The sequence below is a fragment of the Mycobacteroides sp. PCS013 genome, assembly GCF_049532645.1.
GTDB classification, from domain to species: Bacteria; Actinomycetota; Actinomycetes; order Mycobacteriales; family Mycobacteriaceae; genus Mycobacterium; species Mycobacterium gwanakae.
Window position 1 is genome coordinate 172,262 of sequence record NZ_CP150131.1, and the last position, 56,157, is coordinate 228,418.

59 protein-coding genes and 1 pseudogene (2 of these 60 only partly in view) are annotated in these 56,157 nt (G+C 62.6%); 29 read left to right on the forward strand and 31 right to left on the reverse strand.

Annotated elements, in window-relative coordinates; genetic code table 11:
* Together RHO23_RS00825 and RHO23_RS00830 are read right to left on the reverse strand one after the other, a co-directional pair.
* A protein-coding gene (locus tag RHO23_RS00825; RefSeq protein ID WP_234798252.1) for a hypothetical protein crosses the window boundary here: on the reverse strand, positions 1-610 show its 5' portion. The gene continues 806 nt to the left of window position 1, outside the view; the window shows 610 of its 1,416 coding nt (coding positions 1-610); its start codon is at positions 608-610; the stop codon falls past the left edge of the window.
* A gap of 6 nt (positions 611-616) precedes the next feature.
* A complete protein-coding gene (locus RHO23_RS00830) occupies positions 617-1,561 on the reverse strand; it encodes a tyrosine-type recombinase/integrase (RefSeq protein ID WP_070942030.1) in 945 nt (314 codons plus the stop codon).
* A gap of 635 nt (positions 1,562-2,196) precedes the next feature.
* Between RHO23_RS00830 and RHO23_RS00835 the strand changes: the two genes are divergently transcribed.
* The 5 genes from RHO23_RS00835 (at position 2,197) to RHO23_RS00855 (ending at position 5,294) form a co-directional block, all read left to right on the forward strand.
* Positions 2,197-2,802 carry a hypothetical protein gene (locus RHO23_RS00835; protein WP_070942031.1) on the forward strand — a complete coding sequence of 202 codons (606 nt, stop codon included), beginning with the start codon at positions 2,197-2,199 and terminating at the stop codon, positions 2,800-2,802.
* A gap of 47 nt (positions 2,803-2,849) precedes the next feature.
* On the forward strand, positions 2,850-3,395 hold the full coding sequence (locus RHO23_RS00840) for a DUF6932 family protein (protein WP_062920307.1): 546 nt from the start codon (positions 2,850-2,852) through the stop codon (positions 3,393-3,395).
* Positions 3,382-4,383: a hypothetical protein gene (locus RHO23_RS00845; protein WP_164687536.1), complete on the forward strand. Its 1,002-nt coding sequence runs from the start codon at positions 3,382-3,384 to the stop codon at positions 4,381-4,383. Before RHO23_RS00840 ends, RHO23_RS00845 begins: the two co-directional genes overlap by 14 nt.
* Positions 4,384-4,683: 300 nt before the next feature.
* Positions 4,684-5,004 carry a hypothetical protein gene (locus tag RHO23_RS00850; protein ID WP_123771712.1) on the forward strand — a complete coding sequence of 107 codons (321 nt, stop codon included), beginning with the start codon at positions 4,684-4,686 and terminating at the stop codon, positions 5,002-5,004.
* The gene (locus RHO23_RS00855; protein ID WP_070942034.1) at positions 5,001-5,294 is read left to right on the forward strand and encodes a hypothetical protein; all 294 of its coding nucleotides are present in this window, start codon (positions 5,001-5,003) and stop codon (positions 5,292-5,294) included. The genes RHO23_RS00850 and RHO23_RS00855 overlap by 4 nt, the downstream gene beginning before the upstream one ends.
* A gap of 336 nt (positions 5,295-5,630) precedes the next feature.
* Here RHO23_RS00855 and RHO23_RS00860 read toward each other — a convergent pair whose 3' ends face one another.
* Positions 5,631-6,122: a hypothetical protein gene (locus tag RHO23_RS00860; protein ID WP_070942035.1), complete on the reverse strand. Its 492-nt coding sequence runs from the start codon at positions 6,120-6,122 to the stop codon at positions 5,631-5,633.
* A gap of 345 nt (positions 6,123-6,467) precedes the next feature.
* Here RHO23_RS00860 and RHO23_RS00865 point away from each other — a divergent pair, with 345 nt between their 5' ends.
* The gene (locus RHO23_RS00865; protein WP_423488557.1) at positions 6,468-7,370 is read left to right on the forward strand and encodes a hypothetical protein; all 903 of its coding nucleotides are present in this window, start codon (positions 6,468-6,470) and stop codon (positions 7,368-7,370) included.
* A gap of 110 nt (positions 7,371-7,480) precedes the next feature.
* On the opposite strand, the gene RHO23_RS00870 is transcribed toward RHO23_RS00865, so the two are convergent.
* The 4 genes from RHO23_RS00870 to RHO23_RS00885 form a co-directional block, all read right to left on the reverse strand.
* Positions 7,481-7,759 carry a hypothetical protein gene (locus RHO23_RS00870; RefSeq protein WP_070942187.1) on the reverse strand — a complete coding sequence of 93 codons (279 nt, stop codon included), beginning with the start codon at positions 7,757-7,759 and terminating at the stop codon, positions 7,481-7,483.
* A gap of 76 nt (positions 7,760-7,835) precedes the next feature.
* Positions 7,836-8,054 (reverse strand): hypothetical protein, encoded by a 219-nt coding sequence (locus RHO23_RS00875; protein ID WP_070940878.1) that lies wholly within the window; start codon positions 8,052-8,054, stop codon positions 7,836-7,838.
* A gap of 45 nt (positions 8,055-8,099) precedes the next feature.
* Positions 8,100-8,504 (reverse strand): redoxin domain-containing protein, encoded by a 405-nt coding sequence (locus RHO23_RS00880; protein ID WP_164687537.1) that lies wholly within the window; start codon positions 8,502-8,504, stop codon positions 8,100-8,102.
* A gap of 181 nt (positions 8,505-8,685) precedes the next feature.
* A complete protein-coding gene (locus RHO23_RS00885; protein ID WP_116079900.1) occupies positions 8,686-9,549 on the reverse strand; it encodes an SAM-dependent methyltransferase in 864 nt (287 codons plus the stop codon).
* 265 nt (positions 9,550-9,814) lie between these two features.
* Here RHO23_RS00885 and RHO23_RS00890 point away from each other — a divergent pair, with 265 nt between their 5' ends.
* The 3 genes from RHO23_RS00890 (at position 9,815) to RHO23_RS00900 (ending at position 11,861) form a co-directional block, all read left to right on the forward strand.
* Positions 9,815-10,465 carry a hypothetical protein gene (locus RHO23_RS00890; RefSeq protein WP_116079901.1) on the forward strand — a complete coding sequence of 217 codons (651 nt, stop codon included), beginning with the start codon at positions 9,815-9,817 and terminating at the stop codon, positions 10,463-10,465.
* Between the two features lie 225 nt (positions 10,466-10,690).
* The gene (locus tag RHO23_RS00895) at positions 10,691-11,164 is read left to right on the forward strand and encodes a MarR family winged helix-turn-helix transcriptional regulator (RefSeq protein ID WP_116079902.1); all 474 of its coding nucleotides are present in this window, start codon (positions 10,691-10,693) and stop codon (positions 11,162-11,164) included.
* Positions 11,165-11,396: 232 nt separating this feature from the next.
* Entirely contained in the window at positions 11,397-11,861 is a 465-nt protein-coding gene (locus RHO23_RS00900; RefSeq protein WP_123771714.1) for a hypothetical protein, read from the forward strand.
* Positions 11,862-12,371: 510 nt separating this feature from the next.
* Here the strand turns inward: RHO23_RS00900 and RHO23_RS00905 are convergent.
* Together RHO23_RS00905 and RHO23_RS00910 are read right to left on the reverse strand one after the other, a co-directional pair.
* Complete coding sequence (locus RHO23_RS00905) at positions 12,372-12,776, reverse strand: low molecular weight phosphatase family protein (protein ID WP_081349562.1); 405 nt, start codon at positions 12,774-12,776, stop codon at positions 12,372-12,374.
* 70 nt (positions 12,777-12,846) lie between these two features.
* Positions 12,847-13,011 (reverse strand): hypothetical protein, encoded by a 165-nt coding sequence (locus tag RHO23_RS00910; protein WP_373877284.1) that lies wholly within the window; start codon positions 13,009-13,011, stop codon positions 12,847-12,849.
* 73 nt (positions 13,012-13,084) lie between these two features.
* Here RHO23_RS00910 and RHO23_RS00915 point away from each other — a divergent pair.
* Positions 13,085-13,303, forward strand: a pseudogene (locus RHO23_RS00915) (hypothetical protein); the annotation flags it as partial.
* Between the two features lie 69 nt (positions 13,304-13,372).
* Here the strand turns inward: RHO23_RS00915 and RHO23_RS00920 are convergent.
* Together RHO23_RS00920 and RHO23_RS00925 are read right to left on the reverse strand one after the other, a co-directional pair.
* Positions 13,373-14,953: a sodium bicarbonate transporter family protein gene (locus RHO23_RS00920; protein ID WP_070942820.1), complete on the reverse strand. Its 1,581-nt coding sequence runs from the start codon at positions 14,951-14,953 to the stop codon at positions 13,373-13,375.
* 273 nt (positions 14,954-15,226) lie between these two features.
* A complete protein-coding gene (locus tag RHO23_RS00925; protein WP_070942819.1) occupies positions 15,227-17,038 on the reverse strand; it encodes a BCCT family transporter in 1,812 nt (603 codons plus the stop codon).
* 616 nt (positions 17,039-17,654) lie between these two features.
* On the opposite strand from RHO23_RS00925, the gene RHO23_RS00930 reads away from it, so the two are divergent.
* The 4 genes from RHO23_RS00930 (at position 17,655) to RHO23_RS00945 (ending at position 23,304) form a co-directional block, all read left to right on the forward strand.
* Complete coding sequence (locus RHO23_RS00930; RefSeq protein ID WP_070942898.1) at positions 17,655-18,653, forward strand: hypothetical protein; 999 nt, start codon at positions 17,655-17,657, stop codon at positions 18,651-18,653.
* A 56-nt stretch (positions 18,654-18,709) separates the two neighbouring features.
* Positions 18,710-20,965 carry a hypothetical protein gene (locus RHO23_RS00935; RefSeq protein ID WP_070942818.1) on the forward strand — a complete coding sequence of 752 codons (2,256 nt, stop codon included), beginning with the start codon at positions 18,710-18,712 and terminating at the stop codon, positions 20,963-20,965.
* Between the two features lie 812 nt (positions 20,966-21,777).
* A complete protein-coding gene (locus tag RHO23_RS00940; protein WP_234798293.1) occupies positions 21,778-22,293 on the forward strand; it encodes an LpqN/LpqT family lipoprotein in 516 nt (171 codons plus the stop codon).
* Between the two features lie 114 nt (positions 22,294-22,407).
* Positions 22,408-23,304, forward strand: a complete 897-nt coding sequence (locus RHO23_RS00945) for an SPFH domain-containing protein (RefSeq protein ID WP_070942817.1) — start codon at positions 22,408-22,410, stop codon at positions 23,302-23,304.
* A 461-nt stretch (positions 23,305-23,765) separates the two neighbouring features.
* Here RHO23_RS00945 and RHO23_RS00950 read toward each other — a convergent pair whose 3' ends face one another.
* Together RHO23_RS00950 and RHO23_RS00955 are read right to left on the reverse strand one after the other, a co-directional pair.
* Positions 23,766-25,376, reverse strand: coding sequence for an LA2681 family HEPN domain-containing protein (locus RHO23_RS00950; protein WP_070942815.1), 1,611 nt, complete (start codon positions 25,374-25,376; stop codon positions 23,766-23,768).
* A gap of 210 nt (positions 25,377-25,586) precedes the next feature.
* Positions 25,587-26,687: an oxygenase MpaB family protein gene (locus tag RHO23_RS00955; RefSeq protein ID WP_064407933.1), complete on the reverse strand. Its 1,101-nt coding sequence runs from the start codon at positions 26,685-26,687 to the stop codon at positions 25,587-25,589.
* 87 nt (positions 26,688-26,774) lie between these two features.
* Between RHO23_RS00955 and RHO23_RS00960 the strand changes: the two genes are divergently transcribed.
* Both RHO23_RS00960 and RHO23_RS00965 read left to right on the forward strand, forming a co-directional pair.
* Entirely contained in the window at positions 26,775-27,377 is a 603-nt protein-coding gene (locus RHO23_RS00960; protein ID WP_030094473.1) for a TetR/AcrR family transcriptional regulator, read from the forward strand.
* Between the two features lie 133 nt (positions 27,378-27,510).
* Positions 27,511-28,413: a hypothetical protein gene (locus RHO23_RS00965; RefSeq protein WP_064407934.1), complete on the forward strand. Its 903-nt coding sequence runs from the start codon at positions 27,511-27,513 to the stop codon at positions 28,411-28,413.
* 63 nt (positions 28,414-28,476) lie between these two features.
* Here RHO23_RS00965 and RHO23_RS00970 read toward each other — a convergent pair whose 3' ends face one another.
* Positions 28,477-29,397: a DUF1942 domain-containing protein gene (locus RHO23_RS00970; protein WP_423488558.1), complete on the reverse strand. Its 921-nt coding sequence runs from the start codon at positions 29,395-29,397 to the stop codon at positions 28,477-28,479.
* 119 nt (positions 29,398-29,516) lie between these two features.
* On the opposite strand from RHO23_RS00970, the gene RHO23_RS00975 reads away from it, so the two are divergent.
* A complete protein-coding gene (locus tag RHO23_RS00975; protein ID WP_423488559.1) occupies positions 29,517-30,506 on the forward strand; it encodes a hypothetical protein in 990 nt (329 codons plus the stop codon).
* A gap of 4 nt (positions 30,507-30,510) precedes the next feature.
* Here the strand turns inward: RHO23_RS00975 and cynS are convergent, their stop codons facing one another.
* The 3 genes from cynS to RHO23_RS00990 all read right to left on the reverse strand — a co-directional run bounded on the left by cynS (position 30,511) and on the right by RHO23_RS00990 (position 31,712).
* A complete protein-coding gene (cynS, locus tag RHO23_RS00980; RefSeq protein ID WP_423488560.1) occupies positions 30,511-30,951 on the reverse strand; it encodes a cyanase in 441 nt (146 codons plus the stop codon).
* A 36-nt stretch (positions 30,952-30,987) separates the two neighbouring features.
* Positions 30,988-31,116, reverse strand: coding sequence for a hypothetical protein (locus RHO23_RS00985; RefSeq protein ID WP_044104185.1), 129 nt, complete (start codon positions 31,114-31,116; stop codon positions 30,988-30,990).
* 101 nt (positions 31,117-31,217) lie between these two features.
* A complete protein-coding gene (locus tag RHO23_RS00990; RefSeq protein WP_423488561.1) occupies positions 31,218-31,712 on the reverse strand; it encodes a MarR family winged helix-turn-helix transcriptional regulator in 495 nt (164 codons plus the stop codon).
* Between the two features lie 54 nt (positions 31,713-31,766).
* Here RHO23_RS00990 and RHO23_RS00995 point away from each other — a divergent pair, with 54 nt between their 5' ends.
* Positions 31,767-32,177, forward strand: coding sequence for a DUF5313 domain-containing protein (locus tag RHO23_RS00995; RefSeq protein WP_057963741.1), 411 nt, complete (start codon positions 31,767-31,769; stop codon positions 32,175-32,177).
* Positions 32,178-32,252: 75 nt separating this feature from the next.
* On the opposite strand, the gene RHO23_RS01000 is transcribed toward RHO23_RS00995, so the two are convergent.
* The 3 genes from RHO23_RS01000 to RHO23_RS01010 form a co-directional block, all read right to left on the reverse strand.
* Entirely contained in the window at positions 32,253-32,444 is a 192-nt protein-coding gene (locus tag RHO23_RS01000; RefSeq protein WP_064393423.1) for a hypothetical protein, read from the reverse strand.
* 77 nt (positions 32,445-32,521) lie between these two features.
* Positions 32,522-33,721, reverse strand: coding sequence for an Nramp family divalent metal transporter (locus tag RHO23_RS01005; RefSeq protein ID WP_064407937.1), 1,200 nt, complete (start codon positions 33,719-33,721; stop codon positions 32,522-32,524).
* 119 nt (positions 33,722-33,840) lie between these two features.
* Positions 33,841-34,650, reverse strand: coding sequence for a Ku protein (locus tag RHO23_RS01010; protein ID WP_030094481.1), 810 nt, complete (start codon positions 34,648-34,650; stop codon positions 33,841-33,843).
* Between RHO23_RS01010 and RHO23_RS01015 the strand changes: the two genes are divergently transcribed.
* Positions 34,640-36,991 carry an ATP-dependent DNA ligase gene (locus RHO23_RS01015; protein WP_423488562.1) on the forward strand — a complete coding sequence of 784 codons (2,352 nt, stop codon included), beginning with the start codon at positions 34,640-34,642 and terminating at the stop codon, positions 36,989-36,991. The two genes, RHO23_RS01010 and RHO23_RS01015, sit on opposite strands and share 11 nt — an antisense overlap.
* On the opposite strand, the gene RHO23_RS01020 is transcribed toward RHO23_RS01015, so the two are convergent.
* Both RHO23_RS01020 and RHO23_RS01025 read right to left on the reverse strand, forming a co-directional pair.
* Positions 36,959-37,267, reverse strand: a complete 309-nt coding sequence (locus tag RHO23_RS01020; protein ID WP_057963743.1) for a DUF4873 domain-containing protein — start codon at positions 37,265-37,267, stop codon at positions 36,959-36,961. The two genes, RHO23_RS01015 and RHO23_RS01020, sit on opposite strands and share 33 nt — an antisense overlap.
* The gene (locus RHO23_RS01025) at positions 37,264-38,178 is read right to left on the reverse strand and encodes an AurF N-oxygenase family protein (RefSeq protein ID WP_030094484.1); all 915 of its coding nucleotides are present in this window, start codon (positions 38,176-38,178) and stop codon (positions 37,264-37,266) included. The genes RHO23_RS01020 and RHO23_RS01025 overlap by 4 nt, the downstream gene beginning before the upstream one ends.
* A gap of 109 nt (positions 38,179-38,287) precedes the next feature.
* On the opposite strand from RHO23_RS01025, the gene RHO23_RS01030 reads away from it, so the two are divergent.
* From RHO23_RS01030 to RHO23_RS01055, 6 genes are all read left to right on the forward strand, one after another.
* Entirely contained in the window at positions 38,288-38,938 is a 651-nt protein-coding gene (locus RHO23_RS01030; RefSeq protein WP_030094485.1) for a TetR/AcrR family transcriptional regulator, read from the forward strand.
* A gap of 6 nt (positions 38,939-38,944) precedes the next feature.
* Complete coding sequence (gene cobF, locus RHO23_RS01035) at positions 38,945-39,694, forward strand: precorrin-6A synthase (deacetylating) (RefSeq protein ID WP_423488563.1); 750 nt, start codon at positions 38,945-38,947, stop codon at positions 39,692-39,694.
* Positions 39,695-39,709: 15 nt separating this feature from the next.
* A complete protein-coding gene (locus RHO23_RS01040; protein WP_064407940.1) occupies positions 39,710-40,573 on the forward strand; it encodes an Fpg/Nei family DNA glycosylase in 864 nt (287 codons plus the stop codon).
* A gap of 9 nt (positions 40,574-40,582) precedes the next feature.
* A complete protein-coding gene (locus RHO23_RS01045; protein ID WP_030094488.1) occupies positions 40,583-41,332 on the forward strand; it encodes an SDR family oxidoreductase in 750 nt (249 codons plus the stop codon).
* A 53-nt stretch (positions 41,333-41,385) separates the two neighbouring features.
* Positions 41,386-42,294 (forward strand): polyphosphate kinase 2, encoded by a 909-nt coding sequence (ppk2, locus tag RHO23_RS01050; protein ID WP_030094489.1) that lies wholly within the window; start codon positions 41,386-41,388, stop codon positions 42,292-42,294.
* 176 nt (positions 42,295-42,470) lie between these two features.
* A complete protein-coding gene (locus RHO23_RS01055; RefSeq protein ID WP_227465407.1) occupies positions 42,471-44,057 on the forward strand; it encodes a histidine phosphatase family protein in 1,587 nt (528 codons plus the stop codon).
* 23 nt (positions 44,058-44,080) lie between these two features.
* Here RHO23_RS01055 and RHO23_RS01060 read toward each other — a convergent pair whose 3' ends face one another.
* On the reverse strand, positions 44,081-45,133 hold the full coding sequence (locus RHO23_RS01060) for a dihydrodipicolinate reductase (protein WP_070920451.1): 1,053 nt from the start codon (positions 45,131-45,133) through the stop codon (positions 44,081-44,083).
* A gap of 86 nt (positions 45,134-45,219) precedes the next feature.
* Between RHO23_RS01060 and RHO23_RS01065 the strand changes: the two genes are divergently transcribed.
* Both RHO23_RS01065 and RHO23_RS01070 read left to right on the forward strand, forming a co-directional pair.
* Positions 45,220-46,068, forward strand: coding sequence for a TIGR03621 family F420-dependent LLM class oxidoreductase (locus RHO23_RS01065; RefSeq protein WP_227465408.1), 849 nt, complete (start codon positions 45,220-45,222; stop codon positions 46,066-46,068).
* 48 nt (positions 46,069-46,116) lie between these two features.
* Complete coding sequence (locus RHO23_RS01070; protein WP_030094493.1) at positions 46,117-46,551, forward strand: pyridoxamine 5'-phosphate oxidase family protein; 435 nt, start codon at positions 46,117-46,119, stop codon at positions 46,549-46,551.
* Here RHO23_RS01070 and ctaD read toward each other — a convergent pair.
* The 3 genes from ctaD to RHO23_RS01085 all read right to left on the reverse strand — a co-directional run bounded on the left by ctaD (position 46,548) and on the right by RHO23_RS01085 (position 49,663).
* Positions 46,548-48,227, reverse strand: coding sequence for a cytochrome c oxidase subunit I (gene ctaD, locus RHO23_RS01075; RefSeq protein ID WP_070920450.1), 1,680 nt, complete (start codon positions 48,225-48,227; stop codon positions 46,548-46,550). The genes RHO23_RS01070 and ctaD overlap by 4 nt on opposite strands.
* Before the next feature lie 75 nt (positions 48,228-48,302).
* Positions 48,303-49,172, reverse strand: coding sequence for an NAD(P)-dependent oxidoreductase (locus RHO23_RS01080; protein ID WP_423488564.1), 870 nt, complete (start codon positions 49,170-49,172; stop codon positions 48,303-48,305).
* Complete coding sequence (locus RHO23_RS01085; RefSeq protein WP_423488565.1) at positions 49,169-49,663, reverse strand: VOC family protein; 495 nt, start codon at positions 49,661-49,663, stop codon at positions 49,169-49,171. The genes RHO23_RS01080 and RHO23_RS01085 overlap by 4 nt, the downstream gene beginning before the upstream one ends.
* A gap of 71 nt (positions 49,664-49,734) precedes the next feature.
* On the opposite strand from RHO23_RS01085, the gene RHO23_RS01090 reads away from it, so the two are divergent.
* Positions 49,735-50,295 carry a CGNR zinc finger domain-containing protein gene (locus RHO23_RS01090; protein WP_423488566.1) on the forward strand — a complete coding sequence of 187 codons (561 nt, stop codon included), beginning with the start codon at positions 49,735-49,737 and terminating at the stop codon, positions 50,293-50,295.
* Here the strand turns inward: RHO23_RS01090 and RHO23_RS01095 are convergent.
* The 3 genes from RHO23_RS01095 to RHO23_RS01105 are packed head-to-tail and all read right to left on the reverse strand — an operon-like array spanning position 50,292 to position 53,126.
* Positions 50,292-51,428 carry a GTP-binding protein gene (locus RHO23_RS01095; RefSeq protein WP_070942797.1) on the reverse strand — a complete coding sequence of 379 codons (1,137 nt, stop codon included), beginning with the start codon at positions 51,426-51,428 and terminating at the stop codon, positions 50,292-50,294. The two genes, RHO23_RS01090 and RHO23_RS01095, sit on opposite strands and share 4 nt — an antisense overlap.
* Positions 51,429-51,450: 22 nt before the next feature.
* A complete protein-coding gene (locus RHO23_RS01100) occupies positions 51,451-52,338 on the reverse strand; it encodes a dihydrodipicolinate synthase family protein (RefSeq protein ID WP_423488567.1) in 888 nt (295 codons plus the stop codon).
* Positions 52,335-53,126, reverse strand: a complete 792-nt coding sequence (locus RHO23_RS01105; protein ID WP_046252723.1) for an aldolase — start codon at positions 53,124-53,126, stop codon at positions 52,335-52,337. Before RHO23_RS01105 ends, RHO23_RS01100 begins: the two co-directional genes overlap by 4 nt.
* Positions 53,127-53,255: 129 nt before the next feature.
* Here RHO23_RS01105 and RHO23_RS01110 point away from each other — a divergent pair, with 129 nt between their 5' ends.
* The gene (locus tag RHO23_RS01110; RefSeq protein ID WP_046252724.1) at positions 53,256-53,765 is read left to right on the forward strand and encodes a helix-turn-helix domain-containing protein; all 510 of its coding nucleotides are present in this window, start codon (positions 53,256-53,258) and stop codon (positions 53,763-53,765) included.
* On the opposite strand, the gene pgi is transcribed toward RHO23_RS01110, so the two are convergent.
* Both pgi and RHO23_RS01120 read right to left on the reverse strand, forming a co-directional pair.
* Positions 53,762-55,399 (reverse strand): glucose-6-phosphate isomerase, encoded by a 1,638-nt coding sequence (pgi, locus tag RHO23_RS01115; protein ID WP_423488568.1) that lies wholly within the window; start codon positions 55,397-55,399, stop codon positions 53,762-53,764. The genes RHO23_RS01110 and pgi overlap by 4 nt on opposite strands.
* Positions 55,400-55,441: 42 nt before the next feature.
* Positions 55,442-56,157: the 3' portion of a hypothetical protein gene (locus tag RHO23_RS01120; RefSeq protein ID WP_064407948.1), read on the reverse strand. 124 nt of this gene lie beyond the right edge of the window; 716 of the gene's 840 nt are visible here — the last part of the coding sequence; its start codon lies off the right edge, out of view; it ends in the stop codon at positions 55,442-55,444.

The following is a 56,157-nucleotide window of genomic DNA, read 5'->3' on the forward strand; positions in this document are numbered from 1 at the left end:
GAGCGACTATGCGGCAGCGTCCGGCGGCGGTGAGCCGCTCGACGGTCTTCTTGCGGTACGGAGGTGGCACGACGGTGCCGTCTCCAACGACGAACTGGCCGCGGGTGGGGTCGGTGCGCGATACCCGCTTGTTGGGGTTCAGGCAGCCCAGTCGGCGGGCCAGTTCTGCGCCGGTTTGGCGCAGGCCGTCTTGCAGCTGCTCGATATGTCGGTCGAGCTTCGGTTGTGCGTAGGTGTGATGGTGGCGTTTCGGGGGCGTGGCACGAGCGGTGTGGTCGTGGTCGGCGGCGTGTCCGCGGATGATGTCCCAGTAGTCGGGGTTGTTCATGATCCGGCTGGCGGCATTGGCCGAGCCGAACGCGCCGTGCAGGGACGTGTGGACGATATGCACCCAGTTGGGGTACATCGGAGGCCGCCCCGGTGTGCCTGGTTCGCGGTCGGGGATGCGGTCGGCGATGGCGTATTGCGCTGGGTCGGAGGCAATCGCGCGGACTTTCTCGATCTCCACCAGCGTGTGATCGTCCGGGGTGTGGAGTTGCTGGCGGCGCCACTGGTCGATCCGGTCGGCACCATAGATGGTGCGACGTCGGCGGGGCGGCGGCAGAGACATGTGCGATCAGTCGTCTTGGCGCCATTGGTAGCCGATGAGCGCGGCGGTGCCATCAAGTGACCCGGAGCCGATCAGCTTGGCCGCCAATTCGATTCGGCCGGTTTCTTCGAAGACCTGCCGGGCGGCGTGGGCGGTCAGCGAGGACGGTTTGATTCCAGTGGTTGTGCTTAGGCCTGCGCGTGTGAGGACATCGCGGACGGTCACGCACACTCTGGCCTGCCGTTGCGCATCGGAGCCGTCGGAGCCGGTGCAAAAGACTGTGTCGGCAGTGGCGCCGCGTTCGGTCAAATGCGCGATCCGTTGGTCGATGACCCGGAGGGCCCAGGTATCCAACGGCAGGGCGCGAGCGCGGTGTTTGGTCGAACCGTGCGCCCATACGGTCTTGGCGGTGGTGTCGACGTCACTGATGCGGATGTGGCCGAGCTCGCTTGTGTGCGCTCCGGCCAGCAGCAGTGCGGTCGTGGCGGCGTGCCGGGTGGGTGTGGCGTGTTCGGAGAACAGCCGCACCAGCACCGCCTCGTCGTCGTGCAGCGACCGCGTCGACGCGGTTTCCCGGTCGGGCACGTCGATGTCGAGGGTCGGGTCGTGCAGGACCAGGCCGAGCCGGCGCGCGGTGCGAAAATACGCTCGCAAGGCCGCCCGGCGGTTGTGCATGGTGGCCACCGCCGCAGGCGCTACCGCGCCGCGCCGGGACCGGCCCTTGGCCGCAACGAATTTGGCCACTAAACCGTCATCGACGGCATCGAGTGTCGTCACATCGTGCGCGGCCGCGAACCGCACGAACCGTTGTGCCAGCAACGCGAACTTGTCCAACGTCTGAACCGACATCGCCCCATCCACCGCCCAGTCTGAGACGACAAGATCCACGGACGTGGCCACACTGTTCTCAGCCATGGCTGGCCCCCACGGCAACGGCAGGCTCAACTGCACGGCCAGTTGTGCACTCTTCATCGCGCGCAACCTGTCTGTGGTGCTGGTCCATCGGTGATCCTCCAACCATGCTGGTGCGTAAATGCACCAGCATGGTACGGGTGGTCGGCCGATGAGCTGTCGAGTGCCGTGTTGGGCGCTATGGTCGGGTGGTGTCGCGCAGCCACGGCGTTCGACCACCCGCCGAGTACATGCCCGCTGGCGCCTGGCCAGACGGGCAGCTGGCGGCCGATGCGCCGCCGGCGGCGGCTGTCGCACAGCACGTCGCACGGGCATTGCGTGCGGCGATGACCGAAACCGGCATCGGTCAACGACCCCTGGCGCAGGCCAGCGGCGTCGCCCACACCACCATCGGGCGCATCCTGGCCGGCACGGTTCTCTGCGACATCGGCACCCTCGCGCACCTCGAACACACACTTGGCCGACCTCTGTGGCCCCGGACCTCGTCGCGGCGACGCCTCAGGCCCAAGGGGGTCGAGCGAGCTACCGCCCCTAAAGTCATTGACTCTTGACACGTGAGACACGTTACATAACGCTAGCTCACTGGTGGAGCATATATATCGGCGAGTTACGCTTGACTCGCGTTACAAGTGTCAGAACAATGGATGTAGCAGGCGTATACACGCCGAACCGGGACCGACACGAACGGGTGAATCATGGGGACAACCAGCAGATCGTTAGTCGAGTTGATTGAGTTGGCGGTGCAGCGCCACGGGGGTGCATCAGGGCGGCGATTGGCCGAGATCGCCCAACGCGGCGGCCACGAGGTATCGCACGCGACCTTGAACCGGCTGCGGCAAGGCACTTACGCCTCCCGACCCTCGGACGCCTCTATTCGGGCGATTGCTTACCTGGCCGAGGTGCCCGAGACCGCCGCATTCACAGCCGCGGGAGTGCGCCCCCCCGCAGCTGAGCAATACGAAGTCCCGGCCGAGGCGCATCGAATGAGCACCCGTCAGCGGCGTGCATTGGACGAGTTGCTGCGCGCCTTCATCTCCGAGGAACTTGTGCCGCAGAGCACCCCGAAGCGGGGTTTCGGGACGCTATTGATAGCGCGTGATCGGCTGGCTGCTGCGGTACGGGACGCCACTGATTCGCCCGATGCAGAGTTGCTAGCCGCCGCCCGTGGAGTGATTGCCGCGGTCGATGAGGCAGTAGCGGCGTTGTTTACTCCCGCCAGCGGCGGTGATGTTGCTATTGCCGACGCTGTGCCGTGGCCACCAACCGATAACGCTGAGGCTGCAATTTGCAATACGCCCTAGAGGGGGCGAGTCCTTTGTGACAGCATCCCCTCAGAGAGGGGGTGGCGGTGTTACCCGAGTTGGATGTTGACGGTCAGTTGCCGCCCGGAAGATACCGGGTCACTCAGGAAGAGATCTACGTCAGGTTCGTTGAGGACCGCCCGCCTCGACGCCACCTGTTGTGGGGGGATTGGCAGGCCATGACCAACCTGTTGCGCCGCTACACCCCTGTCAACGCGGCCTGGCTGTACGGGCCATTTCTCACCGAAATCGCTGAACCCCCTGCGATCCACTGCTTGTACTGGGTCGAAGACCTCGAGTTGGATAAAGCCAACCTCGACCCAGAGGCCCACAATATGCTCCGTGCTTTCGCGTCCCCGGGAGAAGTCCACAAAGTTGTCGGTGTCGATGTGGATACTCGACTGGCAGCCTGGCATTGCCAACCTGACACGCAAATCGACGACAACTACTACGCCGAGTACCTGTACTCCCGCGGCCAGGTCGACGATGTGCTGCAAAGGAGGCGATCCGGGACTGCCGGCTCGGCCCCAGTGCGCCTGGATGCCCTACCGCGACGTGGATACCTGGAAGTGACGCTCGATGACTACACCTGATCGCGATCTCGACCAGATGGCGGCCGCCATACTGGCTGCGATGGCCAGCCCGGAGGCGGCCGAGCGGGTGCCGGAATGGTCAACCCCCGGCGACTTGACCCGGATCGGCATTGAGGACTTGATCGCAGCGGATCCGCTGGGAAGGACACTGACTTCGCGGGGCAACATCCGCATCACCGGGGATGGGGTTACCGGGTCGTCGGCCAAGATGAACGATGTTGCACGGGTGATGACTGGGTTTCAACGTGTAGCCACCGCAGTCGGCGCATCGCAGACCGGTGACAAAGCGCTCGGCAGGCAAGCCAATGCTGATGTACGGCGCCGCACGGATTTGCTGCTGTCCGCATCGCCGGCGCCCGGGTCAATTATTTTGACGGTGGCGCCCGCAGTGAGTGCGATCGACGAAACCGGGCATGGTGAGGGCAAGGTGGGGATGTTCTCCGAACTGGACCCCGGTGATCAGATGCTCGACACAGCAGTGGGCGCCGCAATCGAGGTGTTCGCCGCAGGAATCGATATCGGCGCCATCGAGCAGGAGTCAGCATTCGTGCGCCAGCTCGAAGACATGGGGCCACGGACTGCCTCAGCCGTACGTGACCTCGCAAAGACACTGGAACGCGCCGGTTTTGACGTCGATATCGACTGGCGCCAACCCTCGCGCACCACCCGCCGCGTCCGGGTCACCGCGGCCGCGGCCGCCTACATGGCAGCCACCGTTGAACACGCCAACCTCGACGAACAGCCCGTCGAGATCCTCGGCGAATATCTCACCGTCAGTGCAGTCTCATCCTGGCTGATCAAACAAGACGACGGCGACACGATCACCGTCAGACTCGGACGAATCGACCCGAGTCAAATCCGGGGACTAGCAGTCGGAGACCGTGTCCGCATCAACGCCATCATGAAGATCGAGACCACCCCCGGCGGCAACATGAAAACGACCTACACCGCCGAAGCTGTGACAAAGCTCGGCCAATCGGACACCTAACGAGCGCGCCGGCACCCGCCGATATCGGCCGCACACCCCTGCCCCACGCGTGCGGTATCGACGTGCAGCGCTGTAGCAGAGTCGATTTCGGCGAACTACCAGCTGGCAACTGAACATCCTCGCCCAGCTTGGCATGGGGATGAATTCCCCGGCCCTATCCATCTCGCGTAAACGGTCCCAGCCGCCTCGACCATCGATCGAGCCTAGAAGTAACGACATAGCCGAAGATTCCTGACGGCTCAAATGTCATGCTTTTTTGGTAAAATTAGCAACAATTAGCATGCTTGTGAAGGGGTGATGATGACTCTGCATAGCGAGATTGACGACGCTCTGATCCGAGGATTCGCGGCCCAAGGATGGGCACTCGGCGCCGACAGAGGGCTGCTGGCTCAGGGGGCCAAGGATCGAGTGATTGATCTTGCGGCCCTACGCGACCAGCTGATCAATTCCCTTGGGCTGCGGCAGGAAAGGGGAATTGTTCAACCGGTCAGCGACACCTGGCCCGCCACGAGATACCTGGCAGACTCGGCGATGGGCCAAACGCTTGACGGCGCAGCCGGTATCCGGCACCAGGTGCGCGTGGTATCTGATTGGCGCGCCGATAGCGACCAGCAGCTGTGAGTGTCACTCCGCGCCGCACCGTGCGAGTTCCTGGCCATGAGTGGGACGCAGGACACTCCAAAGCCCAGGGCGAAGGCGACAATCTGACCAACGTGATCCGGCGTTTATTGCGTGGATATCTCAGCGGATCGAGCATCGAGTACCTTGCCACTCCGAACAATCCGTCGATCAGCAAGCCGGTCAGCGGGATTACTGGTCGCTATGAAGATGTACGGAAGCTTTACCCCGCCAAACACTGGCGCCTCGAAGAACGCGATGTGTCCGGCTACCGACCAGCAGGACGACGATAAGGAACGTATTGTCGAGCCCTTGTAAGACGATCAAACCGGCCGACAAAGAATTGGCGTTGGAGATAGTGGTGCCGCTACAGCCTACAGTCTACACAGATAATGATGCCCGCCGCAGTCGTAATATGCAGCCCTGCAAAGAGTTCCGCTGACGTATGCTATGGCCCACTGGTGTCGCATTGGTGCGATAGCCCAGCTGACATGATGCGGTTTGGTTACCGCGCACCGCCGGATCAAGGCGCGGTTCACCGTCAGGTACAGCGCCCGGACTGGCTCAGCGGCGCCACAAGATACGAGGCCTAGCTACGCTGGCCGTTGCCGACGAGGGAGCCGTGCGAGCTATCGGGCGGGAGCCATCGGGTTTTGAAGTGCGGTGCTCAAGTCGGCGATAACTTCGCGGGTCGGATGGTATTCGGGGTCACCGCCCAGGCCGGACGTGCGCAGCCACTCGTTGACGCTGCCCCAATCCCAGACTCGAACACCACCGGGTTCACCCAACGGCGCGGGAAAGCCTTGAGGGCCCCGCAGTCCCTCACTGTATTGACGGATGGCCTGGCGTGAGCGCCCAGTCCGATCCGCAATATCGGTGGTGTTCACGAGATCGAGATCGAGGCCCACCACGGTGAAACCTTGCGACCGCAGCTTTTCTGCGGCGGCAAGAACGCCCTCACGGTAAGAGTCAAGAGAACTGGCATGGACGAACAATGTGACAAGCCCCTGCGAGCCGGACATCTGAGCTATACCGTCGTGGTCGCCAGCCCACCTAGCGAGCTCATCGAACTGGTCGGCATTGACAGCCACAACGAGATGAGCCACTGCGGAATCCCACATAGTGCCTCCCTGAGTACGTCTGACAACGTCTCAATAATAACACGATGTGTTTCATCAATCGTGTTCGGAACGCCGTCGACACCGACGCGCCATGCGCCGAAGATACTTGGCGTGATAAAGATCATCTCGAGGGCTACCTGCGACGCTGATCCGGCATTTACAGGCGAATCTGCAGGTCAATACCCCCCAATGGCCACCGGGGCGCAAGCTCCACCCGTCATGCGTCAAATCGGCGAGCGCCGCACGCACTGCCGGGCGTGAATGCCTCATGTCTGCAATCCTCTCCTGCCTCCACCGCCATCAATCGTCCCCCATAGTATCCCCTATCGCGCTACAATTGCAGTCATGAATACAGATGAACTCGGAGTGTCTGCGTCCACCAGTGAGGATGATGGCGCAGTGGGCGGCGATTCAGGCCAGATGACGGGGGTGCCCCGTGTGAATCTGGCCAACGTCCTGCAGGTGCTCGAAGCCGCGTATCAGCATGGGCGGTCTCCGTCGTTGTCGCAGATCGCAAGCACGTTGGATCAGTCGACGAACTCCGGGGCTTTTCGTGCGCGGACCGCGGCGGCCAGTCATTACGGTTTCCTGACGGGCTCACGGGGTCGTCTGCAGTTCACTGATTTGGGGATGCGTGCCCTTGACGTCGACCAGCGGCCAGCAGCGATGGTCGAAGCCTGGATGAACATCGCGCTGTTCCGGGAGTTGTTCAAGCTGTACGACGGGGGCCGTCTTCCGAAGGCCCCGGGGATCGAGGCCGACCTGCGTCATCGGGGGGTCCCGGAGAAGAATATCGCCAATACCCGGCGCGTGATGATGAGTTCGGCAGAAGTTGCTGGACTACTCAACCCGGCCCGAGACCGCCTGGTGATACCCACATTATCGGCGGTCTCATCTGACGATGCCATTGCGGTGACCGAGACGTCACCGGAGCCGGCAGCTGTGGCAGCGAGCCGCAGTGGCGGCGCGGATCTCATCACAGTGGATTTCGGGAATGCAGGTGAGGTCACCATCGGGGTCCAGATCGGCTGGCTGGATCTGGCACCAGAGGCGTTCGTGGAGCTTCGGTCTCTGATTGAGCGGATGAGAGAGCTTGGCAGTCTGCAGCGCAAGTTCGAATCATCTTCAGTGCAAACGGACGACGAGGAGGGCTCAGGGAATCGTATTAATGACGGTGGCGTGCATGTGGAGGGAGGATCGACTGTTGACGGGCTTGGAGGTCCTAGCTCGGCGCGTCTAGGTGGGTGAGCGATGGGTGAATCACAGGTTGACGGATGCGGTGTCCTGTCGCACGCTTAGGTGCAGAATCGGCTGTGCGAGTTTGAAATAGTGTGCAGTAGAAGCGAACTGGCAAATCGCTACTGACGAGGCGCTTCCTGAGTATTGATCGTCGGCCATGGCACATCACGCGCGGCGGGGAACTGTCGGCGTAGCCCATCGATATGCCGGTGCGCTTCGTACAGCTCCCCCCTCAGCGCCACCAGATGGCGGCGTTGATGTCTGACTGCCGCAGGTCGGCTCGGAGCATTCCTGCTCTGACGCTCGGTCTCGGCGATCGATTGAGATACCTCGACGACATGCTCGTAGAGCGAAGTCAGCAGCGCACGCGCCTGCGCGGTGGAAGGGTCCTCGATCATCGGGTGATCGTGGCATGTTCTCGTGTTGATGCGTTGCGGGGTTTCACTGTTCATGTCGTGGCGGTGTATCGGCCTACTAGCGGAAGATTCGTTTGAGTGCCCACAGCTCGGCATCTAGCGCGGCTATGCCGTGCCGGATCGCGGCGATATCTTCAGGACTCATCTGCTGGGGATTGAGGTAGGCGCGGCGCCCTTCTATGCCGACAGCGCTACCTTCGAGTATGCCGGCAAGGGCTCGGCCCGGGGTGGAGTTCGGCGCTGTCTCTGGGTTGGGGGTGCTTTGTTTGGCGGGCATGAGGTGGCCTTTCGTATAGGTGAACGGATGGACTCCGGCGGTGGGTCAAGCGTCGTTGAGCTTGTTGACTTGTTTCGTTAAATCGTGCTGTGACAATGGTTTTTTGGCGGTGTTTATGACGCCGCCTTCGGTGATGAAGGCGTATGCAGGTGACTGGGTGATACCGAAGCGGCTCGATATGTTCGTGCTGGTGTCGATGACCTGTGTGAATTCCATGGGGTGATTGCGTATAAACGCCCGCAGATCTGTAGCACTGGCTTTGATTCCGACCCCGACGAAGGTGATGCCTGGATGCTTGGCGGCCGCGGCTCGCACGATCGTGGCCTGTGACTTACACGCGGCGCAGGAAGGTTCCCAGAACCACATCACGGTCGGCTTGCCCCACAAGTCTTCTCCGGAAAACCCGCCTCCGTCTAGTGATTGGGCGATGAACTGCAGCTGCCAGGGCACCAGCGGCTCTGCGGTCAGTGTTGATGCGTGCGGGTTAGCCGCGGGCAGCTGCTGGGACGTAAACAGTGTGCGGGCAGGTGAGCATCCGGTTGCGAGAATTACGATGGCGACGAGAGTTATTGCGCTGTTTTTCAAGGTGATTCAGCTTTCCTAGCTAGTTCTAGACTTATCGTGCGATGAGCTAGCGTTGGGCAATCACCGCCCGTTCGATCTCTGAAACAGGTAGGTCGCGGTGTGCAGGTCGCAGGTAGCGCTGCGAATATTCTGCTGCGCCCACATGTATAAGCAGATCCCAGTCGTACTCGGCGAGAAACTCTGAGACTTGTTCTGGATGTAGACCGAAGTGCCACAACTGTTGTTGTGCCACGAATTCGTCGTATCCAGCGCGCGCGCCATACATGGCGAACCCGTCCACAAATGCTTTACGCAGGAAGGTGAACGCTAAGCGGCTTCCCGGCGCCAGCGCGAGCATGTGCCGCAGCGTGCGTCGCACAGTAGCTTCAGTCAGATACATCGACACGGCTTCCCAGATCACAAACGCGCGCATATCCAGGTCAAATCCGCTGTCCGACAGACATTTCGTCATGTTCTCGGTTGCTAGGTCGGCAGCAACATATGTCGCATGTCGGGGGATGTATCCGAAACGACGCGCCGCCACCTGCTGCTTACGGATGCTGTTGGCTGGCAGATCGACCTCCCAGACCGGGACACCGGTCAACTGCGGTATCCGGTACAAACGCGTATCGAACCCGCCGCCCAGGATGATCACCGCATCAAGTCCGTCGGCAAGGGCCTCGATGAGCTGCTCATCGATGTACCGCGTGCGGCATAGCACGCCAGCCCACCCGCCGCAGATCTTCTTCTCCGTTGCGGCAATCATCGCCCGCCGCACCGGTGCCCGGCGCGTGGCCAGAGCTTTCAGATGCAACGCGGGAGGCAGTAGACGAATCGCGTACGGGTCGATGATCAGCGGTGAGGCCTCATACTGCTCGGTGGCCAGGACCGAGGCAGAACCATAGGCGCCGTATCCCACCGCCGAACTCATAGGCGCCCTCAGCTCTCTGATCGGTCGACTCAATAACGCCGACCAGTCTTCCCGGCACACCACCGCATTCCTCACACGGCAGCGGGCACCCAGATCAGAGCAACGCAGGCGATGTATCCCTATCGCATCTGGCGTCACCACCAGCACTCGGCTCTGGCCGCTGCGCCGTGAATGCAGCCGCCAGATACGGTAGCAGTATGCAATACTTTTTGTAGGTTATCTTTAGTGAAATCAGTGCTGGCCTGGGCGGACTGAGTGAAACCGCGTGGGTATCGATGAATTCGGAGGCGCAGGCTTGTCGCATTCGCCCGCTCCCGCAACCCACACATTTGCGCGGCAGATCTCGGCCTTCCTGCAGCGACAGCGCCGCCTCGCCGCGGTCGGCGTGCTTGCCGGGGCGACCGCATGTTCACCCCAATCCGCTCCCCTCAGCAGCCTGACAACCAATACCATTGACAAAGAGCACCATTCGGTGACGCAGCTCGCAGCCAGTCGGCCGCAGGTTCAGAAGGCAGTGGTCGATTACCTGGAGAAGACAGTCAACGCGCTACCGATCGGGAGCTATCTCGATGGCGGCGCCATGCCGGTGGGCGGCCGCACCACGGCCTGTGCGGGCGCCAACGCCGCTAGCCCGACGGTGCGCTTCGAGGTCTCCATGGCGGTCATGACATCGCCGCAGATGCAAGCGAACCAAATTGCCTCCAGAACGCAGGCGCTGTGGCGCAGCTGGGGTGCGCAGGTCAACGAGGACCCAAGCGCCGCGGGGTGGTCGGCGGACACGGCGGGCTATCGCCTCCATATCGCCGCTGATGCCGGAGCCCCACAACCGACGGTGTCTGTGGCATCGATCTGCTTCCCCGATGACCCGATCCTGCGGGATCTGCCTTTTCCCGGCATCATCAGCCACTCAGCCTGACGCCGACACCTTGACGGCCCGTGCACAAGGCGCGAAACCGGCCGGGGGCGCTGGCGGGCCTCTCCGTCGCACCAGGTAATACCCGCCAGCGCCCTGTACCGGCCACGCATCCATACGTCGCGTCAGCGCGCGGCCAGAGGCATACACTAGCATTATGCAATAGTTACCGTGCGGTATTGTATTGCTCGGCTGGGTGTTGATGGGCTGCCCTGAAAGGGAGACGGTGTGACTGTTGACGAGGCAGGTCTAGCGGAATCGCTTGATGCCCTTACAGATTCGCTGCTGGTCGCCTCGCGGCTGCTGTTGGCGATCTCTGCGCGATCGATCGCGGAGGTGGATGAGACGATCACGTTTCCGCAATTTCGCACTTTGGTGATCTTGTCCAATGAGGGCCCGATCAACTTGGCCGCCTTGGCTCAGTTGTTAGGGGTTCAGCCGTCTACGACGGGCCGGATGGTCGATCGTTTGGTCAACGTTGGAATGATCGATCGACGGCCGCACCCGCGCTCACGCCGAGAATTGGTGGTCGAGTTGACCGCTCACGGCGAAGGCGTGGTTCAGGAGGTCACGGCGCGCCGACGGGCTGTCATCGCTGAGATTGCAGGCAAGATGGCGCCGCGGGAGCGTCGCGGCTTGGTGCGCGCGTTGAGTGCGTTCACCGCTGCTGGCGGCGAGCCCTCCGCTTCTGCTGGCCTGTAGGTGCCTCGATGCGTCACTTCATTGGGCAGCTCTCACTTCTTCATGGATGGCTGCCTGTGCTGGCCCAACTATTCACGGCAGCAGTGCGGCTACCTGTGAGGCTGACCCCGGGCCGGATACACCGGAGCAGCCGACGGCGCCAGTCAGACCGCCAGGCTTGCCGGAGCCTCCGCCACCGTCCCAGATCGGAAACCCATTGGCCATGGCGGGTACAGAACAGGGCCCCGGGGGCGTGCCAACCAACCTAGGCATCGCAGGGGATCCGAGTCTGCTGGGTCAGAACGTGGCGCCAGCTGCCCCCGGCCGCGCCGGCCCGGTCACGGTCCCGGGCGCCAATGCCCTCAATAACCAGTATTTGCTGCCGCAGAACCTTACGCCAGCGGAACCTGGCAAGGGGGAAATCTACGGGGTCGCGCCCGGCGAGGAGGCCGCCGATGTTTCCGGAGGCGACTACCTGCGAAGGCTGTGGCATCAATACCAAGACGGCCAGCTCGGGGGCGGTCTGCTGGGCCGCCGTCCCAAAGAGGAGCTAAACCAACCTCTACCCGGTACCGCGCCGCCGCCCGGAACCCGGATTCCGGGCTTGGGCGACGACGCACACGGGCCTGCCCCAGAACAATGGCACTGGGCCCCTCCCGAACCTGCAGGCGTTTCTTCGGCAGCTCCGACCGCGACACCTGATACCGGACATCCCTGAGCAGACTCCGCTGCTTCGCGGAACGTCCCTAGCTCAATGGCATCAGCCAACCGAGACCCGTATTCGATTGGGCTGAGAGGCATCTGACACAGGACAGGACAACCGATTGATAAGACACGGAGTCATCGGCTATCAGAGCGGATGTCGATGCGAGGATTGCCAGAGAGCTGAAGCCAGTCGAGTCCGCCGGATCGCAGAAGCTGAGCGCCTACGTTGGCGCGCCCTTGAGCAGACGCCCGGCGCGGCCGCTGCAAGACGCAGATCCGGCCTTACAGATGGCGACGGCAACCACACCCATCAGCGATGGACAGTGTCAGAAATCAGTGTCGCCCTGAACCAATCACTCAACCACGAACAAGTCGCCCACCTTACGGGCCGTACAACAAAAGCCGTGCGCCGTATGCGACAAAGACTCAACCCCCGCTTCTGATTCAACGCACCTAGGTGGTCGCGGATATTGCAGATCCGCTGTGCGCGAACTGCGCCAGAACCTGGTCGGCTGGGCTTGCTCTACCGGCCGAGGTCGGCGGCGAGTCGTTGTATGCGATCGGTGATGTCGTCGCGGATTAGTCGCATGCATTCGATGCCGCGTTCGGAGGGTTCGTCGGTGTCCCAGTATTCGACGTTAACTCCTTCGGCTGCTGGGAGTTTGGCTTTCTGGCCCACAATGATAACGCGATCGACATTACGCGGCAGCTCAGAATAGATGGGTTTGGGGTGTTCGCTGGGGATGTCCACTCCCACTTTCAGCAGTGATTCGGCGGATGGTTGGTTGATGGCTTCGCCGGGTTCAGTGCCCGCCGAGTAGGTGTTGATACGCTTTCCGGCTTCTTTGTGCATGAGCCCGTCCGCCATTTGAGACTTACCGCCGTTGCGGCGGCAGATCAACAGTACCGAGGGTTTTTCGCTGGACACTGTTGATTCCCTCCTTGGGCGATGTGTGAAATGCGTTGTACAGTAATAGAAATAGAGTCTCACCCGACTGCTACTGGGTGGTGGTCACGCCCAGTACGGCCAGCAGGGTGCGGACACGCTGTTCGATGTCGTCGCGGATGGGGCAGGTGGCATCGGCGGATTGTCCGGCGGGGTGGGGCAGGTTCCAAGAACTGTCACAAATCGATATCTGTAGCTGATTTCTATCCTCTTTCATTACGTACCGAACGACCGTTCGCGAAGCCGGGTGTGTGGTATCGCCCCGGTGCTACGCACTGTGCGCCTGGATTTCCGCGATGTCTTCGGCGCTTATCTGCGCCAGGTCAAGACTGTTGCGACGGGTTGATCACGGTGAATGCACATCGTTCCAGGGTGCACGTGCCGCCCAGTACCTCCATGCTCCGGGGCGCGCCACGGCCATCGAAAATGTCTTGGCCGCAATGAAATCTGGCAAGCTCACGCCAGAGCTGTTGGCATACCAATACTTACAGACGCTCGTGAGAATGTCCGGGCCGAAGCCTCCGGGTTAGCCGCGAAGACGGTGCCAGATCGTCGCCTTGCTCACCCCGGCCTCGAACTCAGGGGCGGAAGTCGCCCATGCTGGCATCATCAGTTTCCTCGTCGGTGTCGAGCCATGCCAGGTGCTCCGGCTGGAACCACCGGTTGAGCAGGAGGCGGAGCGGCACCAGCATCGCGATGAATAAGGGGAACAAGATCCCCGCCGGGCTGCTCTTGAGGATCCACAGCACCACCAGACAGAGAAGCTGGACCAAGGTGAAATGGCGGATCACTTTCCAGGGAACATGACGAACGTAGTGGGTGTCGGGGTACAGGTTGGGGTCGGTCAACCATAGTTTCAACCGCGCATAGAATTCCGTCCCGTTGAGGGTGGCAAATCCCATGAACAGGAACAGGCCGAAAAGTACTTCCATCGGAATTTGCTTGATCAGCGGCAACATGAAAATCGAGGCCGCGATCAGGATATGAATGGCCAGCGGGGAGACTCGATTTTCTCGGACAGCTACGATGCGTTCGGCGCTGGAATCGTTGTCTTGTCGTGTGGTGGTCGCCAGACTCTTGACGTGGTTGAGGGAATGGACGGTGGCCGCCACAATCCAGGGCAAACCAAATATAGAACTCACGGCGGTGATGAGGCCGACAACCGCCAGGTCCATGTGATAGCCGCCGCCTTTTCGCAGGGCATGCGACGGGCTGTTGACTAGGCGCGTCGTAATATTTTGGTCGAGAAACAGCAGAACGGTGACCAGGATTGCCGGCCCGAGGCAGGCGACTATCAGCCAGACGGGCAACGAGAACATGTCGACGAGCCAGGACCGGCCGCTGGTGGTGCCGAAATGGTCGGGAATGGCCACGTCCGCCACCTCGACTTCTGGCAACAACAAGGCGAATAGTGTCATCAGGGCGATGGCGATGGTGGGCCCGAAATCTGCCACGAACTCGCGGAGCCTGCGCTGCAGGTACCTAGTCTGCAAGAAAGTCTTGAAGGTGCGGGCCAACAGGAATGTTCCCAGTGCCAGAACCACGGTCATCAGGGCGGTCGCGTCGTTGCGTGGGGACGTAGTGAAGGGCGACACCACCGAGCGCGCTGCTTCGACGATAAAGATGACAGCGACCAGGACGGCGAAGATCTCGTCGACGAAGCGGGTGAAGAACTTCATGAGCGCACTGGCATCGGTCACCGCGAGGATGAGAATGAGAATGCCCGACCAGACGCCCACCCAGGCGTAGACCGGTAAAAAGGGAACATCGAAACGCTGGCATATCGTGTACAACAGGCCGGTGAAGATGACGATGGGGCCGGTGCCGCCCAACAGTGTCAGAGGCTGGGCAGAAGAAAGCGCGAACAGGATTCCGCCGAAGGCAGTTACCACAATCATTTCCACGATGCCGATCTCACCGCCGGTCACGACACTGGTAAGGCCACCGAAGGCAATAGCATTGGCAAGGCACGCGAAGAAAAGAAAACCCACAGACGCTACGACTTTCGAATGCAGCCCATCGGTGAAGTCGCTGACATAGGAAGGCAGCCTTCGCTGTACATCCGCCCGAAGACCACCGCCAAACCGGCCCGTGTAAGTCAGGAGGCCGACCTCGTGTGCATGTGGGTCCTGCGACGCGCCGCTCCGTTTGGTTGACACGTATTGACCCTATTCGACACAGTGGGGTGCCCTCAGCGACTTTCAGGCAAGTCATCGAGGCTCAAACGGATCAAGACGCATGCTCCAGACGATCACCGATCCGCGACAGGATCTGCAGTGCCACACAGATGCATCCATCGAGATGGTCCCAGGACCAACCGCATTGTGTTCGATCGAACATCGCATCTGCTGCCTAGCATCACGTTCCTCTCGACTACGGGGTACGTCCAGCGGCCAAGCCTGGCGCTACGTTGCAGGCGAGTAGCCGCTTGCCTAATCGTGTGGCGTCGATGTGTTCTCGTTGGCTGTGGCGGCCCATAACTCTTGCCCACCGGGCTCAAAGCCCTTATCTCCGAGGGGATCTGGTGGATCTAGGACGGTCAGCTCGCCGGTGTCGGGGTGCCTCTCGCACGAATGCGCATCGACATCACGCACCGCGAACAGCCCGGACAGAGTTGCAGAGACGCCACCACGTCGACCCTTCGGTGTCGGAAGTGCATCGGCTACTGAGATATGCAGCAACCGGGGCGTGGTGGCTATATCGAAATGAAATGCCTTGAGCATGGCTAAACATGCCGCGACCATGATTAAAGAGAACGGTACCGCGGTAGCGATTGATGCGGTCTGCAGTGCCTGCAGGGAACCGCGCCCGCCAACAAGTAGTAGGACCGCGGCCGCGGCCCCTTCCAGCAACGCCCAGTAGACGCGAGTGATTTTGGGCGTGTCCAGCTCGCCCCCAGAGGACAGTATGTCGATAACCAAAGAGCCGGAGTCCGAGGAGGTTACGAAGAAAAATACGATGACGGCGATGGCGAGCACGCTGGTGATGACGCCCAGTGGTAACCCTTCGAGCATCTGAAACAACGAGGTGTTGGGGTCCACGGCCGCGCCGGTCTCCGGGGCTGCTCTGCGCTGAAATAAGGCGGTGCCGCCGAAAACGGTGAACCATAGTGAGCTGATCACCGTGGGCGCCAGCAGTACTCCGCCGACGAACTCGCGGATGGTTCGTCCGCGCGAGATTCGGGCGATGAACATGCCGACAAACGGCGCCCAGCTCATCCACCAACCCCAATAGAACACTGTCCAGTCGATGACCCAGCCATCGTGAGAGAACGGTGCTGTGCGCAGCATTAATGCCGGTAGCGATTGGATGTAACCACCGAGGTTTTGCACCCACGATTGCAGGAGAAACAGTGTGGGACCTAGCAACAGCACGAAGGCGGTCAAGGCCGCGGCCAACATCATGTTGATGTTGGACAGCCATTTGAGACCCTTACTGACCCCGCTGACCACCGAGAGAGTGGCCGCTGAGGTGATGACGACTATCAAGGCGACCTTCCACCCGTTGGTGACCTGAATCCATCCCAGATATTGCAAACCGGCCGCGATCTGTGTGATGCCGAAACCTAGTGAGGTCGCGACACCGAACAATGTGCCGACGATCGCCACGACATCGACCACATCGCCGATGAATCCCTCCACGCGCTGACGTCCCAGTAGCGGCTCTAACAGCCACCGCACCGACAAGGGGCGTCCCTTGCGATAGGTCATATAGGCCATGCCGAGGCCGACAACCACGTAGATACTCCAGGCATGCAGTCCCCAATGGAACAAAGTCAACGACATGGCTTGGTTAGCTGCCGCAGTGGTCTGCGCAGGGATACCACGCGACGCGGGGGGATGTACGTAGTGGCTTAGTGGTTCGGAGACACCGTAGAAGACCAGGCCGATCCCCATTCCTGCGCTGAACAGCATGGCAAGCCACGCGGGGAAACTGAATTCGGGCTGCTCATCGTCGCGGCCCAGCCGGATGGTGCCGACGCGGGAGAATCCGCAGTACAACGCGAACGCCACAAATCCGGTGGCAACGAGGATGTACCACCAGCCGACCCCCTCGCCGATTGTCTTGTTCAGCTGAGCAAAAGCGTCCTGTTTGCCTTTCGCTAATACGACGGCCAGGGCGATCATCCCGATGATGATGATCGATGCCGGAATGAAGACTTGCGGCCTGATGCTGCGCCAAGCACGCCGCACCGGATTCGCGGTGCCCTGGGTGTTGTCAGGTGGGGTCGATTGCGGTGTCAACGTACTTGCCGTCCTCGTCAAAGTCTCATCAGGTATCAGCGTCGGTGTCGATAACCCTAAGCGACGGCGCCGCCCGGTACGCATCAATCGTGCCCATCACACGCCTCGGATAACTATGGAGAGCACAGTCGGGGCGGCCACAATCTATGGCTAACCCAAAGATCTCTAGAAGCAGGTGAGGACGCGATCGGCATACTTATCGCGCTGACGGTGACACCCCCGATCCGACGGGTCGCATGGTGACCAATGGGGAAACACTCGGCTATCGGGTTCGCTTGGTAACTACACGGCAATACTCTGAGATAGAATGGTCTGCAGTAAGTGGCTGGACGCTGTAATTTCCAGTCGAGTGGCAACTACTATCTCGCGGAGGATTGCAATCATGGCCCAGGCGGGGGTGCGGGTGATCACTTGCCGCCGGATGCTTGCATGTGCCGCTTTTCAGCAACATACCCGCGCTCCTGGTCGGCGTCTGAATGCCCGTCGTGTCGCAGTGGTCGTCATTGCGATGGCCATGATGGCCGTGCCGGCGACGGCCCAGTTGGTCGCTGGTGCCGGTTGGCAGGCGGAGGCTGACCCGAATCAGCCGGGGCCTCCTGCTCCGGTTCCGCCGCCGCTGGCAGTTCCGCAGCCGGACAATCTGCCGCGCACTGTCAACATCGGTGGCGCTCAAGTGAAGTCGAATGTTCCGCAGGGAATGGGCGATGGCACCGGGCGACCGTTGGCTGAGCCGCGTGAGCGGTCGATAGCTGCGCTGCCGCCGATCGCGTCCGACGGTGTGCACGCGGCAACCGCCTGGCCGGGTAAGCAAGTGGTCATTCACCTGCCCAACGAACGCGCCTTGACCGCTGCTAATTGGGGTGAAGGTGGTGCGGCTGCTTATGGGTCACCGCCGGTCGATTATGTGGTGATTCCCGATGCCGGTGGCGGCGCGGATATTCGCATGATCCGCAAAACCTTTATCTCGCCCAGTGACTTCACGCTAGGGGTCAGGTATCCGGAGGGCACTCATCTGCGCCAGGCCGGGCAAGCGGTGGTGGTTGAGACCGACGCCGCCCCCGGGCGTCCGGCAGCGATTATCGGAGCGTTGAGCATTCCTGATGCGAAAGACGGAGCCGGGAACCCGATCTCGGTGAACCCATCCATCGGTGGCAGCTATCTGTATCAGCAATCGGATGTGAATCTGAACGTCGGCGAAGTCAGGTTGCTCAATTTTCCCGTCACCATCACCGTGGCCTACCGGCCATCGGCCAGTGTTCCGGCAGTGGCTCAAGGTGACCCCGCACCTAAAGCACCAGCCAACACCGTGGACGGCCGGTGTGTTTCCGGGCCACCACAATTCCGCGGCAACGACAACGACGGAACCCCCGGCGCGGCCGCTGATTTCGTGCCGCCTTGTGCCAGGCTGGCCGCATGCATGAGCGCAGTCCCCGCCCGCACCAGCGCGTTGACGTGTGAGAACACATTCATGGCCGATTTGACCAACGCGTGTGTCACCGCGTTCGGGTACGACGGCGACGACTACGAGGGTTGTCTAGCAGCGGCTAACGGGCATACCCGCTGGGCCAAAGAAAACATGAGACCCGGCCCCGCCGCTACGGGCGCGGGCACCTGACATGTCCACCTACACAGCACTTTCCACAACACAATTTCGGGGAAAGGATCTTGTCGATGAATGAGGATGCGCCCACGCAGACCCTGCCCGCAGCAGCGCCGTTGCGAGCGCCGGAGTTGACCGGCGTCGGTGCCGGGATTATCGGGGCCGCCTTGGTGACTGCGGGGGTGTGGGGCCTGCACGTGCTGACTCCCGGTGGCGGTGCGGTGGGGTCGGTTGGCTGGGTTGTGCTGCTGTGCTTGGCGTTTACTGCCTTGGGCAAGGGCATCACCTTGCTGCGTCGTGCCTTGGCCCCGGTCACCGCCGCAGCCTTGGTGCCGCTGGCTAGTATTTCTGCCCCTGTGCGTGCCACGGCCGGAATCGTCATTGGCGCCAGCGGTATTTGGTGGGTGATGCGCGGACACGCCGCCAGCTGGTGGACACACATCACCGGCACCGGCGGCGCGACCGAGTGGACGTTGATCTCGCAGCTGGTGGTTGTGGCGCTGATCGCTGTTTCTGGTGCGCTGCTATTCGGCGGCGCCAAAACCCTTGCCACGCTGATCTTCGCCAATTCAGGCGCCCGAGAACGCCAAAACAACCTCAGCCAGCAGCAGCGATGGGCGCTGTTTTGGTCCAGTCACCCTGGCCTCGGCTTAACCCTGCTCGCCGGCGGGGTCGCGCTGGTGTTCCTGTCCGGGTACGTCGTTCCGCGGGTGTCGGGGTGGCTTTCCGGCGACGACCCGATGGCTGCCTTGGCGGCCATTGCTGCGATATTGACCGTCGCTTTCTTCGCGAACACGTGGTGGTGGAAAGCACTATCAGGGTGGTGGACCTGGGCCCACACCCACGGCAGCAGCGGCGGCGGAACCAGCCCGCTCGGGCAGATGCAGGCCGGCGGCGCCGTCATCGCACTCATCTGGTTTAGCGCCATGGGATTTGGACTGGCGTCCCCGGCCGATTACACCGGCCCCGGCGCCGCACCCCTGGCGCGTGCCGCCTGCCCACCAGATTGCGGTGGCGGAGGCGGCCTTGACGGTCCCCCGGGGGGCGGCAGCCAGTTCAGACCACCGGACATGCCCGCCCAGCAACCCGACTATCAAGGCGGCATCAACCAGGCGCCCCTGAACCAAAACTCGGGAATCTCGATCTACAACGAAAACCCCGCCCAAGGCGGCGGCCAGCAAGCCTCCCAAAACATGGGCCCACAAATGTCCGGTCAACGCGCCGCCCATGGCGAACCGCTACCCAACTACGGACCCTGGCAACCCGACGCACAACCCCCCGCCCAAGCACCGGTCCAACAAGCACCGGTACAGCAGGCTCCGCAGCCGGTCCAACAAGCACCTGCCCAACAACCTATGCAGCAGGCGCCCCAGGCCCCGCAACAGCCAGCCCAAGCACCGCAAGACCCAGCTGGTCAGCAGCCCGCGCAACAGGCACCCCAACAGCCGGTACAGCAGGCGCCGCAACAGCAGCCAGGAGTGCCGCAACCACAGGGACAGCCCGGGCAGCAACCAGCACAACAACCCCAACCCGGACAAACTCAACCGGGCCAGCAGCAGCCACAAAACCCGGCAAACCACCAGAACCCGGCACAACAGCAGCCGCAGAAACAGCCTGATCAGACACCTCAAAAGCAGCCTGACACGCCGAAAAAGAACCCCATCGACCCCACCGATCTGGCAACAGCGGCCACCCGGCGCGGCTCACAACAAGCCGCCCAGCAGGCTGGCCAACAAAGCACGCAGCAGGCGACACAACAAACTACTCAGCAGGCGACCCAGCAGGCAGCGAAAGCTGCCGAACAGGGCACGCAGAAGGCTGCGCAACCAGGCGACCAATTCCCCGCCGATTTCCACCTCGGACAGGTCGCCGACGGTCTGAAAGCCCGCGGGACATACAGTCCCACCGGCACGCACTGGGGTGACACAGGCAAGACTATCGGCGCCATCACTAAAAGCCAGGCCGAGAACTTCGTGAAGGCGGGCGAACGCTTCACAGCGGTAGGCCGCGTTCTGGAAGTCGGCAAGATGGGGGTCGACCTAGCCAACGGTGCCCCTATACCGGAAACGGTAGGCGCAACTGCGGGATCTCTGGCTGGGGCATGGGCTGGGGCAGAAGCTGGCGCCTTGGTCGGCGCGGCAATCGGATCATTCCTCCCCGGCCCGGGCACAGCCGTAGGCGGCGTCGTAGGAGGCGTGATCGGCGGGTTCGTCGGCAGCGGCATCGGTTCGGAGGTAGGAAAAGCACTCGGCGGCGCTGCCCGCTCAGCCGGATCAGCACTGTCAACGGCCGGTGGTGCCGTCGCATCCTTCTTCGGTAGTTTGTGACAGACAGGGAACGAGGATCAGCTCATGCTCACGGTAGCTGCAGTATTTATCGGCTTAATCGGTTTCATCGGAGCGGTAACCCTCCTCACTCTGATGCAAGTACGTCCGTATTCGTCGCCAGCACAGCTGCTACCGTTGGCGATGGGCGGAATATGTTGCGTGGCGCTCACAGCTAGCGGACTGTATTGGCTAACTGACTCGCAGACGCTACGAATCGGTATTTTATGCGGCGGTCTAGTGATCGCTATAAACATCATCAAGATCGCCAGGCGCCGTCGACACGTCACTATATCGGTGGGCGGCGAAGAATGATGGGCACCGGGTGATGAATGGATTGTATGCGCTGGTCCTGGTTCTGAACTGTGTACTCATCGTCTCGCTTGTGTTTGGAGATGATTTTAATAGAAAGCTGCCCTCCAAGAGCGGATGGTATGTTCAGTTAGCGGCGTCTTCGCTGTTTATCTTTGTCGCGCCCAATCTTGCTATCGCATTCGGCTGTATCGCAGGGATAATGGTCGCCCGGTTTATATTTGCCCTATGGCTCACCCCTCTGGGTAATAATACTTTCGCGAAGATATTTAGACCCTTTCGGTTGCCCGTTAAGCGAGTTAATAGATATGAGAAGCGTGAACGGTCTATAAGAGATGAGGATTGAGAAAGGGATGCTTGCCGTGAGGGAACCCAAACGTACTGCTGTCGCCGTATTGGGTGTAATCGTCGCCGTTGCAGCGGGGTGTTCTTCGCAGCAGTCGCCAAGCGACGCATCCAACACATCTGCCGCGTCGGTGACGTCGTCATCAACATCGCCGTCTGTGGCTGCCGTCGATGGGTGCGCGACCAGTGACATTCCTCGAGTCACGTTGGATGCCAAGGCGCCGGACGAGCCGATGTTGGCAGTGCCGACACCGCGGGGGTGGCAGTATTCGCCGGCGATGAATTCGCCGGTGATTCGCGGGGCTGTAGCCAACGTGGGGTTGCGGGCCAACGATTTCACACCGAATGCGGTGGTGACATTGGAAGATTTGTCCGGCAAGGTCACCTCAGCGCAGCAGGGTGTTGATGCCGAGATCGCCAGTGTGGAGCAAGGTGGCGTGGCCGTTGAGTCCCGCACTGCGGGCACGGTGTGTGGGCACCCGAGTAGCACGATCACTTACACCCTGCAGAACCGGCCGGTGACTGCCCTGATCGCTGCGGTTGAGGCAGGGCCCAAGATCTGGGCCACGGTGCTGACCATCCAAACCGCCGAGCCCGGCAATCCCGCCTACACCGCAGGTAAGCAAGTAATCCTGGAGGGCTTCCAGTTTCGGCTGCCTGGTAATAGCCGCTAACAGCCTGCGCTGCTCGCCCGCCTTTGGCCTACCGGTTGGGGCGGCTGCCGCAGCCGGGTCTAACAGGTGCATGCACGCAAGGGCTGCAACGCACCACCATTGCAAGGAGATTCGATGACCTCAAGTTTTGTTACCGTCGTGCTGGTCCTCATCGGTGTGGTGTTGATCATGCTGGGGCGCAGGGTATCTGCCCGGCGTGCGGTGTTGCTTGGTGCGGGCGTGGCGGCGGTTTTCCTTGCTGTAGTGGTGCTGGTGTCGTCGGTGGTGACCATTGTCGGTACCCGGCAGGTCGGTATCGCGACGGCGTTCAACCGGCCCACCGGGCAGACCTTCAACAACGGGCTCCACTTCAAATTCCCATGGGTGCAGGTACATGAAATGGATGGTGCGGTACAGATCGACACCTACCAGGCTGTCGCGGGCAGCGACCGCCGAATCCCGGTTCGGCTGGGCAACAACTCCACCGCATTGGCGGACGCCTCGATTCGGTGGCAGATCAAGCCGGACTCGGCAGACGAACTATTCGTGCAGTACAAGACTTTCGACGGTGTTCGCGTGAACCTGATTGAGCGCAACCTCAAGGTCGCCTTGAACGAGGCGTTCGCCAAATTCGACCCGCTGGACAAAAAGAACTTGGAAGAGTCGCCGCTGCCCAGTATCGCCGCCCAGGCATTAGGTCTGCTACGCACCAAGGTCGGCAAAGAAGTCGAAATTTTGGATGTGTCGGTACCGACGATCGACTACGACGACAAGACCGAAGAGCGCATAAACCAGATCAACGAGGAACGCGCGAATACCACCAAGGCTGGCCAAGAAGTGGAAACCAACAAGAAGAAGCGTGAGGCCGCCGAGGAACTTGCCAAGATGCCACCACCGGACCTTCGAATCTCCATCGCTAACTGTCTGAACAAGATGGCCGAAACGGGCAAGAACCTCAACTGCTTCCCCATCGGACAAGGTGTGGTTCCGACCCTGAGCATCCCCAACCCGATCACTGTCCCCGAAGGCTGACCACCTAAGCGTGGATGAATCAGTCCTCTTGTGCTGATTTCGTTTACGCGTGACCGCTGGAGTTGATCTTCTTTCTCTTGCTCTAGCAACCGGATACGTTTCCGGGCCACCCGCAACTCGGCAGGCTCGGCCGCATTGACACCGGGCTTGATGCCGTCTTCGACATCGGCCTCGGCCAGCCAGTTCTGCAAACTGGCCTCGCTGACCCCGGGATCGGCAGCGACCTGCGTCAACGGCGCAATGACCCTGACGGGCCACACCCACCACGTCCCGGCGGAACTCATCTGGATACGGCTTCGTCATGCCAGACATCCTCTCCGGCAGCACCGTCCGGCACTACACAATCAGATGTCACCATCCGTGCAGCAGACCCAGTATCTGGAGTGATGACGGTACCGCTCGCTCCGGCCTCTGCCATTGCCTTCTGTCATATTTCGTAAACACGCTGTGGTGCAGTGCGGTTAGTGCATCTCCGGCAAGAAGAGTGGAACCGCCGCATGCGTGGAGCCCGCCTTGTTCGATTCGAAGACCCTGAGCAGTTCAACTAGGTAGATGAACGCGGCGCGGGCGACGGTCAGCGCCTCTATGCACGTTTCGCGCATCGTTTCCAGAGTGATGGCCTGCATCGTTGCGCTGCTCTCGACGTCCGTGATGCCCAGATGGACTGTGATGAACCGGTGTGTGCCCGCGTTGCGCACGAGTTGGGCATGGCCGTACAGGCTGTCTGGGGCCATGTCTATTGCAAGCTCGGCCAGCGACAGTATTGCGTTGGAAAGACCAGCGTGACCGATTAGCGCCGACCGCAGCTGTGTGCACGCAACGTCCTCGAACCAAAACTTACGAAACGACACCTTTTTCGGATTGTCGCCAACTTGCAAATGTTCGTTGACGGCGACAGCCGTCTTATCGAGTACATCTAGCGCGGCGCGATGCGCCAAAATTAGTTTCGACGAAACCTCGCCGTACACAGCGTAATTGAGCGTATCGGCGTACACACCTGGGTCTGTGGGATGCTGCGCCCAGCCGTCGGTCGTGGCGAGGGCTTCCTCGGCTTCGTAGGCAAGTCTCCTTGCGACCAGGAAGTCGGCCTTGAGTACGTTGAGCATTGCAAAGATCAGTGGTGGTGACGCCGCATCCAACTTGGTCGAGACTTGATTCAATCCGATTGTGTCCCAGCGTGTCTCCTTACTGCTTGATCCCAGATCTTCAAGGGCGGCAGCGAGCGCCAGCCGATGAGAAGCGATCCACATGAGGTAAGGGTCACCTGATGCAGCTGGCGTGGTCGGCGGAATGTCAGTGCCAGTTAGTTCCATGTGGTCATAGCGCTGCGCTGCAGCCTCGCCCGCGACTGCCACTGTCACGGCTCGGTTGTCTTTGGCTTGCCGCAGGTACTGGTCGTAGAGGTTGCACAAATGGCCCTCGTAGTCCCAACCGGCACCGATGACCCTGCTGATCATTACAGCGGCGTTGCCCGCGGCGTTTCCGTTGCTGGGGGCTTCCCGGAGTACACGAACATAGGCGTCGTACGCCTCTATCCAGCGCCCTGAATGATCTAGAGTGTTCGCAAGGTTGCACCAGCGGGTACTGCGCTCAAGGCCGCCGTCGAGCAACATCGCGGATGACTTGAGGTTCTGTCGTGCTAGCCGGAGCCGCTCGTGATCGGCGAACCGGGTCGCTACCCAAGCCTGCATCTGAGTTCGTTCAGGGGCTTGGGTCGAGGCGAGGCTGACGCGAATATCGGCTATCGACGTCTGGCAGTTTGCCAGGTTGTAGAGCGCCGCCGATTCATACTGGCTGCCGGCCACAAGGCCACTGTCAATCACAGAAGTCATCCACCCCTCGGCAGTCATCAGGGCCTCCACGTCACCCGTGCGACACGCAGCATTGATCACTACTCCGGCGGCGTTCATCAAGATGGCCGCATCGCGAGTCTGGGTAGGTGTGGGAGAGCCGCCGAACGCCTCTCCCACGACCGTTGTTAGCAAGGCTGCGACTCGCTGCGGGTCTTCGTCGACTTTCCCGTCAAGGAAGTACGTCAACCCGGCGACGTCTCGGAGGGCGTCTTCGTCCATCCCTCAAGTCTGCAGGCTGTCGTTGCGGCCCACCCCGCACATGCCGTCCAGTTTCCTCAACCTGAGACGACTAGGCGCGTTCCGAAATCGGCACTATCGCGTTCCGAGGCCATAAACGGCGCCACGGTTGATCAGCTGCGACGGAATTTTCAACACGTCCCCGAGGGCGGGGATCAGCACAGGAGTCTACCGGGCTGTCCCCGTGGGCTCTCATCCGAACGGGCAGGTACCGGTCGGGCGTTCAGGGGCGGCAAAGCTATCCAGGCGATAGCCGTGATAGAAGTCTGCCAGTCGCTCGTTGCGGCGGGTCAGGGTTCGCGAGATCTTCTCGTACTTGCGCTGCGCGGTACGCGATCCATCGAGCTGAGCGCGGGCATCGTCTATGCGAATCGTGTTGTACAACATGGGTTCTATCAGCAGCCGTTCCGGTGTCACACGCCACACCAGCTGCAGGAGCCGGGTATAGAGGGCGAACTCGACGTGGTGGCGGGGCTTGAGCCGGAACCCGATCATCTCGCGTATCTCGGGGTGCATCGCCTTGGCCGAGCACACCTGAATCACCCGGCCCGCGATCGGGCGAATCGCGAGCCAGAGCGGCAATAGGGCCGGGCGCATCGCGGCGGGGAGTAACAGTGTGGGCAGTGGTAGCCGCATTAATCCGGCGAACTGCTCGCGCAGAAAGCCGTTGGACTGCAGTTTGTTTGACACCATGTCGTCGTAGTACTCGACGAATGCGGCGTATGTTTCCGGGAATTTCCCCTTGGCGCTGGGTAGTTCGAGATCCTTGAACAGGTACCGCTGATATTGATATGCGGCCTCCTTTTCGGCGGGATTCATCGAGTAACCCGTGCAGTATGGGAAGGCCTCCAAAGTGGCGTTCATGGCACTGGCTGCGATCCATATCCACAGCTCGGGATCCAATGCGCTGTAACGAATCCCCGCGTACTCGCCGACTCCCGTGCCTCGCACATCGCGGTGGCGCTCCTTGAGCCATTGCGCCGTATCTGCTCGCTGCTGCTGATTGCCGGCGAGCAGGGACATCGCGCTCAGCGCACTCCGAATGCCGCGGTCGGTGAAATTCTGGCGGAACCGTCCGGAGCGGTCCACAGACGCCGCCACCGGCAGCAGGGCTACCTCGTCGAACAGCACCCCGCCGAATACGCCGGTTAGGGGGCTGCCCAGGTGCTTGCGAAATGCGTCCATGACGCGCGGGCGTGTGCCGGTCGCGCGGAGGAAAGCCAAGCCCTCTTCGTGGGTATCTCGGTTCGATTCGCCGTCATGCGTGGTGTCGCGCGGTAGTACATGCGTCATTGCATCCTCCGTCGGTGTTAGTAATTTAGTTAGAAGCTAACATTGCCACACGAAGTTGGGAAGTACCTCTGCGTGAGAGACTGAGCTGTGTCTGCAGATCCGGATCCGACCGGCGAGCGCATCCTCGAGGCCGCGCTGCAGACCATGCTCAGCTTCGGTCTTCGGCGGGCGACGGTCGACGAGATCGCGCGGCGTGCGGGCGTATCGCATATGACGGTCTATCGCCGCTGGTCCAACAAGACCGAGCTTGTGCTCGCGGTCCTCATGCGGGAGGCGCAGACGATGTTCTCCGCCATCGACCGCGAAATCGCGGCGCTGAAGAGCCCCGAGGACAAGCTCGTGGCGGGATTCACCGGAATCTATTGGCATGTGCACACCCACCCACTGATGCAGCGGGCGGTGGAAACAGATCCGGAGTCAGTGCTGCCGGTCTTGACCAATGGGGCAGGCCCAGCCCTGGATATGGCGACCACATACCTGGCGGGTCACGTGAGCCGCAGCGCCGGCGATGTTGTCGACGACGCTTACGGTGTGGCGGAAGTATTTGTGCGCCTGACGCATTCGTTAATCCTTGCGCCCAGCGCCCGCCGGGAGCTGGCTACCAGGGAAGACGCCGAGCAGTACGCCCGTGAGTACATTCTGCCGATCGCGCGGGCCTTGGTGCCGGCGCCCAGCAAGGCGCTGCTGTAGCCAGGCGGTGCGACGTCGGCCCGGTTCCCAGGCGTCCACTGTGTGTGCTTTCGGCCGGTGGGCGACCGGGCCAAGTAATCTTTGTGCATTGACCATGGTCGGGGACATAACGACTAGACATTGGGGGTAGTGGATGGATACGGACATCGGAGCGGGCTCACCGTCGGCCGACGACTCGTCTGATGCCGCGGATACCGCGCCGCTACCGGTCCTCAACGCGTTTCCCGGGATGTTGTCTGAACCCGGTCCGTTCGCCGCGCCGGAGCAGGAGTTTGGCCGGCCGCCGTTTCTCGATGAGCCGGCATTCGTGCAACCACACTCGCCCGCGGTAGAACCAAGCGGTCAGTACCTGCAGTGGCCGAGTCACGAGCACTTCAGCACGGCGGCCCCCGTCGCCCCAGGACCCGCGAAGCCGACGACTCCGGTTGATTTCTCGTCCTGGGAGGACAAGCCGCAAAGAAGCAAGCGGCCGTTAGTGATTGGTGGCGCGGTGCTGGCCGCTGTGGTGGTCGTCGTCGGTGGTGTGGTCGCCGCATTCGCAGGCGGTGGCGACGACGCCCCGCCCGCGGAACCGAGCGCGGCCCCATCGACAACGGTGACTAGCAGGGACTCCGATGCCGAAGCTCGCTTGCTCTCCATGCTTCCGACGGGATACGCGACGTCGGCCTGCAAGGCCGTTGAACCCGCGAATGAGGCAGTGGCACAAGTAAAGTGCGGGCGTAGTGACGATCCGGATGGGCCGCTGGAGGCCAGCTACTCGCTGGTGAAGGACAGGTCCGCGCTCGCGGCAGGGTTGAGCCGTCTGACGAAACGTAACGCGGTGGTGGTGTGCCCCGGCCGGATTCAGTCGCCGGGACCGTGGCGTCGCAACGCCACGCCGGATCAGGTGAGCGGCACGGTCTTCTGCGGCACCAACCAGGGACACCCGGTGGTCGGTTGGACCGACGAGGAGCGGCTGCTGCTCAGCGAGACGCGTTCGGGCGTGACCGGTCCGACTCTCGACCAGCTGTATGCCTGGTGGTCCTCGCACTCATAACAAAAACCGCCGGCCGCACGAGGCGGCCGGCGGTCAATGCCGAAACGGTTCCTGAGGCTTCTACTAGCCCTCGGTGGACACCGGAGTGCCCTGGCTGCCCGCTGCGCGCTGGCGGTGCGGGGTGCTCTCCGAGGCCGGAACGGCGGGAAGCGCGGCCACTGGTGGGGTCGCGGTCTGCGGAGCACCCTCGGCGCCGGGGACCGGAGTCGCGGGTACCGGCGAGGCGGGGGCCGGGGTAGCGGGCACCGCGGTGCTGTTCAGCGGCGTGCCTTCGGCGGGGACCGGGGTGGCAGGAGTCGGACCCGGCGTTGCGGTCACGGGAGCTACCGTCGGGGTCGCGGTCGCCGCGGGCTGCTGTCCATCCACCGGGGTGCCCTGGCTACCGGCGGGCAGCGGGGTGCCCTGGCTGCCCGCGGGAACAGCGGCAGGTGCCGCGGACGTGGTGGGCGCGGCGCTGGTGGCGGGCGCGGGGGCGGTGCCATGCGACTGGCTGGAAGAGCCGCCCGAACGCGGCGCGGCAGCGGCGGGCGCGGCCTTCCAGGTGAGCAGGTCCTCGTCACCGGAGGTGTAGGTCACCGTCTCGGGGGCGGCACCGGTCACGTCGAAGTAGATCTTGCCGCTGGTCTTCTCGCCCTGCGACAGGGTTCCCGGGTTCACGCCCTGCTCGCTGGGTACGCCGTACAGCACGCGATAGGTCTCGCCGTCGCTGGCCTTCGCGTTGAAGTTGGCGACGATGGGGATGACGCTGCCCTGGATGGCCTCGTCGGTGGCGGTCGCCTCCCACAGGGTGCCCTTGGGCTGGTACGACAGCTGGTCGGTGCTGACCTTCAGGTCGCTGACGGTCCACGCCTGCACGACATCGCCGTTGGTCAGGCGACCTTGCTGGCCGAGCGTGGTGTCGGCGCCGGCGGTCGGCATCAGGGCAAGTCCGGCGGCCGCCGCGACGGCCCCCAAGGCGGCAGTGATGGGCACATTGATCTTCACGATGGTGGTCTCCTTGACGTCCGAAATGCTCCCCCCAGCGGGGACGGTCTGTCGTAAAACTAACAGGTCTGGGTGCACCATCGTCGCCCGAAGTACACGATTGCCATACGGTTAAGAACATGACGGTTGATTCCACCGGTCACGAGGGGGCCGCGCCGGAGCCAGACGACTGGCCACCCGACGCACGCATATTCACCATCCGTGCTGTGGCGGATGATGCCGTGCCGAGCTTGGCCGCCGAACTGCCCATTAACGCAACAGAACTCGGCACGCTGGACGGAGATGCCGATCATCCCGTGCAATTCTGCAGTGTGCTGCTGGAACCGCCGGTCAAGCACCGGTTTGAAACGGCCGACGCCGCCCGGTATGAACGTGAGTATTGCGACCGGGACGATGACGGCGAATTCTTCATGGTGCACGTCGCGCTGCTCGGCGCCCGGCGCCCCGGAGTCTCACTCGCACCCGGCGCCCGCGATGCCCTCGTCGACGTCGCTTACGTCGTGGATTTGTCGTTAGAAGAAGACGGCGTGCTCAACCCTGCCAAGGTCGACTGGGCGGGAGGGGCGATCGTCGACGTCGAGGGTAGTGTTCCCGCCGAGCAGTCAGCCCCCGCTGATCTACCGACGGTCTCCGAGCAGACGCCCGCGCCCGTCCCGGCCGCGAGTGCGCCCGAGCCCGGGAGTCCGGGGAGTTCGGAGTGGATCCGCGAGCAGCTCGATGTCCGTATTGCCGTGTTGAGCCGGCTCGCTGGTGAAGTCGCGATCTCCGAAGTGCCCGTGCCGACGGAGCTGGCCAAGGGGGAGCGCCACTCCAATACCGCTCCGCAGTATGTGCTGGATGGAGCGCAGTTCTGGTACCACACGCGTGATCCGAAAAAGGGATTCGTATGGAAGACCACGAACAACCCGAATGAACTGATTTATTGGTGCATCGACGATGTCGCCAGGGGACTGGCGTGGCGGTGGACGCAACAAACGGCTACCTACAAGACCATGCCTCCGGCGATGGCGCAACGCACGTTATGGGCGCCGTACTGGCAGCTGTTGATGAATGCGCTCGACACCAAATGGGGCGCCATTACGGGTCGCAACATCCGCGACCTGCTGTGAGCGATCACCACCGGTAGTCGAGAAACTTCCCGTCGAGAGTCAGGACCACACGATCGCCGTCGGGATCGGCGCGGCGCGCGATGTCGACCTTGAAGTTGATGGCGCTCATGATGCCGTCGCCGAACTCCTCGTGGATGGCTTCCTTGATCGCCGGGCCGTAGACGCTCAGCGCCTCATACAGCCGGTAGATCGTCGGGTCAGACGGTGCACCACCGTCCAGCGTGCCGCGGTACGGCTGGGCCCGTAACGCGGCGGTGACCTGCGGCCCCAGCTCGAGAAGTTCCGCCACCTTGGCGGCCTTCGCTTCGGGCACCGGGTGCTGGCCGAGAAGCGCGGCAATGGTCCAAATCAGTGGTGAGTCAATCGCTTCCGCGATGTACTGCCACGTCAACTTCTTCTCGAGGCGGCGAGCGGTGATCAGTTCGGCGGCTTCGTCCTTGGTCATGACCTCAGACAAACAGACACCCGCCGCGCACGCAAACTAGCGCTGCCACATGCCTTTCTGGGTGTCGCGCTCGTAGTAGTTCATCGAGTTTTCTCCGCTTGCGGTCCAGAGCATGGCCAGGGTGACGAGCGTGATGGCGATGAGCACCATTGAGTCGTTCCACATGATGACCTCCTTGGTATATCGATCGGTCTACCACTCATTGCAGCACCTACACCGATCGGTGTACAGGGAGGTGTGGCGGACGCCACATAACGGTTTTGCGGCTAGTCGGCGTCCAGGGCTCCGGCGGTCAGCGCGGCCGCGTTGATCCTGGTCAGCACCGCATGCAGGTGTCCCAGTTCGGAGAGGTCGACGCCCAGGCGTTCCACGACTGCTGCTGGCACCTTGAGTGCCTTCCGGCGCAGTGCGGCGCCCTGCTTGGTCAGGGTGACGTGTGTGGTGCGTTCGTCAGCAGCGCTGCGTGGGCGGGTGATCAGGCCCAGCGTCTCGAGCCGTTTGAGCATGGGGGAGATGGTTGCCGAATCCGTTTGCAGTAGGGCGGCTATCTGCTTGACGGACAACGCTTCCGGCGCATCGTCGCCGCTGCTCTTGGCGTGATCCCAGAGCGCCAGCATCACTAGATACTGCGGATGTGTGATCCCCAGGGGGGCGAGTATTGGCCGGTAGATGGCCAGCACCGCGCGATTGGTGACGGCCAGTGCGAAGCACACCTGCCGCTCCAGGGCCAGCGGGTCGACATCGGGTGAGACTGCGGTCATTCTCACTATCCTAACCATTAGTTAGTGCACTAATTATTAGTCTACAATCTAGTTATGGCCGCCGATCGCCCGAACTTCTTTCAGTACATCGCCTACTGCTACGGGCGGCGCCTACCTGACTCGATGAAGGACTGGGTCGCCAATGATCTGGCGGGCAAGGGCGCGGTGCGTCGGCACATTTTCCGGTGTGCGATTCCACCGCTTTTCATCCTCGCGCCGTTCTGGCTGCTGCCGGCGTCGCTGTACGTCCACATGGAGATGACGGTGCCCATCTACGTGTGGGTGCTCATCATGGCGCATGCCCTCAACAAGGTCTGGCGCCGTCACCGGCTGGTGCAGCATGAACTGGATCCAGGCTTGGTCGATGTGCTCAAGCGTCAAAAGGACGCGTGGATTCACGAGGACTACGCGCGGCGATTCGGGCCGCGCTCAGGAGACGGCCACTCCAGTAGCGGCCCCATCTAGCGCGGCGTGGTGTCAAGCATCTTTGTGCACTGAGTCTTGCGGTCTTGCGTCAGCGCCTAGATGCCTGACGGCGGCTCAGTCCCAGTCGCCGTGCTTCCAGTGGCCCTTGCCCCAACCGTTGCCATGTCCGCCGCGCCAGCCGCGATCCCAGCCGCGGTCCCAGTTGCCGTCCGCGCATACGGTCACACGTGGATAGGTATCCACGGAGCCGCAAATATCTGGATCTGCCTTTGCCGAGGTTGCAGAGGCGATACCTCCAACGAACAAACCACTAGCAACGACTCCAATTGCCAAGGCTGAGGGCAGGATTCGTTTCATGACTCACAGCCTACTCCCAGGGGAAACTAGTTCGCAAGGGTAAGGAAAACCAGTACCGCGTTCAGCAGTGTGATGAGCGCGGCGATGATCCAGCCCAGCATGGTCGTCATGCGATGGTTCACGTCGGTGCCCATCAGCCCGTGATCGCTGGTCAGGCGCACGAGCGGTATGAGAGCGAAGGGGATACCGAAGGACAGCACCACCTGCGACACCACCAGTGCCCGAGTGGGGTCGATACCCACGGCCAGGATCGCCAGCGCCGGGAGCAGTGTGACGAGCCGTCGCGCCACGATCGGGACAGAGCGGCGGAGTAGTCCCTGCATGATCATGGCGCCGGCGTAGGCGCCGACCGAGGACGATGCGAGCCCCGATGCCAGCAGACCGATTGCGAATAGCAGGGCCACGGTGGGCCCGAGGCTGTCGCGAACGGCGGCGTGTGCGCCCTCGATCGTGTCGACGCCGTCGCGGCCCTTCAGGTTGGTGGCCGCTACCAGCAGCATTGCCATGTTCACCGCGCCGGCGAAGAGCATCGCCAGGCTCACGTCCCAACGGGTGATGCGCAGTAGCCTGCGTCGCGGCTCGCCCTCTTCAGGACGTCCGTGTCTGTCGCGGGCCAGCCCGGAATGCAGATATACGGCGTGTGGCATGACCGTGGCACCCAGCATGGCTGTCGCCAGCATCAGGCTCTCGGCGCCCTGGAATCGGGGGATCAGCCCCGCGGCGGCCTCGCCCAGCGGCGGCGGTTCCACGACGACGCTGGCGAGGAATCCGATAGCGATGATGGCCAGCAGCGCCGAGATCACATATTCGAACGAGCGTTGTCCGCGTTGGTCCTGCACGGCAAGCAGCACCATCGAGACGATTCCGGTGATAACACCACCGAGCAGTAGTGGCAGGTCGAACAACAGGTTCAGCGCGATGGCGCCGCCCACGACCTCTGCCAAATCCGTTGCCATGGCGACTAATTCGGCCTGCATCCAAAACGCCAGCCGGGTGGGTCGTGACATGCGATTGCCGACGGCCTCGGGCAGCGATTGTCCGGTGACGAGACCCAGCTTCGCTGAGAGGTACTGCACCAGCCCGGCCATCACATTGGCGGTGACGATCACCCACACCAGCAGGAAGCCGTACTTGGCGCCCGCGCTGACATTCGAGGCGACGTTTCCGGGATCGACATAGGCAATGGCTGCGACGAAAGCGGGCCCGAGTAGGTAAAACCCGTGCATTGGTCGCGTCTGCTTCGGCCGCTCCAGCACCCACGCCTCCTATTTCAAGTACCCGAATAGAAAAGTTAGAGTACCCGAAACCTTGTGCTGCGGCGAGGCCACCTCAGGGTGGCGTTCGCCTAGTTGGTGCTGGCCTTCTCGGCCTGACGCTTTTTGACGCTGGCCTCGAGCTTGGCGAGTAGATCAGAGACATCGGTGGCATCGAGTTCGGTGGGGGCTTCATCTTTGGTGAACGCCTCGCCACCTTCGAGCTTGGCCTCCACCATCTCCAGCAGCTGCGACTGGTACGTGTCGTTGTATCGGCTCGGATCGAAATCGTCGGCCATCGACTCCACCACTTGTCCCGCCATCGACAGTTCGGCCGGTTTGATCTTCACTTCCTGGTCCAGTACCGGGAAGTCGGGTTCGCGGATCTCGTCAGGCCAGAGCAGCGTGTGGATGATCATCACCTGACGCGTGCCGAAGTCCTTGACCCGCAAGGCCGCGAGGCGTGTCTTGTTGCGCAGCGCGAAATGCACGATCGCCACCCGGTCCGTCTGCGCGAGTGTCTGTGCCAGCAGCACATACGATTTCGAAGACTTGCTGTCGGGCTCGAGGTAATAGCTCTTGTCGTACAGCAGCGGGTCGAGTTCGGCGGCGGGAATGAACTCCAGCACCTCGATCTCGCGGCTGGACTCGGCGGGCAGCGTCGCCAGATCCTCATCGGTGATCACGACGGTGCGGCCGTCCTCGGCCTCGTAGGCCTTGTTGATATCCCGGAACTCGACGATCTCACCGCATTCTTCGCAGGTGCGTTTGTAGCGGATCCGGCCATTGTCCTTGTTGTGGACCTGATGGAACTTGAGGTCGTGGTCCTCGGTCGCGCTGTATACCTTGACAGGGACGTTCACCAGCCCGAAGGCGAGGGAGCCCTTCCAGATGGAACGCATATCCCCAGTATGGCCCACCGGAGCCGCGCAGTCCGCGACATCCGGTGCGGGATCAACCGCGTTCGTGCGCCTCACCAATGCGGACAAGGTGCTGTATCCGCCAAGCGGAACCACTCCGGCCACCACCAAGGCGGACGTTTTCGGCTACTACACCGCCATCGCCCCGTTCATGCTGCCGCACCTCGCGGGGCGCCCGGTCACCCGTAAGCGGTGGCCTAACGGCGTTGAGCAGCCGTCTTTCTTCGAGAAGGACCTCGCGTCGTCGGCCCCCGATTGGCTTCCCCGGCGGCGGATCGAACACAAATCCCGCTACGTCACCTACCCGTTGATCGACACTTCGGTGGCGCTGGCCTGGATAGCCCAGCAGGCGGCACTGGAAGTACATGTGCCGCAGTGGCGGTTTGTCGGCGAAAATCCTGGACCGGCAACACGATTGGTATTCGATCTGGATCCGGGCGAAGGGGTGGACGTACCGCAGCTGGCACAGGTCGCCCGCGCGGTGCGCGATGTACTCGGCGATATCGGTCTGACCACCTTTCCCTTGACCAGTGGGAGCAAGGGGCTGCATCTGTATGTGCCGCTGGCGCAGCCGGTCAGCTCATCCGGTGCGGTGACCGTCGCGAGAAGGGTCGCGATGCAGCTGGAGCAGTCGATGCCGGATCTGGTCACCGCGACGATGACCCGGGAACTGCGTGCGGGCAAGGTTTTCGTGGATTGGAGTCAGAACAGCGGTTCCAAGACAACGGTTGCCCCCTACTCGCTGCGTGGCCGCGAGGCGCCGACCGTAGCCGCACCCCGGACGTGGGACGAATTGGACGACCCCGAACTGCGCCAGTTGCGGTTTGATGAAGTACTGGCGCGCGCCGAGCGTGACGGTGATCTGCTGACAGGGCTCGATGATGTGGCGATTGTCGAAGACAGGCTGTCTACGTACCGCAGCATGCGCGATCCGGCGCGCACCCCCGAACCGGTACCTGCCGTCGAACCGCAAGCAGGTCACGATAGTTCGTTTGTAATCCAGGAACATCACGCCACCGCGCTGCATTACGACTTTCGGTTGGAGCGCGACGGTGTGCTGGTCTCGTGGGCGGTCCCCAAGAATCTGCCCATGGAGCCGTCCGTCAATCACCTTGCGGTGCATACCGAGGATCACCCGCTCGAATACGGAACCTTTGAGGGGACCATTCCGAGGGGGGAGTACGGCGCCGGCGAGGTCACCATCTGGGACTCGGGAACCTATGACACCGAGAAGTTCATCGATCCGCGCGACGGTTCCGGCGCCGACGGCGGGTCAAAGGGAGAAGTCATTGTCACCCTGCACGGCAAGCGAATCTCGGGGCGGTATGCGCTGATTCAGACCGATGGCAAGCAGTGGCTGGCGCACCGCATGAAGGATCAGCGATCACCTGGCGCAATGCCAGTGGGCCTCGCGCCGATGCTGCCGACTACCGGTTCTGTGGCGGGATTGACCGCCGATGAGTGGGCATTCGAAGGAAAATGGGACGGTTATCGTCTACTCCTCGAATGCGACCACGGCCGGTTGCGGGCCGTGGCACGCAGCGGGCGCGATGTCACCGAGGAGTTCCCGGCCTTGCAGCAGCTCTCCCGGGAATTGGCCGAGCACCGTGTGGTTCTCGATGGTGAGGTGGTGGTGCTGGATTCCAAGGGGCTGCCGAGCTTCTCGCTGCTACAGAATCGGGCACCGAGCGCCGACGTCCGATTTTGGGCATTCGATCTGCTGTATCTAGATGGAAAATCCCTGTTGCGCAACAAGTATCGTGACCGGCGCCGCCTGCTCGACGTGCTGGGGGCCGGCACCGAGATGATGACCGTTCCGGAACAACTGGGCGGCGACGGAGAAGCGGCGCTGGCTCATTCGCACGAGCGGGGCTGGGAGGGCGTCGTCGCCAAACGGCTGGATTCGGCGTATACGCCGGGGCGCACCCAGTCCTGGATCAAGGCGAAGAACTGGAGTAGCCAAGAGGTCGTGATCGGTGGTTGGCGTAAGGGGCAGGGCGGACGCAGCAGCGGGATCGGTGCTCTGCTGATGGGGATACCGGCGCCCGACGGGCTCCGTTATGCCGGACGGGTGGGCACCGGATTCACAGAGAAGGAGCTGGCGTCACTCAAGGAGCAGCTGGAGCCGTTGCACTGCGACGAATCACCCTTCAGTGCACCGCTTTCCGCGGTCGAGGCCAAAGATGTGCAGTTCGTCGAACCGGTACTGGTCGCCGAGGTTCGCTACGGGGATCGCACGCCCGGCGGGATTCTCAAGCACTCCAGCTGGCGTGGTCTGCGCACCGATAAGTCAGTTGGCGACGTCGAGCTCGATCTCGGGTAGCGGGTACGGCGGTGCGCCGACACCCGCTACCGAGAAGTGGCCCCACGGGGTCTGCTCGGTGATGCGCCCTTGCGCGCTGGTCTCGCCCACGGCGATGGTCACCTGGGTTCCGCCCTTGAGCTCACCGCCCTCGGGTTTGGCGTAAATCGTTCCCTGCCAGTGGAACTTGCCATCCAGGGGGTTGAAGAAACCGATCAGCCGCACCCGCGACTCGACGGTGAACTCGCCTGCGGTGATAACCGCCGGGCCGTCATACAGATCGTCGTCATCCATCATGCGACGAACTTCGCTTTGCGCCACATCCAGCGCGACGTTCCGCCCATCAGGCCGATGCCGGTGAGGAAGTTGTACAGCGGTGCGAAACCGAGCTGTTGGGTCTGGCGGAAGTTCTCGTTGCGATACGCGATCCGCTGGGTTTGATATCCGGGCAACCCGACATTGCGGTACATCTTCGGATTCGTGAACAGATACATGAAGATGGGGCCACCGAAGCCGTTGACCTGCCGGACGATGAAACGCGCATACCGCGGCAGTTTGTCAACACGCTGGCGCAGGCCGTCGCGAGCGAACTGGATGTGCCGGGCTTCCTCGGTGACGTGAATTCGCATGAGCCGCGCGACCATTGGCTGCAGCTCGGGATCATCCATCATCTCGCGCTGGATGGCGTCGAAGATCTCCTCGCCAATCAGCGCGGCAACCCACAGCATTGGGCCCTTGAGGACCAGCGGCAGGGCGTTGGCCAGCCACCGCTGGTAGAGCGGTAGCCGGTAGGGCTCTACGCCGGCTTGCGATATTGCCTTACCGAACATCGTCATGTGGCGGGTCTCGTCACCGATCTCGGTGAGCGAATAGAAGGTCTCGCTGCTGTTCGGTCTGGCGTGCATGAGAGCGCGCAGCAGGCTCTGGTTGAGGATGTTCTCGAACCAGATGCCGACCGAGAGCACGTTGGCCATCTCGTGCTTGGACAGCTCGATCTGTTCAGCGCGTGACATGTTGTTCCAGATGTCGGTGCCGTACAGAGAGATTGCCTTCGGGGGCAGGAAGTACTTGTCCGGATCCAACGGCGCATCCCAGTCCAGATCCACCATTGGCTGGTAGGAGCGGCGCACCGAGCCCTTGAGTAGCCGGTCGGAGTATTCCTCCCGATTCGGGGTGCGGGCGGGGCCGTTATTGAGGGTAGACGTCACCGTTGACAGTCCTTTCCGTTAGGATGTCAAACGTAAACGTTGCAGGTTGGGGCGTCAAGTGAGACGCGAAGTGCCACGTAATTTTTGTGGCGAACGAAAGTAGGCACCGATGAAAGTGAGCCGGTCAAGCCATCGCGGCCGTACCCGCGATCACGGCGAGATTCGCCGCCGCATCCTCGATGCCGCCGAAGAATGCTTGCTGGAGCACGGCTATGAGGCGCGCCTGCATGCGCTGATCGCCAAGAAGGCCGGTCTGTCGAGGCCCACCGTCTACAAACACGTGGGTGATCAGGCCGCGATCATCGAGGCACTGTTCCATCGGGAGTTTCTCCGGTTCGGCGAAATACTGGAGCCGGTCTTCGCGACGGCGAAGACCCCCCGCACCGGATTCATCGATGCCATCGTGCGCATCGTCCAGCACGGACGCCATCACCCGTTGCTGCAGAAGGGTCTCAAGGAGAACCCCGAGCAGGTGTTGCCTTATCTGACCGTCAAGGCGCGTCCGTTCATCGATCAGACGACCGTGCTGCTGGCCCCGTACTTCCGCAAGTTGCTTACCGACGAGCAGCTGGCCGCCATCGACGTCAAGGCCGCCGCCGAGTGGAGCTTCCGGATCGCTGCCTCGCTACTGGTCACTCCCGGCGTCGTGGAGACTCAGACCGACGAGCAGCTGGGTGATTTCATCGGCAACCTGCTCACCGTATCGGCGATCACTGAGGGGATCTCGGCGGTGTTGACTCCCAATTCGGCTGCTTCCTAAGTCGCGATGCGACGGATCCGCGTCATCGGGATCGGTGCCGGCCATCCCGAGTACCTGACCGTGCAGGCCATCGCGGCGCTCAACGAGGTCGACGTCTTCTTCGTCGCAGACAAGGGCGACACCAAGGGCGACTTGGTCGAGTTGCGCCGCCATATCTGCGAGCGGTACATCACCGAACCCGACTATCGCTTCGTCGAACTGCCCGACCCGGTGCGTGGCAGGGGCGAGTATCAGGGTGCGGTGAAGCTGTGGCACGCAGAACGGGCCGCGTTGTGGGGCAAAGCAATTGCTTCCGAGTTGCCGGAGGGTGGCGTCGGCGCCTTTCTGGCCTGGGGTGATCCGTCCCTCTACGACAGCACACTGCGCATCCTCGACGCGATCCTGGCCGAGGATCCTCATACGTTCGATTACGACGTGCTGCCGGGTATCACCGCAGTCTCCGCGCTCACCGCGCGGCACCGGATCGTGCTGAACGGTATCGGGGAACCGGTGCTCATTACGACGGGGCGCCGGTTGCTGGACGAGTGGCCTCGCACCGGGACCGTTGTGGTGATGCTCGACGGTGATTGCGCATTCCGGCAGCTGGACCCGTCAACGCAGATTTGGTGGGGTGCCTATCTGGGCACAGAGCACGAGCTGCTGGTATCGGGGGCCATCGGCGAGGTGGGCGAGCGGATCGCCGAGATACGCGCCTCGGCCCGGGCCGAACACGGCTGGATCATGGACACCTATCTACTGCGGAGTGTCGGCGAGTAGAGGCAGACTGGGCCCATGCCCGAACTACCCGAAGTCGAGGCGCTCGCTGACCACCTGCGTCGCCACGCCACCGGGGCCACCGTCGGCCGCATCGACGTTTCGGCATTCTCGGTGCTCAAGACCTTCGATCCGCCGGTCACGTCTCTGCATGGCCACACGGTGACGGGTGCGACGCGCTGGGGCAAGTACCTGGGCCTTCAGGTTGGCAGTCACTATCTGATCACTCATTTGTCGCGAGCGGGTTGGCTGCGCTGGTCGGACAAGCTGGCCGCCGCGCCGCTCAAACCGGGCAAGGGACCTATCGCGCTGCGGGTTCATCTCGGAACACCCGGCGAGGCACCGGGATTCGATCTCACCGAAGCCGGCACCCAAAAGCGATTGGCTGTCTGGGTCGTGGCAGACCCGGCTGCTGTGCCGCAGATCGCCGCACTGGGGCCCGACGCGCTCTCGCTGACCGCCACCGGGCTGGCCGACATCCTGTCCGGCACCACCGCACGTTTGAAGAACGTGATCACCGACCAGCGGGTGATCGCCGGGATCGGCAACGCCTATAGCGACGAGATCCTGCATGTGGCCAAGCTGTCCCCTTTCGCCAGTGGAAAGACGCTCACCGAGGGCCAACTCACGGCGCTGTATGAGGCCATGCAGTCGGTTCTCACCGATGCTGTGCAGCGCAGCGTGGGGCAGCAGGCGGCAACTCTCAAGGGGGAGAAGCGATCCGGACTGCGGGTGCATGCCCGCACGGGGATGCCCTGCCCGGTGTGCGGTGACGTGGTGCGGGAGGTGTCCTTCGCCGATAAATCCTTCCAGTACTGCCCGACATGCCAGACCGGCGGCAAGGTGCTGGCCGACCGTCGGCTCTCGCGGCTCCTCAAATAAAGTGGCAACGTGACGCGACAGAAGATCCTCATCACCGGGGCAAGCTCCGGCCTGGGCGCCGAGATGGCCCGTCAGTTCGCCGCGAAGGGACGCGACCTGGCACTGTGCGCCCGGCGCACCGAGGCGCTGGAAGAACTCAAGGCGGAGCTGTTGGCCGCCAACCCGGGCATCAAGGTCGCCGTGCGTTCCCTGGATGTCACCGACCATGACTCGGTGCCGGTGGTCTTCGGCGAGCTGCGCGACGAGCTCGGCGGTCTGGATCGCGTGGTTGTGAACGCCGGAATCGCCAAGGGCTGGCACCTGGGCGGCGGCAAGTCGTGGGCCAACATTCAAACCATCGAAACCAATCTCATTGGTGCGCTGGTGCAGATCGAGGCGTCGCTCGCACTGTTCAAAGAGCAGGGGCGCGGGCACCTGGTGCTTATCTCGTCGGTGACCGCTGCCAAGGGGCTACCGGGTACGAAGGCCGCGTATGCGGCAAGCAAGGCTGGGCTCTCCTCGCTGGGCGAGTCGCTGCGCGCCGAATATGCCAGTGGCCCAATCAAGGTCAGCACCATCGAGCCGGGGTATATCCAGACCGACCTGAGCGCCAAATCGCCCACCACGCCGATGATGGTGGACACCAAGACCGGTGTCACTGCCATGGTGGATGCCATCGAGAGGGAGCCCGGCCGCGCCGCGGTGCCCCGCTGGCCGTGGGCCCCGGTGACCTTGATCATGCGCCTGATTCCGCCGCGTTTGGCCGGGCGCCTGGCCTAATCGGCCATGGGTTTCCCACATGGGACTTTGTGCCCACGTGGGATGCTGAACCTATGGCCGATCAAGAGAAACCGAACGCCTCCGTCACGGTGGACTACGCCGCCGAGCTCGATGAACTCGCGAGCCTGCGCGGCGGGATCAGTCGCACCAAAGAGGGCAAGGATGCCTGGAAACAGGGCTACCCCTACGACGAGAAGCTCAGTCGCAAGGAGTACGAGAAGACCAAACGCAAGCTGCAGATTGAGCTGCTCAAGCTGCAACTGTGGGTCAAGGAACGCGGCGAGAAGATCTGCATCATCTTCGAAGGCCGGGACGCCGCCGGTAAGGGCGGATCGATCAAGAGGTTTACCGAGCACCTCAATCCCCGTGGCGCGCGCGTCGTGGCACTCGAGAAGCCGACCTCGGTAGAACAGACACAGTGGTATTTCCAGCGCTACACCGCGCACCTGCCCAGCGGTGGGGAGATCGTGCTGATGGACCGTTCCTGGTACAACCGGGCTGGTGTCGAGCGGGTGATGGGCTACTGCACTCCCGCGCAGGTCGCCGAATTCCTGCGTGAGGCACCAGAATACGAACGCATGCTGGTGAACTCGGGGACGCACCTGGTCAAGTTGTGGTTCTCGGTGAGCCGCAAAGAACAGCTGGCCCGCTTCGAAGCGCGACGTACCGATCCCGTGCGCCACTGGAAACTCTCGCCAACTGACCTTGCGTCTCTGGACAAGTGGGACGCCTACACCGAGGCCAAGGAGGCGATGTTCTTCTACACCGACACCGACAGCGCGCCCTGGACGGTGGTCAAGAGCAACGACAAGAAGCGTGCCCGGCTGGAGGCGATGCGCCACGTGCTCTCGCAGTTCGACTATGACAACAAGGACACCGAGATCGTGGGAGCGCCGGACCCCCTGATCGTCGGGCCCGCGTCGGCCATCTTCGAAGAAGGGGAGAAGGCCGGCTCACGCTAGCGGGTCAATGTATCGATAGCACTGAATATTCAGCCCTGCAAGGGTTTTCGCTTAACATCTCGTTCCAGATTTGGTCACGTCCATATGGTCCGCTCAGTGGGATGAAACATTGCCTAACTCGGATCAGGCATCGCTAATGTGAGCGCACTCACATGACCTATGGATGGGGATTCTTAATGCGTGAATCGAAAACGCGGGCAATGTCGCGTGTCCTGACGACGGTGATCGCCGCCCTCGTCTTCTCGATCGTCACAGCGGTCGTGGCCTGGGCGGCCGATCCGATGACCATTACCTTTGTGCGACACGGCGAGTCCGAAGGCAATGCGTCGGGGAAGATCGACACCTCGGTCCCCGGGCCCCACCTAACGGCGACGGGCCAACAGCAGGCCAAGGATGTCGCCGACAAGCTCGGCGGTGGCTTCGACGGCATTTACGCGTCGGACATGATCCGCACCCAGGAGACGGCCAAGCCCATGGAGGACAAGCTGGGGCAGAAGGCCACCGTGCTGGGTGGTCTGCGCGAGATCGGTGCGGGCATCTTCGAAGGGCAATCGGAGAAGGAAGGCATCGGCCGCATCGGATACATCGCCGCGCCCCTGCTGTGGACGTTGGGCGCCCGTTTCGTGCCCGTGCCCGGAGGTGAGGACGGCAACGCGTTTGATGCTCGTGTCGATGACTCGGTGAAGACGATCTATGAGAACGGCGACCGCAATGCCGTGGTCTACTCGCACGGGGCCACCATCATGTTCTGGGTCATGATGAACGTGGACAATCCGGATCCCACCCTGCTGCTCTCCGACCCGCTCAGTAACACCTCGGTGGTGAAGGTGGAGGGCACACCGGAGGGCGGGTGGACGCTCAAGGAGTGGAATGGCAAGCCCGTCAACCAGAACCCGTCATTGCCGACCAAGCTGTTTGTAGATTTCCGCAACTTCTTCGTACAGCCGCAAACCACGGCGTATCGCATTCAGCAGGCGATCGCGACCGGCGACATCTCCAAGGTGGCCGATGAGGTCGCCAAGGGAGTGGTAGACGTCATCAAGTCCACGGTGCACTTCCCGGTGGCGGTGGCGCGCGACGTCGTCAACGAGGTGCGCGGCGCATTGCCGAAGGTGCTGGACCAATCCGTCAAGCCGGAGTCCACAGTTGCCGAAAGTAAGGTGACGGAGAGCAAGTCGACTGCTGCGCGCGAGTCCAACGCCAACACCGAGCCCCACGAGTCGAAGCTCTCCGACGCGAAGGTCATCGAGGCGAAGACGACTGCCACGGTGGCCGAGGTGACAACGGAGAAGCCGGCCGGATCGGCCAAGCCGGCCACCAAGACCGATGAATCGGCTGCGCCGGAAGTAAAGTCGCCCGAAGTAAAGGCGCCAGAGGCGAATGTGCCGGAAGTAAAGAGTCCTGCCGTTCAGGCTCCGGCGGACAAACCGCTGGCGAAGGTCATTGCGCTGCCCAGCAAGCCGGTCAAGGCGAACGGTGCAACGGATTTGAGCGGCGGCAACAAGTCCGAGCCTGGCAAAACCCCGCGCGGCGTGCCGAGCGTCAAGGAACACCTTTCGGCCGCGCTTCAGAAGGCCTCTGACGCGGTTCAGAAGATCACGGGTACGCCGTCCAAACCGGAACCCGCAGCGAGCACCGGTAACAAGAGTGAACCGGCAGGCGGGGAGTCGAAGGCGGCCAAACCGGCGACCTCCGGCCCGTCGAAGAGCGGCGGGACCGAGGGATCGGGAGCTGGCGGCTCATCCCACAAGGACGCTGCCTAACGAGCTGTCCTCGGCTCCATCGGTCACCGATGGAGTCGAGGATGCGCCCTGCCCGCGATGAGCGGAAGGTCAAGGTATGACTTGAGTCCCGGCTCGGCCCTGCATACGTACGGCACGGAGTTGACGCAGTGCGCTGCAGTCGCGACCACGCCCTCGTTGGCTACGAGCCCGGCCTCGACGCTGTGGGGATGAAAGCCGGTGATAGTGCACGATGAGGAGGGAGTGCCATGCACTTCGACCTCGTAGCGCGGGCCCGTCGGGCCGAAGGACCAGGCGGGTTCCAAGTGTTCTTCGCCCATCAGCCAGTTCACGGCGATTCGTGCGACCGCCTCGTCCCCTACGAATGCCTCCCACGAGAATTGCTGACCGGCAACGCATCCGGGTTTGATGATGCCGATCGGAGAATCGATGTCTGCGGTGGCGACGGCGACCTTGAGGCTAGGCCGGATCTCCACCTCTGCGAAACCCATGCCATCGAGGATCATTCGCAGGGACTGTTTGAACCCGCCGCCCAACAGTTTGGGCATGGGGCCGCTGATAGCTTCTTCGGGAGTACCGCCGAACTTCATGATGTGCCGGATGACGTCGGGAGCGCCATAGGTGCGGATGTCTGAGTACTCCTCAGCACGCACGTAAGTTACGGCCGATGTCATGGACGAGAAGATCAACGGATAAAGATCGGTGATGCCGCCGGGGTCAATTCCCGTGCCGTGCAGCGTTACTCCGGCCTGGCGCGCGGTGGCATCCAGGTCGACGCCCGAACTGTCTGGGTAGAACCAACCGACCGGGGTAACCACATTCTTTCCTGAGGCGAGCAGTGCCGAAACCTCGGACGGATTGGGAAGCAGAGGGCTGTAGATCACGCAGTCGGCGTCCAGGGCGAGGATGTCTTCCAGACTGTTGGTCGTTGTGACGCCGAGGGGCGCCTGCCCGATGAGCTCTCCGATATCGACGCCAGTCTTTTGCGGGGAGTGCACCCAGCACCCCACCAGCTGTAGCTCCGGATGGGCGCGCACCGCGCGGATTGCGGCCTTGCCCACTTCGCCCGTCGCCCACTGGACCACTCGATAGACCATGTCATTGCCTCCTCGCAACCGGTAGCCTCAGACCTGCATAACACCAAACAAGTGCTTGGTCCAGATCTTGAGAGGTGGGAATCTCGGTGATTAGACACGGATTTCGGTTTGGCACGAATCTGATCTCCCATGGCGATCCTGTTCAGATCCGCGAGCAGGTGCGTCAGGCCGAGGATTGCGGGGTGGATGTTGTCGTGGTTCCCGATCACCTTGGTGTGGGTGCGCCCTTCCCGGTGATGCTTGCCGCCGCGAGTGCCTCGACGAGCATCCGGGTCGGAAGCTTCGTACTGACTACCGGTTTCTATTCGCCGCGTCTACTTGCGCGCGACATTGCCACGATTGACCGGCTCACCGGCGGCCGCGTCGAGATCGGATTGGGAGCCGGTTATGTCGAGCAGGAGTACGAGGCGGCGGGAGTGCCGTTCCTGAGTCCCGCCGGACGCGTGCAGCAGCTCGCCGATGCTCTCGGTGCGCTGCGGGGGTTGCTTTCTAGCCCGCAGCACTGGCCGCGGCCAGTCCAGGTTCCCGTACCGATCATGATTGCGGGCAAGGGGGACAAGATCCTGAAACTCGCGGCGCAGCACGCCGATATCGTTGCGATCTCCGATGCGAAGACGAACGCCGATCTCGCCGAACGTGCCGCGTACGTGCTGGCCGCGGCCGGTCACCGCACTGACACGCCGGAGCTGAACTTAGGGATATTCGATGTCGCGATTGACCGCGCACCGGATCTGGGGCTGATGCGTGTCTACCGGCCGCATGATTCCGATGAACAGTTACTCGCCTCTCCTACGCTGTTGCACGGGTCCAAAGGGGCGCTCATTGAGCGGATCATCGCGCTTCGCGAAGAACTGGGCATTTCCTATCTGACGTACATGGGAGTAGATCCACGCGGGCTCAAGGATTTTCACGTGCTGATTGCCGCCCTCAGATAGTGACTTTCGCATCTAGTTCTGGTCGCCGCGGTCGGCGATCATGCAGTCATGACGCCCGACTCGCAACCCGTGACCCTGCTGGAAAAGTACGAAAGCTGGACGCTGCTGTCCAGCGCCAAGCTAGGAAGATTGGTCGTGGTGATCGATGGAAGACCCGAGATCTTCCCGATCAATTTTGTGACCCAACGTGGCACCGTGCTGTTCCGGACAGCCGAGGGCACCAAGCTTTTCGGTGCCGTCGTGAGCGATGAGGTGCTGTTCGAGGCGGACGATCACAACGACATCGGTGGCTGGAGTGTCGTGGTGCGTGGTGCGGCACAGGTACTGAACTCGTCGGCCGACATCGATGAGGCCGACCAGGGTGGCCTCTACCCGTGGATACCCACCGTGAAGCTGCATTACGTGCGCATCATCCCGGCGCAGATCACCGGCCGCCGCTTTGTTTTCGGACACGAGCCGGACGGCGGCCACGTTCCGGGCTAGTGCCCGACGTGCGCCTCGGCGCGCATGCGCTCGGACATGTGCGGGTAGTGCAGCTCGAATGCCGGGCGCTCCGAACGGATTCGGGGCAGCTCGGAGAAGTTGTGCCGCGGCGGCGGGCAGCTGGTGGCCCACTCCAGGGAGTTGCCGAAGCCCCACGGGTCGTCGACCGTGACAACCTCGCCGTACCGGTAGCTCTTGAACACATTCCACACGAACGGAAGCATCGACGAACCGAGAATGAACGCGCCGATCGTCGACACGACGTTCAGCCCCGTGAAGCCATCGGTGGGTAGGTAGTCGGCATACCGGCGCGGCATACCCTCATTGCCCAGCCAGTGCTGCACCAGGAACGTGGCATGAAAGCCTATGAACGTCAGCCAGAAATGGAACTTGCCGAGGCGCTCGTCGAGTAGACGTCCGGTCATCTTCGGGAACCAGAAGTACACGCCCGCGAAGCTGGCAAACACGATGGTGCCGAACAACGTGTAGTGGAAGTGCGCCACCACGAAGTACGAGTCGGTGACGTGGAAATCGATGGGGGGAGCGGCCAGCAGTACGCCGGTCAAACCACCGAAGAGGAAGGTGACCAGGAAACCGATCGAGAACAGCATCGGGGTTTCGAAGGTCAACTGGCCCTTCCACATGGTGCCGATCCAGTTGAAGAACTTGATACCCGTCGGGACGGCGATCAGGAACGTCATGAAGGAGAAGAACGGCAGCAGCACGGCGCCGGTGGCATACATGTGGTGCGCCCACACCGCGATGGACAAGGCCCCAATGCCCAGGGTTGCAAAGACCAGCGTGGTGTAACCGAAGATTGGCTTGCGGCTGAACACCGGGAAGATCTCCGACACCACACCGAAGAACGGCAGGGCCAACACATATACCTCGGGGTGTCCGAAGAACCAGAACAGGTGCTGCCACAGCAGGACACCGCCGTTGGCGGGATCGAAGATGTGCGCACCGAGGTGCCGGTCGGCCGCGAGCCCGATGGCGGCCGCTGCCAGCAGCGGGAATACCAGCAGCACAAGCACACTGACGACCAGGATGTTCCAGGTGAAGATCGGCATCCGGAACATCACCATGCCGGGGGCGCGCATGCACACGATGGTGGTGATCATGTTGACCGCACCGAGGATGGTGCCCAGGCCACCGACGGCGACACCCAGGATCCACAGGTCGGCACCGGCACCCGGCGAGTGGATGGCATCGGAGAGCGGGGTGTAGGCGGTCCAGCCGAAGTCGGCGGCGCCGCCGGGGGTAATGAAGCCTGCCATCGCTATGAGAGCGCCGAACAAGAAGAGCCAGAACGATAATGCGTTCAGTCGGGGAAAGGCCACGTCGGGGGCGCCGATCTGTAATGGCAGCACCACGTTGGCGAAGCCGAACACGATGGGCGTTGCGTAGAACAGCAGCATGGCGGTGCCGTGCATGGTGAAGAGCTGGTTGTATTGCTCGTTGGACAGGAATGCGAGCCCCGGCGTGGTGAGTTCGGCGCGGATCAGCAGCGCCATCAGACCGCCCACCATGAAGAAGGCGAAACACGTGACGAGGTACATAATTCCGATCAGCTTGTGATCGGTGGTGGTAACAAGTCTGTAGATAAGAGAGCCTTTGGGCCCTAGTCGAGGGGGAAAGGGGCGACTTGCCGTCAGTTCGAGAGATGATGTAGCCACAGGAAACCTCCATACAAGACAGTCCGATTCGCCTGTGTACGTGAGGCATTTCCTGTGGACATCATGCCATAGTCGCTACACGTCGCGCGCCCGCTGCAGATCGGCTATCGAGGACCAGTCCAGGTCGGCCTGCCCGTTGGCCAGCGCCTCATCGAGAACCGTTCGCAGTACCTCGCCGAAGGGCAGTCGCAAGCCGGTATCTGCCGCGACGTCGAGAGCCAGCCCGACATCCTTGCGTCCCAGAGTGGTTGTGAAACCAGCGGGTTGGTAGGTGGAGGTGGCGATGAGCTTGCCGTAGCTGCTGTATGCCGGACCCTGGAACAGGGTGCTGGTCAGCAAGTCGATCAGCAGTTCGGAGTCCACGCCGGATCGTTCGGCCATGCTGACGGCCTCGCTCAGCGACTGAATGGCCGATGCGATCAGGAAGTTTCCGATGATCTTGACGACATTGGCCTGTCGAGGCACATCGCCTAATCGCCAGGTGCGCGCCCCGATGACGTCGAGGAATGGTTGTGCTCTGTCGATTTGGTCGGAGGCGCCCGCCGACAACACCTGCAGTTGCCCGGCCTGTGCCACAGGGACCCGGCCGAACACCGGCGCGGCAATGTACCCCACGCCGTGCTCGGCATGCAGTGCCGTGGCTTGGTCGGCCAGTTGCGTGCTGACGGTCGCAAGGTTGACATGCAAAGCTCCCGATGCTGCTCCGAGAATCTGTGGTGTCAAAAGGGTTTCGGTTACGGCATGGTCGTCGGCCAGCACGGAGAACACCACTGCGGAGCCGAAGGCCTGTGCGGGGGAACGGAGTGGGCGAGCGCCCGCAGCCGACAGTTCGTCGACGGGGCCGGGAGACCTGTTCCACACGGAGACTTCATGTCCGGCCTGAAGAAGATTGTGTGCCATGGCCTTTCCCATGGCTCCGAGTCCGATGACGGCAATTGTGCTCACGGGTGCGCTCCTTTTTCAGTAGGCCAGTTGGTGAAGATCTCGGTGTAGTCGTGGCTCATCAGTTCGATGACGGTCCCCCATGGATCGGTGAGGTAGGACATGGTCCATGGTCGGCCGGCCACGACGGCGCGTGGCGGGGTGATGACCCGTCCACCGGCCGCGGCAACGGCGTGTGTCTGTTTCTCCACGTCGGGAACCGTGAGGCATAGATGCCAGGTGCCGCGCCGGGTGTATTCGACGGGTACGTCAGGCCGTGGATCCGTGGCGGGATCGATGAATTCAAAGAGTTCGATCCCCACCCCGTTTCTTGTCTGTAGGCCGGCCATGCGCGCCTGGCCGAATCGACTGTCCAGCCCGGGTGGGAGCTCGCCGGCCGGTCCGGGTTCGAGTGTGTGTGGACCCATGACGCATTCGAATCCGAACACGTCGCGATACCAGTCGATTCCCGCAGCGATATCGGGAACGGTAATCCCGACGTGATTGACGGACATCTCTCCTCCAATGAACCGGTTTAGACGGTTCTACCGTAAGGCATCATCGATACCTTGTCGAACCGGTTAGTGTGGTTCACATGGCAGAGGATCCTCGCGTGGTGTTTCGGCTGGACAACGCGGTGCTGGCCTTCCGTTTCACCGCGACGGTTTTCGACCGCGCCGGGGCGGCAAGCGAGCGGCTCACCAATCCGGGGCGGCTGGGGCTGTGGTTGCAGGCCAACGGATTGAGTTTCTCGGGCGAGTCGTTGACGGAGGAGGAACTGGCGGCTGCGACGGAGCTTCGCGAGACCATCCACCGTGCGGGTGCGCAGGTCGCTGGCGGCGGCAGGATCGCACCGGCGGCGGCCCGGACGTTGAACGCCTTCTCCCGAAATGGAAAGGCGTACCGGCTGTTCGAGAACGACGAGGCAATCTGGCAGGGCGAGTGTGTCGCGGACGCACTGTCGATCATTGCCGCCGATGCCATTGAGACACTGGGTGGGCCCGATCGCGATCGGGTGAAGTCATGCTCGGATGGGCAGTGCCATGGCCTCTACGTCGACACCAGCCGTGCCAACAATCGGCGCTGGTGCAACATGAACACCTGCGGGAACCGCGCCAAAAAGGCCGCCATGAGCCGCCGGGGTTAGTGGGCGTGCATGACACCCCAGGTCGGCAGGGGATCGGGGAAGCTGTGCCACGTCTCGGGGCCGCCGGCGAGCTCATCATCGGTGAGCAGCGCGGATTCCAGGAGATGCTGCACACGCGGCCGGTCCAGCCGCACGCCGATGAAGACAATCTCCTGCCCCGGTGCGACCTCGGTGTTGCGCCAGAACTGAGCGGGTTCGATTGTTAGGTTCGGTCCCGCCTGCGACCAGATCGCCGCGATGTCGGGGCGGCTGGCGATCCAGCAGAATCCCTTGCTGCGCAACAGTCCTTGCAGCGCTTCCAGCGCCGCGTTGAGGCGTTGGGGATGAAACGGCCGGTCCGATCGGAAGGTCATGCTGCTGATGCCGTATTCCTCGGTTTCGGGCGTGTGCCCGTCGGCGATTTCCTCGTCCCAGCCCGGTGCCTGGGCGGCCAGCTCGGGGTCGAACAATCCCGTCTGTAGTACGAGATCGAGGTCGACGGAGCCGCCGGTGGAGCGCACGATCGTCGCGGTGGGATTGAGGCGGCGCAACAGTGTCTCCACCATCCCGAGGGTCCGTTCGTTCACCAGGTCCACCTTGTTGAGGATCAGAACGTCGGCGAACTCCACCTGATCGGTGAGCAGATCGGCGATGGACCGGGCGTCCCCGTCGGCGGCGGCCATATCGCGGTCGGCCAGGGCCTCGCCGCGGGCCAGCTCGGGCAGGAAGGTGGAAGCATCGACGACCGTCACCATGGTGTCGAGCTTGGCCACCTGCCCGAGGCTCGTTCCGTCCTCGAATTCCCAGGTGAACGAGGCGGCCACCGGCATGGGTTCGGAGATGCCGGTCGATTCGATGACGAGTTGGTCGAATCGGTTCTGTCGGGCCAGGTTTCCGACGGCTTCGATCAGATCCTCACGCAGGGTGCAGCAGATGCAGCCGTTGGTGAGTTCGACGAGCCGCTCCTCGGTGCGGTCCAGGTGTCCGGTGCCCGCAACGAGGGCGGCGTCGATGTTCACCTCGCTCATATCGTTGACGATCACCGCGACGCGGCGCCCCTCGGTGTTGGCAAGGATGTGGTTGAGCAGGGTGGTTTTTCCGGCTCCGAGAAATCCGGAGAGCACGGTTACGGGTAAGAGCTGGGCTGTGGTCACATGATAATGATAACCATTATCATTAAGAAGTCGACGCCAGGATGCCCTTCAACGTCTCGCGACCCTCGGAATCCAGCGGCAGTAGCGGGCGTCTCGGATTGCCGACGGCGCGCCCCTGCAGTTCCAATCCGGCTTTGACGGTTGTCGGCAAGCCGCCCGCGACGATGAACTGCAGCAGCGGCTTGAGTCCCTTGTAGATCGATGCGGCGTCATCATGGCGCCCGGCGCGTACCGCCTCGTAGAGATCCAGACACGGCTGCGGTGTCAGACACGGTGCAGCGGTGCACCATCCGGAAGCGCCCGCGTTGAGAGCGTCGAGCACCAGTGGGTTGCTGCCGTTGTAGAAGGGCAGCTGTCCGTCGCTGAGGCGTTGAATGCCGAGCATTCGGTTGAGGTCGCCCGTCGACTCCTTGACCATGGTGAAGTTGTCGATGTCGCGGAACATCGAGACCAAGAGCTCGGGCCTCATGTCCACGCCGCTGGTGGCGGGGTTGTTGTAGGCCATTACCGGAATATCGATGGCCGCCGCCACGGAGGCGTAGTGCTGTGCGATCTCGCGGTCGCTGAGCTTCCAGTACGAGACCGGTAGCACCATCACCGCATCGGCCCCGGCCTGCTGGGCATGCCGGGCCCGCCGAATGGTGTTGGCGGTAGTCAGATCCGAGGCGCCGACGATGACGGGCACCCTCTTGTTGACGGCGGCGACGGTGGTGTCGACCACGGAGTCGAATTCGCGCTCCTCGAGATAGGCGGATTCGCCGGTGCTGCCCAATGGCGCGACGGCGTGGACCCCGTCCTCGACGAGCCGGGACACCAGTTCGGCGAGCCGATCGGTGTCCACGGTGTCATCGGGGAAGAAGGGGGTGACGGGGTAGGCGATGATTCCGTGAAACTGTGGCGTGGATGTCATGCGGTCTTCCTCAGGGTCGCAGGGTGATTGGCGAGCGCGGTGCGGGCGTAGTAGGCGAAGTTGGCAATGCTGCGCCGGGGGGTGAGCGTCCAGTCGTGCGCCTCGCGGGCCAGCCGGTCGGGCAGCGGGGCAATGGTTCCCGCTGCCATGGCGGCGAGCTGCAGCTTTGCTCCCCTCTCGATCAGCACTGCCAGCGAGCAGGATTCTTCGACGGAGGCGCCGGCGACAACATGGCCGTGGTGGGCGAGCAGTATCGCCTTCTTGTCTCCCAGCGCGGCCGAGATGATCTCGCCCTCTTCGTTTCCGACGGGCACGCCCGGCCAGTCGGGCAGGAAGGCGCAGTCGTCATACAGTGGGGCGATATCCATCTGCGACACCACCAGCGGTGTCTCCAGCATGGACAGCGCCGCGACATGGAACGGGTGAGTGTGCACGATGCACTGCACGTCGGGGCGGGCCCGGTAGATCCAGCTATGGAAACGGTTGGCGGGGTTGGCCATTCCCGAGCCTTCGAGAACGTTGAGATCCTCGTCGACCAGTAACAGGTTCTCCTCGGTGATTTCGTCGAATCCAAGTCCGAGCCGCTGGGTGTAGAAGGTGCCGGGTTCTTCGGCGCGTGCGGTGATCTGTCCGGCGAGGCCGGAATCATGCCCCCGATCGAACAGTGCGCGGCAGGTGAGTGCGACCTTCTGTCGTGTGGTCCATTCCGAGTCGGAGAAGTGCGTCTCCATGCTGCGCTCGGCGCGATTCATCAGAGCCGACTTGGTGTCCTGAAGTGTGGTGGCCATTTTCCGTGCTCCTTTCTGGTCTCGGGCTGTTCGACCACCACCATATGACACAAAGTGTCATATGGTCAACAGTGTTGTATCGGGTTTGTCATCGGTGGCGAATAGGAACCTTCGTGTCACACTGGCCCCATGACATCGCTGGTTCGTGCGCTGCGCCGGGAACGCGGCCTGACCTTGGAAGAGCTGGGCAACCGCACCGGTCTGACCAAGAGCTACCTATCGAAGGTTGAGCGAGAGCACAGCACGCCATCGGTATCCGTTGCGATACGCATCGCTCAGGCGCTTGAGGTCGACGTCAGCCGGCTGTTCACCAACGACGCCCATGAGTCCCGCGTGGTGGTGGATCGCGGCGCCGATGAATGGGATGACAGCAAGTTCCACGCACTGAGCACCGAGATGCTCGGCAAGATCATGACGCCGTTCCTGGCCAGCCCGTCCACGGAGTTTGCCGAACACAGGTCCTCCCACGAGGGGCAGGAGTTCGTATTCGTGCACCGCGGGTCGATCGAGTTGCAGTGTGAGGACGTCAGTTATGTCCTCGACGAAGGGGACAGCGCCTACCTCGACGCCACCCGGACCCACCGGATCCGCCGCATATCCAAGACGCAGGCGCTGGTGGTCATCGTCGCCGCAACCTAGCGCGTGCGGCCCCGCGCCTCGCGGTAGTAGCGCACCAGCGCGTCGGTGGAGCTGTCGGTCTGCTGGGCCGGGGATGCGTCTTCGGTGATGACCGGCAGCAGGGCGATGGCCTGCTTCTTGCCCAGCTCCACACCCCACTGGTCAAAGGAGTCGATACCCCAGACCGTCCCCGCGGTGAACACCTCGTGCTCGTAGAGCGCGATCAGCTGTCCTACGGTCGAGGGGGTCAGCTTGTTGGCGAGAATGGTTGTGCTGGGCCGGTTTCCGGGCATCACCTTGTGAGGTACGACATGAGGCGCGGTGCCTTCGGCGGCGATCTCCTCGGCGGTCTTGCCGAAGGCCAGCACCTGCGTCTGCGCGAAGAAGTTGCTCATCAGCAGGTCGTGCATGCTGCCTGTGCCGTCGGCGGTGGGCAGATCGTCGGTGGGCTCGCTGAAGCCGATGAAGTCGGCCGGAATCAACCGGGTGCCCTGGTGCAGCAGTTGGTAGAAGGCATGCTGACCGTTGGTTCCGGGCTCACCCCAATAGATGTCGCCGGTATCGACGGTCACGGGCGCGCCATCGGCCTTCACCGACTTGCCATTGGATTCCATGGTCAGTTGCTGCAGGTAGGCCGCGAAGCGTGCCAGGTCGTTCGAGTAGGGAAGCACTCCACGCGACTGTGCGCCAAAGAAATTCGAGTACCACAGACCGATGAGGCCCAGCAGCGCCGGCGCATTCTCCGTCAGGGGTGCGGTGCGGAAGTGCTCGTCAACGGTATGGAACCCGGCCAGGAATTCACCGAATGCCTCACGCCCGATCACCGCCATGACGGACAGGCCGATCGCCGAGTCCACCGAGTAGCGGCCGCCGACCCAATCCCAGAAGCCGAACATGTTCGCGGTGTCGATTCCGAACTCCGACACCAGCTTCGCATTGGTGGAGACGGCCACGAAGTGCTTGGAGACGGCATCCTCACCGAGTGCGTCCACGAGCCAGCGCCGTGCCGCCGTCGCGTTGGTGAGCGTCTCCAGCGTCGAGAACGTCTTCGAGGCAACGATGAACAGCGTTGTCGCCGGGTCCAGGCCGGCGAGTGTGGCCACCAGGTCCGCGGGGTCGACATTGGAGACGAAGTGCGCCGAGATTCCGGCGTCGGCATAGTGTCGCAGTGCCTGGTAGACCATCACCGGCCCCAGGTCCGAACCGCCGATCCCGATGTTGACGACGGCGGTGATGCGCTGCCCGGTAGCCCCGGCCCACTCGCCGCTGCGCACCCGGTCGGTGAAGTCGCCCATGGCATCGAGCACCTGATGTACATCGGCGACAACGTCCTGCCCGTCGACCACCAGCTGCGCGTCGCGCGGCAGGCGCAGCGCCGTGTGCAGGACCGCGCGGTCCTCGGAAGTGTTGATATGCGCACCGGCGAACATCGCATCGCGGCGCCCCTCGAGATCGGCCGCTTTGGCCAAATCGACTAACAGTGCAAGGGTTTCGCGAGTCAGGCGGTGCTTGCTGTAATCGATGTACAGGTCACCGACCGTCACGGTCAGGTCGCTTCCCCGGGTCGGGTCGTCGGCGAAGAACTCTCGAAGGTGGGTGGAGGCGATCTGCTTGTGATGAGTTTCCAGTGCCTGCCACGCCGCTGCGAGTGTCATGCGACCGAGCCTAGTAGTGGGGCTGGGACGGCGCAGTGCTGCCTACTGGTTGGCGCAGGTCACCCATCGACTGCTGATCCGGGCGAACCCGGCGATACCGGTCTTGGTCTCGGTCTTCCCGCCAGCCGACGCGGTAATGGTCACCCGAGAGGAGGCGGTATCGCCGTTCACGACCGTCTTTTCCACCTTGTCCACGTTGATCTTCAGATCATCGGGCTGGCCTTGGAGGTCCTCGTCGGTGATCTTCACGCAGGACAGGGCGTTGAGCACGTCGAGATCCTTGGCGCCCAGCGCGGCATAGAACGCCTTGAGGACGTTCGTCAGCTCACGCTCCTCCTCCTTGGTGCCCTCGCGCGGCACCGACGACGTGGTGGGGCCCGGTACCGAGATGCTGGTGGTGGCCGTCCCCGTGCTCGTCGTGGCGGTGGCAGTGGTCGTCGTGGCAGAGCTAGAGGCTGCGCCGCTGGTAGACGTGCTGGGGGAACTGGTGGTGACGCTGCTCATGCGGGTCCGCGACTTCGTCGTGGTCGTCGTCGTGCTAGTGCTGGGCGCCGCAGGGTTCACCAGAGGGACACCGAGCTTGACGGTCGGCCGAGACTGGGGCGTGTCCTCGATGGTCCGGTTGTTCTCGACCCAGAGGCCCGCCGCAACCGCCGTCACCGCGGCAAGGCAGACCGCCAGTACCCCGATGACAATCTTGGTGGCATGCCTGGCGACGAACCGGCGCGTGGGCGTTCGCTCGGCGGCCACGGCCGCCT

Coding starts and splice junctions, on each gene's coding strand:
- RHO23_RS00830 (WP_070942030.1), bottom strand. CDS start 1,561: ATGAAGAGTGCACAACTGGCCGTGCAGTTGAGCCTGCCGTTGCCGTGG.
- RHO23_RS00835 (WP_070942031.1), top strand. CDS start 2,197: ATGGGGACAACCAGCAGATCGTTAGTCGAGTTGATTGAGTTGGCGGTG.
- RHO23_RS00845 (WP_164687536.1), top strand. CDS start 3,382: ATGACTACACCTGATCGCGATCTCGACCAGATGGCGGCCGCCATACTG.
- RHO23_RS00850 (WP_123771712.1), top strand. CDS start 4,684: ATGACTCTGCATAGCGAGATTGACGACGCTCTGATCCGAGGATTCGCG.
- RHO23_RS00860 (WP_070942035.1), bottom strand. CDS start 6,122: ATGTGGGATTCCGCAGTGGCTCATCTCGTTGTGGCTGTCAATGCCGAC.
- RHO23_RS00865 (WP_423488557.1), top strand. CDS start 6,468: ATGAATACAGATGAACTCGGAGTGTCTGCGTCCACCAGTGAGGATGAT.
- RHO23_RS00870 (WP_070942187.1), bottom strand. CDS start 7,759: ATGATCGAGGACCCTTCCACCGCGCAGGCGCGTGCGCTGCTGACTTCG.
- RHO23_RS00875 (WP_070940878.1), bottom strand. CDS start 8,054: ATGCCCGCCAAACAAAGCACCCCCAACCCAGAGACAGCGCCGAACTCC.
- RHO23_RS00885 (WP_116079900.1), bottom strand. CDS start 9,549: ATGAGTTCGGCGGTGGGATACGGCGCCTATGGTTCTGCCTCGGTCCTG.
- RHO23_RS00910 (WP_373877284.1), bottom strand. CDS start 13,011: ATGAAAGAGGATAGAAATCAGCTACAGATATCGATTTGTGACAGTTCT.
- RHO23_RS00935 (WP_070942818.1), top strand. CDS start 18,710: ATGAATGAGGATGCGCCCACGCAGACCCTGCCCGCAGCAGCGCCGTTG.
- RHO23_RS00945 (WP_070942817.1), top strand. CDS start 22,408: ATGACCTCAAGTTTTGTTACCGTCGTGCTGGTCCTCATCGGTGTGGTG.
- RHO23_RS00950 (WP_070942815.1), bottom strand. CDS start 25,376: ATGGACGAAGACGCCCTCCGAGACGTCGCCGGGTTGACGTACTTCCTT.
- RHO23_RS00955 (WP_064407933.1), bottom strand. CDS start 26,687: ATGACGCATGTACTACCGCGCGACACCACGCATGACGGCGAATCGAAC.
- RHO23_RS00965 (WP_064407934.1), top strand. CDS start 27,511: ATGGATACGGACATCGGAGCGGGCTCACCGTCGGCCGACGACTCGTCT.
- RHO23_RS00975 (WP_423488559.1), top strand. CDS start 29,517: ATGACGGTTGATTCCACCGGTCACGAGGGGGCCGCGCCGGAGCCAGAC.
- cynS (WP_423488560.1), bottom strand. CDS start 30,951: ATGACCAAGGACGAAGCCGCCGAACTGATCACCGCTCGCCGCCTCGAG.
- RHO23_RS00985 (WP_044104185.1), bottom strand. CDS start 31,116: ATGTGGAACGACTCAATGGTGCTCATCGCCATCACGCTCGTCACCCTG.
- RHO23_RS00990 (WP_423488561.1), bottom strand. CDS start 31,712: ATGACCGCAGTCTCACCCGATGTCGACCCGCTGGCCCTGGAGCGGCAG.
- RHO23_RS00995 (WP_057963741.1), top strand. CDS start 31,767: ATGGCCGCCGATCGCCCGAACTTCTTTCAGTACATCGCCTACTGCTAC.
- RHO23_RS01005 (WP_064407937.1), bottom strand. CDS start 33,721: ATGCACGGGTTTTACCTACTCGGGCCCGCTTTCGTCGCAGCCATTGCC.
- RHO23_RS01015 (WP_423488562.1), top strand. CDS start 34,640: ATGGAACGCATATCCCCAGTATGGCCCACCGGAGCCGCGCAGTCCGCG.
- RHO23_RS01010 (WP_030094481.1), bottom strand. CDS start 34,650: ATGCGTTCCATCTGGAAGGGCTCCCTCGCCTTCGGGCTGGTGAACGTC.
- RHO23_RS01020 (WP_057963743.1), bottom strand. CDS start 37,267: ATGATGGATGACGACGATCTGTATGACGGCCCGGCGGTTATCACCGCA.
- RHO23_RS01030 (WP_030094485.1), top strand. CDS start 38,288: ATGAAAGTGAGCCGGTCAAGCCATCGCGGCCGTACCCGCGATCACGGC.
- cobF (WP_423488563.1), top strand. CDS start 38,945: ATGCGACGGATCCGCGTCATCGGGATCGGTGCCGGCCATCCCGAGTAC.
- RHO23_RS01040 (WP_064407940.1), top strand. CDS start 39,710: ATGCCCGAACTACCCGAAGTCGAGGCGCTCGCTGACCACCTGCGTCGC.
- ppk2 (WP_030094489.1), top strand. CDS start 41,386: ATGGCCGATCAAGAGAAACCGAACGCCTCCGTCACGGTGGACTACGCC.
- RHO23_RS01055 (WP_227465407.1), top strand. CDS start 42,471: ATGCGTGAATCGAAAACGCGGGCAATGTCGCGTGTCCTGACGACGGTG.
- RHO23_RS01060 (WP_070920451.1), bottom strand. CDS start 45,133: ATGGTCTATCGAGTGGTCCAGTGGGCGACGGGCGAAGTGGGCAAGGCC.
- RHO23_RS01070 (WP_030094493.1), top strand. CDS start 46,117: ATGACGCCCGACTCGCAACCCGTGACCCTGCTGGAAAAGTACGAAAGC.
- RHO23_RS01085 (WP_423488565.1), bottom strand. CDS start 49,663: ATGTCCGTCAATCACGTCGGGATTACCGTTCCCGATATCGCTGCGGGA.
- RHO23_RS01100 (WP_423488567.1), bottom strand. CDS start 52,338: ATGACATCCACGCCACAGTTTCACGGAATCATCGCCTACCCCGTCACC.
- RHO23_RS01105 (WP_046252723.1), bottom strand. CDS start 53,126: ATGGCCACCACACTTCAGGACACCAAGTCGGCTCTGATGAATCGCGCC.
- RHO23_RS01110 (WP_046252724.1), top strand. CDS start 53,256: ATGACATCGCTGGTTCGTGCGCTGCGCCGGGAACGCGGCCTGACCTTG.
- pgi (WP_423488568.1), bottom strand. CDS start 55,399: ATGACACTCGCAGCGGCGTGGCAGGCACTGGAAACTCATCACAAGCAG.